Here is a 45,892-nt window from a genome sequence, read left to right as displayed (position 1 = left end):
ACCTAAGGGAATGGCTGCACAAAACAGTAAACTCCATGAAACCGGACACCATTAAGAGTATAACCTCAAACCACCATTACAGGAATAATTTTAATGCGGCATTTTATAGTTAAAATGGTATTAAAACAAGTGATAGATTCAACGGGTGAAATGATCGTCAATAATGATACACTGCGCTATTATACCGGTTACCACATAGATTTCAACAGCGATTTTATAATTGTTCCGGAAAGATTTACTGTTATAGAAAAATTAGGTGCGGTGAATAATTACGTTATTCCAAATTACGCCTGCTATACAGACAATGAAGTGTTTCAGGTGCAATGTTATGAAGATGACAATATTTTATATAAGGTCACTCCCTCTTCAAAATGCGACTATTTATTTTTAAACATCCAGGACAAGCAAAAAACCTATATAAAAACTTACCCCAACCCTGCCCACACCACCTGGTATATTCAAAACGAAATGACTGGAATACTTGAACTCTACTCACTTTCGGGAAAGAAAGTTTTTAGCAAGCAAATCCAATCTGGAACGGAACAAATCAATATCAGCCAATTCGCAGAAGGCATATATTTCTATAAGATCAGCAGTGAAAACGGAGAAATAATGAAAAGCGGGAAAATGGTGAAGCAGTGAAACTAAGCCTATGTCAGGCAACAAAAAAACGGAAGCCTTCTAAAAAAGCTTCCGTTATCTGTGGTAGCGAGGGAGGGGCTCGAACCCTCGACCTCAGCATTATGAATGCTGCGCTCTAACCAGCTGAGCTATCTCGCCAAATTTGAGGCACAAAAATAGTCATTTCATTTATTGAAGCCAATTAATAATTCTTTTTTCTTAGAAATTGCTGAATGGAAATTTTTCACCCGCTTTTATTCCTTTTTCAGTTTGTATTAATGTACTGCATTCTATTTTGGGATCGTGCTCGTAAAAAAGCACATAATCCTTTTCCAAAGCCTTTTTCAGGAATTCATCCTTTTCATCCATAGTCACAAGTGGCCGTACATCATAGCCCATAACATAGGGAATGGGGATGTGGGCAGGAGAGGGCAGCAGGTCGGCACAATAGGCCAGGGTTTTTCCTTTATAATTGATCTCCGGAATCAATTGCGATTCGGTGTGTCCATTGGCCAGAGTAAATTCCATAAAATCAAAAGGCGATTTCCCTGCTTCAATAAATTTCAACTGCCCGCTTTCTTCTATGGGCAGAATATTTTCTTTTAAAAAAGAGGCTTTCTCCCTTTGATTAGGATTCACGGCCCATTCCCAGTGTTTTTGATTGCTCCAATAAGTGGCGTTTTTAAAAGTGGGCAGTAGTTTTCCTTCTTTATTTCGCTCTACGGCTCCCCCACAATGATCAAAATGCAGGTGGGTCAATATCACATCGGTAATATCATCGGGATGAAAGCCGTATTTTTTCAGTGAGCCTTCCAAACTATCCTCACCATGTGGTTGGTAATGGCTGAAAAATTTTTGGCTCTGCTTATCGCCCATTCCTGTGTCGATCAATATCAGTTTGTTGCCTTCCTCAACCAACATACAACGCATGGCCCAGGTGCAGAGGTTGTCTTTATCAGGTTCGTGGTATCGGCTCCACAAGGTTTTGGGCACTACGCCAAACATGGCACCGCCATCCAGTTTGAAAAACCCGGTTTCTATGCTGTAAATATTCATGGTAAATTTGTTTTTGTGCAGAATATAGTGAAACTATGTTTTTTAGAAAAGGATGATTGCATCTAATCGCTTATTTTTTATATGAGGCCGAAGAACACTTCGGTAAATTATGAATTTCTAATGACCTGAGCTCTTAAATAATTATCGAACTCAGTTCACCTATGAGCGATGCTCCTATTATCTATTTTGATAACAGGGATTTTATCTGATTATCAGAAAGAAAGCAGTTTAGTTATATGATAGGTTGTATATTCCGGGTTGAATCCATCCAAAATCAGGAGAAGACTACTGACATTTACATTTTTATACAAAATCCCGGATTTAAAACAGCATTAAGCAAAAAATTGAATAAATTAAATTTTAATTGAAGATTACATTAAAATACCTTCTTTTTTTACTAACTTGATTAATTATGTTGAAAAGTTCAAACACAGTCTCTATATGCTTTGTAAAGACAATGCTTCTATTGTGTTTTGCTGCTTTCTTGTTTCCCTCAGAAAATTTATTTGCCCACAACCCCAATTCTGATCTTTCCAATTCTACTCTATTAGAAAAAGGTATTGTACAATTCATTCCCAATAAAGGTCAATGGGATGAGCGCGTACTCTACAAAGTTCCAATGAATAATGGCAGTATTTATCTTGAAAATAAGGCCCTTACTTTTCAGCATTTCGACAGCGATGATTTAAATGAAGTATTTGGTCATGCGGCTAAAAATGGAAACAAACAACCGGAATTGAAAACCCATGCATACCGGATGAATTTTAAAAATGCCCAGGCTACTCTACCCGAAGCCCAATATCCTTTTGAACATTATTACAATTATTTTAGGGGAAATGACCCTGGTAAATGGGCTGCTAATGTTTCATCCTATCAGCAAACGGTATATAAAGAATTGTATTCCGGTATTGATCTGGAGCTCTTCCAGGGCGAGAGCAGTTATTTCAAATATCAATTTAGACTGGAACCCGGAGCCGATCACAGTGCAATTGCCATTGAATATGAAGGGCTGGACAGTATTTGGATTAAAGGCAAGGACTTGCATTATCGCAGTTCATTGTTTGAAATCAGGGAAACTAATCTTTTGGCATACCAGGAGATTGCAGGGGAGAGAATGGAGGTAAGCTGCCGGTTTTATTTGCAGGGCAATACTTTGAAATTTGAAATTGGCAGTGAATACAATCCTGATTATGAATTGGTCATTGATCCGGATATTATATTTTCAACCTATACCGGTTCTTTTTCCGATAATTTTGGATTTACCGCCACTTATGATAGTGCCGGAAGCTTGTATGCCGGGGGAATTGTTTTTGGGGCAAATTACCCGACAACAACAGGAGCTTTTCAGGAAAATTTTTCAGGTGTGGTAGATGTGGGCATTAGCAAATTTACTTCAGATGGATCTGCCCTGATCTATTCTACTTATTTGGGAGGGGTTGATACAGAACTTCCCAGTAGTTTGGTTGTAAACAGCAATAATGAGCTTATTGTAATGGGGTCTACCGGATCAATTGATTTCCCTACAAGTTTGGATGCATTTGACAGAATTTTTAATGGTGGAAGTGCCGTTTCATTTCCCAATAATGGTGCAGTTTTCAGTGATGGAACGGATATTTTTGTTACAAAATTCAATGCAGACGGATCTGCATTGTTGGGTTCTACATACATTGGCGGAACGGATAATGATGGAATAAATGACAATGCTACAGCACTTATGCAATATAATTATGGTGATCAGTTCAGGGGCGAGGTCATTGTTGATGATCAAGGCAATATCTATGTGGCCTCAAGCACAAATTCATCGAATTTTCCGGTCACAGGGGGTGTCTTCCAACCAGTAGCCCAGGGCGGTCAGGATGCCTGTGTTTTTCAGCTTTCGCCAGACCTTGATGCAATGGTATGGAGCTCATATCTCGGTGGGTCACAAAACGATGCAGCCTATGCAATGGCACTGGACGATGCCGGCAATCTCTATGTTTGTGGGGGTACCAATAGTTTCAATTTTCCTGTAGGCCAAAATGGATTGAATACCACTTTCAATGGAAGTGTAGATGGTTTTATTGTTCGGATCAACCAGGCAGGTGACAATATAATTAGCGGTACATTTTTTGGCACAGTTGCTTACGATCAAAGCTATTTTATAGACCTTGATATAGACCGAAATGTATATATCCTGGGGCAAACCGAGGGTGTGATGAATTCCACACCAGGAATTTTCAATAATCCCAACAGCGGTCTGTTTCTTGCCGGTCTTAATGAAGAGTTGGACTCTCTTCGATTACAAACTACCATTGGAATTGGCAATAATCTTCCATTGATTTCACCCACTGCATTCCTGGTAGATGATGTATGCAAAAGCATATACATCAGTGGTTGGGGTGGAGACCGTCTGGGTAGTGGTTCTATAGCAGGCTTGCCGCTTACAACAGATGCATTCCAATCAACAACTGATGGTGATGATTTTTATCTGATGGTTTTGTCAGAAAATGCAAGAACACTAGAATATGCAACATATATGGGGGGGAATATATCAGAAGAACACGTAGATGGAGGCACCAGCCGCTTTGATAAAAGTGGAACGGTTTACCAGGCTGTGTGTGGGGGCTGTGGCGGTAATAGCGATTTTCCTACTACTCCCGGTGTGGTTTCCAATATCAATAGAAGTTCAAATTGTAATCTTGCGGCTTTTAAATTCAATATCAATTTTCTTGAGTCTGAAGTAAATATCAATACTCAAGATGGTTGTGTACCACTTGATGTACAGTTGGAACTGGACAACCCCAATGCGGATTATATTTACTGGAATTTGGGTGACAGTACAATTATAGAAGATACCAGTATAGTAAATCACACCTACACCCAAGCCGGTGTTTTTCAAATTATGCTGGTGAGCATCGATAGTACTACCTGTAGCAATACGGTTTTTATCGACACAGTGATTACCCAGGTTGTAGCCATTGACGACAGTGTTTTTGCCGGATTTAATTTCAGTACCATCAGCAACTGCGACAGTATGATCGTTGATTTTACAAATACAAGCATCGATGGAAACTCATTCACCTGGGATTTTGGCGACAATACAACTTCAACATCTACCAGTCCCGTTCATGTGTACAGGGATTCGGGTATTTATGAAATCAAACTTATTGCGCGAAATGTAGATGCCTGTAACTTGATTGATACAGCAACGGCTATAGTTGAGTTCTATCCCCGTGTAAGGGTAGATGTTTTTGCTTCTGATACTTCTGAATGCCTTCCTTTTGATGTGCAGTTTTATAACCGAAGTGGTACGGGAGATACCCTGCAATGGTTTTTCAGCAATGGATTCAGCAGCACTGACGATACTGTAAATTACCTTTTTGACCAGGCAGGTACTTATGAAGTAATGCTGGTTGTAACTGATTCCAATACCTGCAATATTACTGATACAGCTTATCAGGAAATTTTAGTACGCAATGATACCGTAATTGCAGCATTTGATTCGCTTGAACTTATTAATAATTGCGATAGTATTTATTTGCAGTTTAACAATCAAAGTATTTTGGCCAATGCCTATCAATGGTATTTTGGAACTGGAGATAGCAGCACTTTGACCAGTCCACAGTATTCATACGACAGTGTCGGTATTTATGAGGTACAGCTTATTGCATACAATCATACCACTTGCAACCAAACTGACACTGCAACAATGCCGGTGGAATTGAAGCCCAGGATAAATGCGGAAGTGGGCGTTAGTGAAAACATAGCATGTGTTCCGCTTGATGTTGAATTTTACAACCTGAGTGAAAGTTCTGACTCGGCCAATTTGTTGTGGACATTCAGCAATGGAGCGACAGCAAGTGACGACACGGTTTTAATGACTTTCAATCAGGCCGGAATCCATTCCGCACAATTGGTGGTGCAAGATCCCAATTCATGTAATTTAACTGATACTGCCTATGGTGGGGTATTTGGTACAGACGATTCTGTATTCGCTGCATATGATACCACGCATTTGGCTGATAATTGCGATAGCCTGGTAATACAGTTCAACAATTTAAGTAGCCTGGCTGACAGCGGTATTTGGTATTTTGGAAATGGAGACAGCAGTGTTTTGGATAATCCGGTTTACCGCTATGATACATCCGGGATTTATGAAGTCCAGCTCATTGTATTCAATGATTCCACTTGCAACCTGACGGATACTTTCAAGCTCAATATTGAATTTAAAAGGCGTTTGGTGATGGAGGTTTCTGCCTTGGATACCCTTGCCTGTGTGCCCCTTTCTGTTCAATTGTACAATCAAAACGGTCCTTCTGCAAATACGGATTGGTTTTTCAGCAATGGTTTTACAAGCAGTACTGATACCCTGGATTATACTTTTACCAATACAGGTACAGTGGATATTCTCCTGGTGGGAACGGATTCATCTACTTGTAATATCTCTGATAGTGCCACAGCACAAATCAGGCTGATTGACGATTCCGTGTTTGCAGCATTTGATACTATTATGACTGCTGAACTGTGTGACTCACTGGTATTGGATTTTAACAACAACAGCATCAATGCAACCGACTACCAGTGGATTTTTAGCGACAGTACATTCAGTGATTTATTTGAGCCGGAAAAAGTTTTCAGTGATACGGGTATATTTGAAATTATGTTGGTGGCAAGTAATCCGGCCACTTGTAACCTTACAGATACTGCTTATGCAAGGGCACTGGGAAAATTACCGGTACTGGCTGGTTTTTCCGCTCCCGGAGATTGTTACCCTTATCAGCCAGAAATAGAAAATGTAAGTTTTAATGTTGAGGATTATTCCTGGTATTTAAATGGCAACAGTATCAGTTCTGATAGTATTCCGGTTTTTACCTTGCAACAAGCAGGAACATATGAATTGCTTTTGGTGGTCGATAACCCCAATTCCTGTAACCTTAGTGACAGCATAATACAGCCCCTGCATGCTTATGATTACCCTACAGCTTATTTTGAAACCGACACCAATGTATTTCCCATTTTCAGCAGAATAAGATTTCAAAACAGAAGTACCGGAGCCCTTCGCTATGAATGGGATTTTGATGATGGAAACTTTTCCGAGCAGGTCAGTCCAGAACATATCTATGAATACGAAGGAAACTATCGCCCCTGTCTTACAGCTATCAATGAGCACGATTGTATATCAGAATATTGCAAGGAAATGGAAATGACCTACCGCGGATTGGTAGATTTGCCCAATGCTTTTTCTCCCAATGCCGATGGCTATAATGATGTATTGTATGTAAAAGGTTTTGGAGTGGAAAGGCTGGAACTGAAAATATACAATCGCTGGGGAGAGCTGGTATTTGAATCTAATAGCTTGGAACGCGGATGGGATGGCACATACAAAGGAAAAGCCCAGGAACAGGAAGTTTACACTTTCACCTTGAAAGCCTGGTTTAGAAATGGCACAGAAACACCATTGCGAAAAGGAAACATAACATTGTTGAGATGAGACGCTATTTGATCATATTGTTTTTTATAATGAGTGCCTGTCTTTTGCAGGCACAGGATCTGCATTTCACACAGTTTTATGCCGCACCATTGCAATTGAATCCTGCGCATACCGGTTTTTTCCAGGAAGATTATAGGGTAGGGGGCAATTTCAAACAGCAGTGGCCCTGGGCCAGGGACAATCGCATGTCGAATTACCGCTCATTATCGGTGTATGGGGATATGGCTATGCTGCGAAAAAAACTACCCTCAAAAGACTGGATGGGAATGGGGCTGGTCTTTTTCAACGACAATGCAGGAGATGGCAATCTTTCTGTCAATAAAGCCGGGCTTTCGTTTGCTTATCATAAAGTTATGGGGCATAACGATCAGGTAATTCTCTCTATGGGAGTGGGAATCAGGTTTATTCAAAAGCGTATAGATTATACTGCTCTGTATTTTGATTCGCAGTGGCAGGACATTGCTTTTGATACCGATCTGCCCAACCAGGAAGCCAATGCAACTGAAGCCATTATTTATCCTGATCTTAATGCTGGGCTGCGACTTACAATTAGGGTAAATGAATATTTAAGTACCCACATAGGTTTGGGAATGACCCATCTCAACCGACCGCGAGAGAGTTTTTATGGCATGGCCAACAGGTTGGGAATGCGCCCGGCCATTCATGCAGGTGTGGATTACCAAATTAGCAGATCATTGCACATAGAGCCGGGTTTTTTCTATTCCTATCAGAAAAAGGCGCAGGAAGGAGTGGCTTCTCTTTTAATGGGTTTTCATCCGCAGGCAGATGGTTTTTTGCGGGAGAGTGTATTTTTTATAGGTGCTGCTTACCGCACAAAGGATGCGCTGGTTCCCCAAGCTGGTTATCAGTACAAGCGGTTTAAACTGATAGCCAATTACGATGTGAATTTATCCAAGTTGCGGGAAGTCAGCTATGGAGTAGGGGGCTTTGAAATTTCAATGGTGTACCTGGGGCTAAGGCCTTCAACATTGAGCAAATTACGAGTGCCCTGTCCGAGGTTGTGATTTATCGCTAAAGCTGAATATTTTTGAACCATACAGTCACTTAATTTATTTATAAGGCAAGTAGCAAAATACGATTTCACAAAAATTGATGTTATATTCATCTTCAGATACCATGAGTAATAATTATACAAAATTCATTTTTTCCACGCTGTTGATTTTGTTTTCAGCCCATTCTCTTTTTGCCCAGGAATACGAGGATGAATTTAACTTTGACAAAGTCAGGGAGAAAGAAGAAGCTATTGAAGAGGAATTGGAAAAGGACGACAAATTCTTTGACAAGGAACGCTTGTACTTTGGTGGGGGCTTTGGCTTTGCTTTTGGCAATATTGTATTCCTTGATATTTCACCCGATGTCATTTATGAAGTGATTGAAGACCGCATGCAGGTGGGAGCTGGTATTTCCTACCAATACACCAATTACCGGGGGGATATGTACCAGTATCCCGGGGGCAATAAATTTCATTCCTATGGAGCACGTCTTTTCGACAGGGTTTTTATATGGGATGGTCTTTTTGCTCAGCTTGAATACCAGATGGTGAATACAGAATACCTTTATAGCGATGGCGTTTCCGGCATAATTCGATCCAGGGGAACTTTTCACACCATGTTTGGCGGATTGGGCTATAATTTTATGGTTGGCAGAAACTCATTTATGAGCATGACCATGCTTGTAAACCTCAATACCAATGACTATTACCCAATACGCAGGCCTTATTTCAATATGGGCTTTGGGATAGGGTTTTAGTGAATTTCAATTGATTTATTTCCCACCCCCGTTTATTTTTATTGTTCAACAAAATACATTGTGTTAAGGCAAAATTAGTAATCTGTTTATAAACAAAGGTCTGTTTATTATTTAATAGTTGATTTGTTCCGGAATATTTGGATTATTTAAAAAGATGACTTTTATTTGGAATCTAAAATCAAATAAAAATCATCATGAAAAACTTTTTTTTAATAGCTTTTTGCTTTGCAATAGCTTTAAGTGCATGTAAAAAAGAAATTAATGATTGCGAGGATGTAGTTTGTCAAAACGGAGGACAATGCAATGACGGTTCATGTGACTGTCCTACAGGCTTTTCTGGTGTGTTTTGTGAAAACAAGACCAATAATAACAATGACAGTTCAGCATATCGCCTCGGTTGGGGCGGGGATGATGACCCTACTCAAATACCTGTTTCAGTTGATGTTTCTGATCAGTTTGGTAGTGGCCAGGTGCCTGCTGCTTATGACCTCACTGAACACTTTCCACCTATAGGTGATCAGGGACAATTTGGAACCTGTGTTTCCTGGGCGGTGGGATACAATTACAAAACTGCTCTTGAAGCTATGAGTAATAATTGGGGAGCTTCACAACTTTCCCAAGCTTCCAATCAACTGAGTCCAAAATATCTTTTTCTTAAGATCGATGACCAACTTAAATCACCCAATTGTGAGGGTACAAATTTTGAGCCTGCATTGAATGTAGTGCTGAATGACGGAATTGCTACTGTGCAAACTGTTCCCTATCAAAACCTGAATGGTTGTCATCAATCCAATATTCAGTCTTCCTGGAATTCTGAAGCGTCAGGCCACAAAATCAGCAATTACCGTAGAATTTCACAGGATGTTAATACAATTAAAAATTACATAGCCGATAATGTACCTGTAATTTTAGGTGCAAGACTTGGAGATAATTTCATGAATTGGAACAACGACCAAGTGATTTCCAGCCACAGCGGATTTAATAATGTGGGCATTCATGCCTACCATGCTATGGTAATTGTTGGTTATGACGACAGCAAAGGATCGAGCGGAGCTTTCCGAGTGGTCAACTCTTGGGGAGATACATGGGGAGATATAGGGTTTATATGGATCGATTATAATTTCCTGATCAATGATTTTTGCTTTGGTCAAAACCTCTATGTAGCTGCCGATGGATCAGGTGATAACCCTCCAAATGTCAATCCCAATGCTTCTGGAGTGGATTTGGCTGCCTGGGCATTTCAGGACTATTCCACTGATGGTGGTACCGGACCAAACAGAGAGATCGAGTATAATATATACAATATCGGAAGTCAGGCCGCTTCTGCAAGTAGTGACTGGTCAATGTATTACATCTATTACAATGCCTATGATGCCAATGATTATGGCTTTCTTTTTTACAATAAATTCAACACCACTATTCAGCAAAACACCTTCAATTGTAATGGTTCTGATTGTGTGATCAACGGAGATATTCCAGGTGGTGGAGATATGGCCAGCCTGATTTTCAATACCAGTAGTATTTTTCAAGGTTACCAGGTTCCAAATACTTTGAATGGAGCCTATTATTTGCTCATCTATGCTGATATCAGCAATGTTTTTGAAGAGCCTAACGAGCAAAACAATCTTTTTTACACCACTTCACATTATCCTGCTATTTTCAGTAATGGTGTGCATGTTGGTAAAACAGGTAAAAGAGGCATGAGCGGATTTAGTTTTCCGGGTAATAAACCGGGGCTATCAGAAAAACGCAGTTCTGAATTCAATTCCGCTGTTAGCAAGGTCAATCCTAATGCATACAGTCCTGTGGAAATCAAAAAAATGTTACTTAGAGATAAGCAAAACGGTCGTTTTGACCAGCGCTTACAGGCCTATAAAAACAGTGGTGCCCGTTCTCAGATCAGAACCGGAAATTGATAATATAGAAAGCGGTATTTTAGAGGCTGTGCATTAAATTTTTAATGTACAGCCTTTTATCTTAATAAACCTTATGGCCAAAATGAAAATCCTCAGCATATTACTATTGGGCTGTTTTTTACAGTCATGCACAAATAACAAAACCTTAAAAGCCAACCAGGTGGTGAAAGCAACAAGTATTTTAAAGCAAATAGAAAAAGGCGAGGATGTTTATTACAAAAACATAGTTATTGAAGGTGATTTAGACTTTACTCGCTTAAACACAAAATATAGAGTGTCCGATTTGTTAGAGCAAATAAATATCAGTAGTTCTATAACACTTATCGATTGCAAGATTTCCGGAGATATTATTGGTTTTTCATTAAATGAATCTTCAATGCTTGCATGTGGTTTTGAGAAAAACTTTAGTTTGATCAATTGCACTGTTGAAGGTGAATTGGATATCAGAGAAGCCTCTTATAGAGGAAGTGTTCAGTTTCAAAAATCGGTTTTTAAGAAAAGGTTTCGAATGGAGGGTGGGCACTTTCAGAGTACAGCCAATTTCAGCAATTGCTTGTTTTTAGGTGAAACGAATTTTCACAACAGCTTTTTCAATTGGAAAGTGAATTTTATGGAGAGTGAATTTGCTAAAAACTGTGCTTTCCAGGGATCTACTTTTAATGGCACTGCGCAATTTAGCTCTATCCGATGCTCTGCTTATGCTGATTTCACTTTGTTAAACTTTAAGCAGGGAGCTTTCTTTAGCTATGCCAGTTTTGATGATCGATTGAATTTTGGAAACAGCAACTTTAAGGATCGGGCAGACTTCATCAAAACGGAATTCAGCAAAGCAGATTTTTCCAAAGTAAAATTCTATGGAGAAAGTAGGTTTAAAGAGATTGGGGTGTATTCTAATTGTACGATGAAAGATGTGGTTTTTATGGGTAATTATCCAGAGATTACTTTTAAAGAGCAAGAAATGAAAAAATTGCTGCAACTAGAAAATGTGAAATACTTGGAGTTGAAAGATATTGGTTTTTAAACCTCACTCCTCCACAATAATAAAAAGCTCCTCACCGTCTTTCTTCATTAGGTATTGTTCGCGGGCGTAGCGTTCGAGGTTTTCCTCATTTTTAAACAGGTCTTTGTGCATCAGTTGTACTTCCTGCAATTTTTCCTGATAGTACTTTCTTTCTGCTTCCATTTCTTTGAGCTGTTGATTAAGGCTCAATTGTGAAAAGAAATCATTGCGATCAATAAAACTCATCCAGACAATGAAAACGATCAGTGTCAGGCTGTACTTATTCCTGAGCCAGGGCGGTATTTTATCCCAGTATTTGCGCATAAATACACATTGAGAGTTTGCCTGAAATATAAGAAAGCTTCAGGCTTGAATATAATTACTTATCAACAAAACGACAGTGCTCTGTCAGAAAAATTTATATGAACGTCCGGGAAAGTATGCATTGGTGCCCAGGCTTTCTTCTATTCGAAGCAATTGATTGTATTTAGCCATGCGGTCGGAGCGCGAAGCAGAACCGGTTTTGATTTGCCCGGTATTCAGTGCTACTGCAAGGTCTGCTATGGTATTGTCTTCTGTTTCTCCAGAGCGGTGGGAGATAATACTTGTGAAATTGTTTCTTGTAGCAAGATTTACAGCATCAATAGTTTCAGTAAGTGTACCAATCTGATTGACTTTTATGAGAATTGAATTGCCAATATGTTCTTTTATACCTCTTGAAAGACGCTCTACATTGGTTACAAAAAGGTCATCTCCAACAAGTTGTACTTTTTGACCGGTTTTTTCGGTAAGCAATTTCCATCCGCTCCAGTCATCTTCATCCATGCCATCTTCAATGGAGCAGATAGGGTATTTGTTTACCCATTCTTCCCAGTAGGCAACCATATCTTTCGAATTCAGTTTCCGCCCATCCGACTTGTGAAAATGATATACTTTTTCCTCAGCATTGTAAAACTCTGAGCTTGCAGCATCGAGGGCAATCAAAACTTCATCTCCGGGTTTGTAGCCAGCTTTTTCAATAGCAGTCAATACCGTTTCTATGGCCTCTTCATTGGATTTAATATTAGGAGCAAAACCACCTTCATCGCCCACATTGGTAGAATAGCCTTTTTCTTTCAGTACAATTTTTAAATTGTGAAAAATTTCCACGCCCATGCGCAATGCTTCAGAAAAAGTATCGGCACCCACAGGCACGATCATAAATTCCTGAAAATCAATGCTGTTGTCAGCATGTGAACCTCCGTTAAGGATATTCATCAATGGGATGGGAAGCGTATTGGCATTTACACCTCCAAGATAACGATACAATGGTTGTGAGGCCTCTTCAGCGGCAACTCTTGCTACAGCCATAGAAACTGCCAGAATTGCATTTGCACCAAGCTTGGCTTTGTTTTTTGTCCCATCCAGCTCAAGCATTAAAGCATCAATTGTATTTTGCTCAAAAGTACTGAGACCTTCTAATTTTGGAGCAATAATATCATTTACATTTTTTACTGCTTTTAGCACTCCCTTGCCCATGAATAGATTGCCGCCATCACGCAATTCAACGGCTTCGTGTTTGCCTGTAGAGGCTCCTGAAGGAACTGCTGCTCTGCCCATGAAACCACTATCTGTCATTACATCTACTTCTACGGTAGGATTTCCCCTGGAATCTAATATTTGCCGGGCATGTACATCTAAAATGATACTCATGAGCTGTTAATTTAAGAGTTCAACAAACTGATCAAATAAATACCTGGAATCTTCCGGGCCGGGTGAAGCCTCTGGGTGATACTGTACAGAAAACACCGGTTTCCCTTTCATTTTAAGGCCTGCTACTGTATTGTCATTTAAGTGTAGATGTGTAATCTCCAGCGCATCATTGTGTTCCAGGCCATCTTTTTCAACCGCAAAGCCGTGGTTTTGTGAAGTGATTTGGCAAAGTTTGCTTTCCAGATGTTGCACTGGGTGATTGATGCCACGGTGTCCGTTGAACATTTTGAATGTTTTTACATCATTGGCCAGTGCCAGTATTTGGTGTCCCAGGCAAATGCCAAATGTGGGCTTTCCGCTTTCAATAATTTTTTGTGCTGTTTTTACTGCATAATCCATAGGGGCGGGGTCTCCAGGTCCATTGGAAAGGAAATAGGCATGTGGTGCCCATTCTTCTATGGTTTCAAAATCTGTATTTGCTGGAAAGACTTTCATGTAAACGCCTCTTTCCGCCAGGCAGCGTAAAATATTTTTCTTGATACCGAAATCAATTACGGCCACTCTCTTTTCTGAATTTTCCACGCCATAAAAATAGGGTTCTTTAGTGCTTACTTCAGAGGCGAGTTCAAGGCCTTCCATTGATGGTACTTTTTTCAGTTGGGCTTTTAATGCATCTATATTATCTGTTTCAGAGGAGATAATGCAGTTCATTGCACCTTTATTCCTGATATGCCTTACCAGGGCTCTTGTATCAACATTACAGATAGCTACAAGTCCTTCTTTTTCAAAGTATTCTTGTATGGAGCAATCTCCATTTTTACGGGAATAAACTTTTCCCGAGAAATTTTTACAAACCAGAGCAGCTATTTTAATGGAATCGGATTCAACCTCTTCATAATTGATGCCGTAGTTTCCGATATGATCAGCAGTCAGCAGCATCACTTGTTTGTAATAGGAGGGGTCTGTAAAAATTTCCTGATAGCCTGTCATTCCGGTATTGAAGCAAATTTCTCCGGAAGCAGTACCAATGGCACCAGCAGCTTTTCCTTTAAAAATTGTACCATCCTCTAATATCAGCAGTGCATTTTTTGATTCCATTTGGCTTTAGTTCGGTCTTTTTATTTATAAAAAAAGGAATTAGTCAAAAGACCAATTCCTTTATATTATTGATTGATAACAAAGCAATTACTTTTCTTTATCATCTTCATCCTCTTTCTTGTCATCCTCTTTTTTAGCTTCAGACTCAGGGGCTTCCTCTTCTTTTTCAGCCTTAGGCTTTTTCTCTTCTTCTGCCGCTTCTTTGTCTTCTGCTTGCTTTTCCCCAGTTTTAGCTTCGGGTTTTACTTCTTCAGTTTTTTCTTCTGCATCAGCTTTCTTTTCTTCAGCCTCCGGCTTAGCCTTTGCCTCTTCTTGCTGCTCATCTTTTTCTGGAGCTGCTTCCTGTGGCTTTGCTTTAGCTTCTTCAGGTGCTTTTTCCTCAATTTCAGTAGTTGTTTCGGCTACTTTTGCCTCTTCTTCAGGGGCTTCAGTTTTTTTGCTTTCCTCTGTAGCAGGTTTTGCCTGATCTGAACTGGATTTAGAACCGGCCCTTCTTGTACGTTTCTTTTTCTTAGGCTTAGCTTCATCAGTATTGGTATAAATATCATTGTAATCAACCAATTCGATGAGTGCGATATCTGCATTGTCGCCCAATCTGTTTCCCAGTTTAATAACTCTGGTATAACCACCCGGTCGTTCAGCAATTTTCTGTGCTATTTCATCAAACAAAGTTTTAATTGCTTCTTTGTTTCTTAGATAGCGGAAAGCTGTTCTTCTTGAATGTGTAGTGTCGTTTTTCGCCTTTGTAATTACAGGTTCGACATACACTCTCAAAGCTTTTGCCTTGGCCAATGTAGTTTTGATCCTTTTGTGCTCAATCAATGAGCAGGCCATATTGGCCAGCATCGCCTTGCGATGTGCACTTTTTCTACTTAAGTGATTTACTTTTTTACCGTGTCTCATTTTTTATTACTCCTCGTTTAGCTTGAACTTTGAAAGATCCATACCAAATGAAAGACCTTTTTCATTGATCAATGCTTCAATTTCTACCAATGATTTTTTACCAAAATTTCTGAACTTCAAAAGTTCATTTGTGTCGTACTGCACCAATTCAGAAAGTGAGTTGATTTTAGCTGCTTTCAAGCAGTTGTATGCTCTTACTGAAAGATCAAGATCTTCTAAAGGTGTTTTAAGCACTTTTCTCATGTGCAAGATGTGCTCATCAACAATGTCCTCATTTTGTTTGTCAGCAGTATCGAAAGTGATGTTTTCATCTGAGATAAGCATCAGGTGCTGAATCAATATTTTAGAGGCTTCTTTGATGGCTTCTTCAGGGTGAATGGTTCCATCTGTAGCCAGTTCGATCACTAATTTTTCGTAATCGGTTTTTTGTTCCACACGTGTATTTTCAACGTGGTATTTCACATTTTTAATGGGTGTGAAAATAGAATCTACTGCAATAGTGCCTAGCGAAAGTTCACCAAGGTCTTGCTCATCTGATGGAACATAGCCTCTTCCTTTATTGATGATCAATTCCAATTCAAGTTTTACACTTGGATCCATATTGCAAATCACCAAATCAGGATTCATTACTCTGTATACATTGGTGTGTTTTTCAATATCTGCGGCAGTAAATTTATCCTGCCCTTTTACAGAAATAAAAATCTTTTCCAAGTCTGAATCGTCAGAAATTTGTTTTTTCAGACGTACCTGTTTAAGGTTAAGGATGATTTCAGTGATATCTTCCATCACACCTTTGATGGTTGAAAATTCGTGATCAACTCCTTCAATTTTCACAGCAGCAATGGCGTGTCCTTCAAGTGAAGATAATAATACTCGTCTTAATGCATTTCCAACAGTAACACCAAAACCGGGTTCCAATGGGCGAAATTCAAATAGCCCCTGGAAATCGGTGGCTTTCTGCATTATAATTTTATCGGGTTTTTGAAATGTAAGGATTCCCATTTATTTCTGGTTTTAATGATTATTTAGAATACAATTCAACAATAAGTTGTTCGTTTATTTTTTCTGGTATTTCTTCCCTTGTGGGGTATTGGTTAAATGTCCCGGAGAGTTTAGTTTCGTCCCATACCAACCAATTAAATTTCATTGATTTTTTAGAAACGGAATCAAGAATCAGCCCCATATCTTTAGATCGCTCTCTAACACTTACAATTGCTCCGGGAGTCAATTGCATACTTGGAATATTCACAATTTCATTGTTTACAAGAATGTGCTTGTGTGTGATTAATTGTCTTGCAGCACTTCTAGATGGGGCAATACCCAATCGATAAACAGTATTGTCCAATCTTGCTTCTAAAAACTGCAAAAGGTTTTCACCTGTAACACCTTTACGGCTGGCAGCTTTACTAAATGTATTCCTAAACTGGCGCTCAAGAAGACCATAGGTATATTTAGCTTTTTGTTTTTCTTTTAATTGAATACCATATTCAGAAGGATTTCTTCTTCTTTTTGAAACGCCATGCTGGCCGGGCGGGTAATTCTTTTTATCCAGTACTCTGTCGAATCCAAAGATTGGTTCTCCGAATTTGCGAGCAATTTTAGTTCTTGGACCTGTGTATCTAGCCATTGTGAATCTTGTTTTCTTTTTCTCTTAGATTGATTATTTATACTCTTCTTTTCTTGGGTGGACGGCAACCGTTGTGGGGTAGAGGTGTAACATCTTTAATCACTGTTACTTCAATACCACTTTGGCTGATGGTTCTTATGGCAGATTCTCTGCCTGATCCCGGTCCTTTTACTATCACTTCCACTTTTTTCAAACCTGCATCATGTGCAGTTGTTGCTGCTTCTGATGTAGCCATTTGTGCTGCATAAGGAGTGTTTTTCTTAGAGCCTCTAAAACCGGCTTTGCCGGCAGATCCCCATGAAATTACCTGTCCTTTCATATTTGTGAAAGAAATGATCAGGTTATTGAAACTTGCGGTAATAAATGCTTTACCTTCTGCGTCAACACCGACTTTTCTTTTTCTGACTTTCGCTTTGGGTTTATTAGTAGTTTTTGCCATTATTCTGTGGATTAATTATTATTTAGTCACTTTCTTTTTACCTGCAACAGTTTTGCGTTTTCCTTTCCTGGTACGCGCATTGGTTTTGGTTTTCTGCCCCCTCAAAGGAAGTCCTTTTCTGTGGCGAACACCTCTGTAGCATCCAATATCCATCATTCGTTTAATATTGGTTTGCATCTCTGAGCGCAAAGCACCTTCTACTTTCAAGTCGGTAATGATCTGGCGAATTTTTGTCATTTCGCCATCATCCCATTCTTCGACTTTTTTGTCTGGACTTACTCCTGCTTTTTTCAGGATTTCCGCAGCAGTGCTATTGCCAATGCCATAGATATAGGTCAAGCCAATTACACCTCTTTTGTTTCTTGGTAAATCAATTCCAGCTATTCTTGCCATAGTACTAACCTTGTCTTTGTTTAAATCTTGGATTCTTTTTGTTAATTACATACAAGCGTCCTTTGCGTTTTACAATTTTGCAATCCACACTTCTTTTCTTTATTGATGCTCTAACTTTCATAACTAATCAATTTTACTTGTACCTATATGTTATTCTACCTTTTGAAAGGTCATAAGGTGACATTTCCAATGCTACTTTATCACCGGGTAGAATTTTGATATAATTCATTCTCATTTTACCGGAAATATGAGCAATCAGTTCGTGGTCGTTTTCCAGACGTACGCGAAACATTGCATTCGACAATGCTTCTATGATCACTCCATCCTGTTTTATAACATCTTGTTTTGCCATTCCTAATTATACTTCTTTATATTCCAGCTCCTACGGAGTTGGCTGCTCTTCCTTTTATTCTGCCCGATTTCATTAGGCCATCGTATTGGCGCATCAGCAAATGACTTTCAATTTGCTGAAGTGTATCTAACACTACAGCTACCAGGATCAAGAGTGATGTTCCGCCAAAAAACAGTGCAAATTGACTATTGATGCCAAAAGCCATTGCAAATGCCGGCATTATTGCTACAAATGCAAGGAATATGGATCCGGGCAATGTTATTCTTGACAATACTGTATCAATAAATTCAGCGGTGGATCTGCCGGGTTTTACTCCAGGGATAAAGCCACCGTTTTTCTTCATTTCATCAGCCATTTGTACAGGGTTTACTATCAAAGCGGTGTAGAAATAAGTGAAAACAATCACCAAAAAGAAATACACCACATTGTAGGGCACAGATGCAAAATCGCTGAAAGTGGCCACAAAGTTACTAGTTAAATCTGACTCTGGAAAGAATTGAGCCACTGTTGCGGGCAAAAACATTAAAGCTTGCGCGAAAATTATCGGCATAACACCACTGGCATTGACTTTTAGAGGTATGTACTGTCTTGACCCTGTTCCTGCATTTCCTCCTGCTGCTGCACGTTTGGCATATTGAACGGGTATTCTCCTGGTTCCTTGCACCAGCATAATTACTGCGATCACAACAAATACAAGTACTGCAATTTCAATTACGAAAGGTACAAGGCCACCGCCTTCTGTCATTCTAGCAGATACTTCTGCTATCAATGCAAAAGGTAAATTGGCTATAATTCCGATCATGATCAATAGCGAAATACCATTACCAATGCCTTTTTCGGTAATTCGTTCACCCATCCACATTACGAAAATAGTACCACCTGTGAGTACAATCACTGTAGAAACCCAGAACAGTGCAGGGTTTATAATAATTGCATCACCTGCTATGAATTTGAGATTGATCACATAACCAGAAGCCTGAGCTCCGGTAACGAAAATGGTCAATACACGTGTAATTTGATTGATGGTTTTTCTGCCGCTTTCTCCTTCTTTCTGTAGTTTTTGGAAATAGGGTACAGCTACTGTCAATAGCTGTACAGCAATAGATGCCGATATATAGGGCATAATTCCAAGCGCAAAAACTGATGCTCTTGAAAATGCACCACCTGCGAAAAGGTTTACCAATCCCAGTATGCCATCTGATCCCTGTGCTGCCAGATCATCTAATGCTGCGGGGTTAATTCCGGGCAAAACTACATAAGTTCCTATTCTGTAGATCAGGATAAGTCCCAGTGTAGTGATGATGCGATTTCGCAACTCTTCGATCTGGTAAATATTCTTAATGGTATTGATAAAGTTCTTCATGAGACTTTAAACCAGTTTTACCGTTCCACCGGCTTTTTCAATAGCTTCAAGTGCACTTGCACTAGCAGCGTTTACTTCAACACTTAATTTGGCTTTCAATTCTCCTCTGCCCAAAATCTTAACTTTATCGGTTCTGTTAATGATTTTGTTTTCGCGAAGGAAATCTAAATTGACAACTTTTGGTTTGTGCTTGTCAGCAATTTCCTGAAGTCTGTCAAGATTGATGGCCACGTATTCTACCCTAAATGGATTAGTGAAACCGCTTTTTGGCAAACGTCTTTGAATAGGCATTTGTCCTCCTTCAAAACCAGCTTTGCGGCTGTATCCGGATCTTGATTTGGCACCTTTGTGTCCACGGGTAGCAGTATCGCCATATCCGGAACCTTCACCTCGGCCTATCCTTTTCCTGTTTTTTACTGAGCCTTTGGCAGGCTTTAATTTTGATAAATCCATTTTTATACTTTTTCAACTTTTACCAAATGAGCAACTTTTTTGATCATTCCCGCAATTTGTGGAGTTTCCTCTTTTTCAATTGGTCTTTGCAATTTACTTATTCCAAGTGCTTTCAAAGTATCCTTTTGACTTTTTGGGCGATCTATTGCGCTTTTAATCTGTGTGATCCTGACTTTTGCCATCTTATTTACCGTTAAATACTTTTTGTAATGAAACTCCTCGTTCTTTGGCAACATTTATTGGTTCTCTCAATTTGCCGAGTCCTTCAATTGTTGCTTTAATAACATTGTGTGCATTTGATGTTCCCAGTGATTTGGCCAATACATTATTGACACCGGCACCTTCTAGAACAGCTCGCATAGGACCACCTGCTATTACACCGGTACCTTCAGAAGCTGGTTTGATCAATACTTTTCCAGCACCGTACCTTCCACTGATTGCATGTGGAATAGTTCCATTTAAAATAGGTACGCGAATCAGGTTTTTCTTAGCATCATCTACTCCTTTGGAAATAGCTTCAGTTACCTCTCTTGCTTTTCCAAGTCCATGACCTACAATACCTTCGCCATCACCTACAACTACTATAGCTGAAAAACTGAAAGTTCGACCACCTTTAGTAACCTTGGCTACCCTGCGGATGTTTACTACTTTTTCTTTCAGTTCCAGTTCACTGGCTTTTACTTTTTGCATATTTGATTTTGTCATTTCAGCTATCTTTTAAAATTTCAAACCACCTTTTCTGGCTCCATCTGCAAGAGCTTTCACTCTACCGTGATATAAATATCCGCCACGATCAAACACAACATTTTCAATTCCTGCTTCTGTTGCTTTAGCGCCCAGAATTTCGCCAACTTTAAGTGCTGCATCTTTTTTAGGTGCTTTTAGATCAACATCTTTGTCTTCTTTTGAAGAAGCGGCAACAAGTGTATGACCAAGTTCATCATTGATGATTTGAGCATAGATGTGCTTGTTACTTCTGTACACACTTAATCTTGGAATGTCGGCAGTTCCGGTAATTTTTTTCCTGATTCTGCTGCGGATTTTATTCCTTCTTTTAACTTTTTTAGTTAACATCTTTACCTAATTTTATTTAGCGGCAGTTTTACCTGCTTTTCTTCTAATATGTTCGTCAGAATATCTTATACCTTTTCCTTTGTATGGTTCAGGAGCTCTTAATGATCTTATTTTAGCTGCTACCTGGCCAATCAATTGTTTGTCAATTGATTCAAGGTAAACCGTAGGGTTTTTACCTTTCTCCATTTTGGCATCTAATTTAATCTCACTTGGCAATTGAACAATTACAGGATGTGAATATCCGATATTCAGTTCAAGATTTTGTCCGGTTGATTGTGCACGAAAACCCACACCAACAAGTTCAAGTTCTTTTTTGTATCCTTCAGAAACTCCAACGATCATGTTGGCAATCAAAGCGCGAATCAATCCGTGAAGAGCCTTGTGACGTTTTTGTTCAGTAGGTCTTTGTACGGTCAATACTCCATCTTCGATTTTCAGTGTAAAATCACTGTCGAATTTTTCATTTAATTCCCCTTTTGTTCCTTTTACGGTGACGCGATTATTGGCTTCAATTTTCACTTCAACGCCTGAAGGTATTTGTATAGGGTGATTTCCAATCCTTGACATTTTATGCAGGTTTAATATATTTCACAAAGTATTTCACCACCAATGTTCTGCTCTTCGGCCATTCTGCCGGTCATCAATCCTTTGGAAGTAGAAAGTATTGCTACTCCAAGTCCATTGATCACACGCGGCATGTTATTGGCTCTGCTGTATCTTCTCAAACCGGGTTTACTGATTTTTCTCAGTTTTTTAATTGCCGGTTCATTGGTTTCTTTATTGTATTTCAGCGCAATTTTAATTGTGCCTTGTTTATCGTCTTGTTCAAACTTGTATTTCAGAATATATCCCTGATCGTAAAGAATTTCAGTAATTCTTTTCTTAATGTTAGAGGCAGGGATTACCACCATCTTATGATTTGCCATTTGGGCATTTCTGATGCGGGTTAAATAATCTGATATTGGATCTGTTACAATCATTTTCTTTACGGTTTATTTATTATTACCAACTTGCTTTGGTTACTCCGGGTATCATTCCATAGTTTGCCAAATCTCTGAATACAATTCTCGATACACCAAATTGGCGCATATATCCTCTGGGACGACCAGTAAGTTTACATCTGTTTTTTAGTCGAACAGGAGAGGCATTTCTTGGCAATTTGGCCAATCCTTCATAGTCTCCTTCTGCTTTTAAACGAGCGCGTTTTTCAGCAAAACGGGCTACTATTTTTTCTCTTTTTCTATTTCTTGCTATGACTGATTTTTTAGACATAATTTATTTTTTAAAGGGCATTCCCAATTTTGTTAATAAGGCTTTTGCTTCTGTATCATTTTGCGCATTAGTTACCAAAGTGATATCCATTCCGGTAATACGGCTTACTTTATCAATGTTTATCTCGGGAAAGATAATTTGTTCTGTAACACCTAATGTGTAATTGCCTCTTCCGTCAAAAGCTTTTGCACTAATGCCTCTAAAATCTCTTACGCGTGGCAATGCTACAGCAATCAAACGGTCGAGAAATTCGTACATTTTAATTCCTCTGAGGGTAACTTTTGCTCCAATCGGCATTCCTTCACGCAATTTGAAATTGGAGATGGATTTTTTAGCGATTGTTGGCACTGCTTTTTGCCCGGTAATTGTTGTCAATTCATCTACGGCAATATCTACCAGTTTTTTATCCTGGGTAGCGCCATTCACCCCTTTGTTGATTACTATTTTCATCAACTTGGGTATTTCCATGCTAGAAGAGTATTTGAACTCTTCCAGAAGTTGTGGCTTAACTTCATCATGGTATGTTTTCTGTAATCTTGGTAAATAACTCATTAGTTTATAACCTCCCCGGATTTTTTAGCGTATCTAACAATTTTGCCATCCTGTAATTTTCTTCCAACTTTTGTTGCTTCTCCCGATTTGGGATCAAGTAACATCAGGTTTGAAATATGTACGGGTGCTTCTTTTTTAATGATTCCACCATTGGGATTTGAGGCACTTGGCTTTGTATGTCTGCTGATAATGTTCACGCCTTCTACAAAAGCCCTCCCTTTATCTGTGACAATTGTCAAAACTTTTCCGGTTTTGCCTTTATCCTCACCTGTAATGACTTGAACCATGTCGCCTTTTTTGATGCGATATTTTGGTTTAAATCTTTTAATTTTTTCTGGTCTTCTACTCATGGTTGATAATTATTAAAGTACTTCAGGAGCAAGTGAAACAATCTTCATGTAATTGAAATCCCTCAATTCACGAGCTACTGGTCCGAAAATTCTTGTTCCTCTGAGTTCATCGTTGTTGGTTAGCAATACGGCTGCATTGTCGTCAAATTTGATATAAGAACCATCATTTCTTTTCAATGATTTGGTAGTTCTAATAATCACTGCTTTTGAGACCTGGCCTTTTTTCACATTGCCTGAAGGAATAGCATCCTTGATACTGACGATGATCTGATCGCCAATACTTGCATAGCGTCTTTTAGAACCGCCCAGTACTTTTATGCAAAGTACCTCACGTGCACCGCTGTTGTCAGCAATTTTGAGTCTTGATTCTTGTTGGATCATTTTATTTAGCTCTTTCTAAAATTTCTACTAATCTCCACCTTTTGCTTTTGCTCAGGGGTCTTGTTTCTATGATTTTTACCAGATCGCCTTCGTTGCAATCATTTTTCTCGTCATGAGCGATAAACTTTTTGGATTTTTTTACAAATTTTCCATAAAGTGGGTGACGCTCTTTACGCTCTACCATTACGGCAATGGATTTATCCATTTTATTGCTGGTCACTAAACCAACTCTTTGTTTTCTTAGCCTTCTTTCTTCCATTTTTTGAATTAATTTTCAGCCATTTCCCTGGCCTTAATTTCTGTTAACAAGCGGGCAACATCGCGTCTTAACCAACGTAGATCCAGAGGGTTGTCTATTTCTGAAACCGCGTGATTGAAATGCATTTTTTGCAATTCCCCTTTGAACTGAACAACTTTGGCTTTTAGCTCATCTGTTGTAAAGTCTCTAATGTCTTGTTTTTTTAATTTAGATATCATTTTCCGTAATTTAAATCTTAATTACCAGCGTAATCAGGACGCACTACAAATTTTGTTTTTATTGGCAATTTTTGAGCTGCAAGTCGCAGGGCTTCCTGAGCGATTTGCAAAGGTACACCATCTGCTTCAAATAACATACGTCCGGGGCGAATAACTGCAACCCAACCTTCGGGAGCTCCCTTACCTTTACCCATTCTCACCTCTGCAGGCTTACTGGTAGTAGGCTTATCGGGGAATATTCGAATCCAAACCTGTCCTTCTCTTTTCATGAAGCGGTTTACAGCAATACGCGCTGCTTCAATCTGACGATTGGTGATCCAGGCTTCCTCTAAAGCTTTGAGCCCAAATGAGCCATAAGCTATACTTGCTCCGCGTTGGGCATTGCCTTTAATTTTGCCCTTTTGCTGTTTTCTGAATTTTGTTCTTTTTGGTTGTAACATCTCTCTTAAGCTTTAATCAATCGCTCTGACTATCTTGTTTTCTTTTGAAATCTTTTTGGCCCTTTTCCTTTTGGTCCTTTTGCATCTGGTTTTCCTATATTGGGGCTCAAATCTCTTTTTCCAAATACTTCTCCTTTACAAATCCAGACTTTCACGCCAATTTTTCCATAAATGGTATTGGCTTCTTTCAGTGCGTAATCTATATCTGCTCTGAATGTGTGTAATGGAGTTCTTCCTTCTTTATATTCTTCTGTACGAGCCATCTCTGCACCGTTTAATCTTCCTGCAACACGAATTTTAATTCCTTCTGCGCCCATTCTCATTGCTGCTGCAATGGACATTTTGGTTGCTCTTTTAAAGTTGATACGCGCTTCCAATTGCTTGGCTACAGTTTCAGCAACAATATTGGCATCTATTTCAGGTCTGCGAATTTCGTGAATGTTTACCTGAACATCTTTCTTAGTAATCTTTTTAATTTCTTCTTTCAATCGATCAACTTCACTTCCTCCTTTACCGATTATAATTCCCGGACGAGAAGTATGTATGGTGATGGTTAATCTCTTCAGTGTTCTTTCGATCACAATTTTGGAAATACCGCCTTTTTGAATTCTGGCGTGCAGGTATTCCCTGATTTTGAAATCTTCCACTAATTTGTCGGAATAATCGTTTCCACCAAACCAGTTGGAATCCCAACCTCTGATGATTCCTAACCTGTTGCTTATCGGATTTGTTTTCTGACCCATTTATTGTTTTTTATTCGTATTAGCTTCGTTATTTTCTGTTGTGTTTTCAACTTCTTCAGTCGCCACTTCTTCATTTTGTGGAGCTGCAATTATTTTGCTGTCCACTTTTATAAATACGTGGTTTGATCTTTTTCTGATTCTGTGCGCTCGTCCCATAGGGGCAGGTCTGAATCTTTTCAATGTTCTGCCCTGAGTTACAAATACCTCAGCTACAAACAAATCACTGTCATCTGCAGAAAGTCCTTCATTTTTCTGTTCCCAGTTGTTGATGGCAGAAAGCAAGAGTTTTTCTACTCTTCCGGATGCTTCTTTTGGACTGTATTTGAGTATATTCAAAGCATGTTCAACATCTAAGCCTCTGATCATATCCACAACCAGCCTCATTTTACGAGGAGCTGTTGGACAGTTGTTTAATTTTGCAATTGCTTCCATTGCTTATTTATTTTAATTTTTTAGAGGAATGTCCCCTGAAATTTCTTGTTGGTGAAAATTCACCTAATTTATGACCTACCATATTCTCAGTTACAAAAACCGGGATGAACTTATTTCCATTGTGAATGGCAACTGTGTGTCCGACAAAGTCCGGTGTTATCATAGAACGTCTTGACCAGGTTTTAACAACGGTTTTCTTTCCACTGTCGTTAAGCTTATCTACTTTCTTCATTAGTGAAGGGTCAATGTAGGGTCCTTTTTTTAGTGATCTAGCCATTTACTGCTTATTTTTTTCTTCTTTTAATGATCAGCCTGTTTGAAGCTTTTTTCTTATTTCTGGTTTTCAAGCCTTTGGCTGCAAGTCCTTTTCTCGATCTTGGGTGCCCACCTGAAGCTTTTCCTTCACCACCGCCCATGGGGTGATCTACAGGGTTCATTGCAACTCCTCTTACTCTTGGTCTTCTACCGCTCCATCTACTTTTACCTGCTTTACCTTTAACTTCTAAACTATGGTCTGCATTGGAAACTGAACCTACTGTAGCTTTACAAGTTAAAAGTACCATTCTGGTTTCGCCTGAAGGCATTTTAATGATGGCATATTTTCCATCTTTTGCATCCAGTTGTGCATTAGATCCGGCACTTCTTGCTATAGCAGCACCTTTTCCAGGTTGTAATTCGATATTGTGAATTACAGTACCAAGTGGCATTTGTCCAAGTGGCATGCAGTGTCCGGTGCTTGGCGTTGCTTTTGTTCCTGATATAACTTCATCTCCGGGTTTTAATCCTTGTGGAGCAATTATATATCGTTTTTCTCCATCAACATAATGCAATAATGCAATGAATGCAGTTCTGTTCGGATCGTATTCAACAGAGTGTACTTTTGCTGGCACATTGTCTTTGTCTCTTTTGAAATCGATAAGTCTATAGCGCCTTTTATGTCCACCTCCCCGGTAGCGCATTGTCATGCGGCCCTTGCTGTTTCTTCCTCCTGTTTTAGAGATAGAAACGAGCAGACTTTTCTCGGGTTTATCGCTGGTAATTTCAGCGAAGGAGTTTCCCAATCTATGTCGTGTGCCGGGAGTTACCGGTTTGAATTTTTTGATTGCCATTATTCCTGATTAGATATTACTGTAAAAATCAATTTCGTCTCCATCGGCTACTGTTACAATAGCTTTTTTGTAACCACCTTTAAATCCTTTATTTACTCCTTTTTTGGTAAAACGGGATTTTAATTTTCGCGGAACTACAGAAGTGTTTACTGATTCTACGGAAACTCCGTACAATTTTTCTACTTCACTTTTGATCTGAATTTTGTTAGCATCGCGATCCACAGCAAAAGTATAACTGTTGAGTTTTTCACCCAGAGCAGTTGTTTTTTCTGTAATAACGGGTTTTATAAGTACCTGGCTCATGATTTATCATTTTTAAAGGATTCTTCAATAGCCTTTACACCGCTTTCATTTACAATTAGATATTGTGCTTTTAAAACTTCATAAGCATTGAACCTGTTTGCAGTAAGTACTTCAGTTTTAGGTAAATTTCTGCTTGATAGGAAGAAGTTCTTGTCAACTTCATTTAAAAGTATCAAACTGCTTTTTCCATTGATTCCCAATCCTTCAAGAAATTTTGAAAATTCTTTTGTTTTTGGAGTATCATAGCTGAAGTCTTCAACCACTATTAAGCGTTTGTCTTGTACTTTGTAGGACAAGGCTAATTTACGAGCAAGGCTTCTTACTTTTTTATTGATCTTGAAACCGTACTTTCTGGGCCTGGGACCAAAGATTCTACCTCCACCTCTGAAAATAGGATTTTTGATATCACCTGCCCTGGCAGTTCCTGTTCCTTTCTGTTTCTTTATTTTTCGTGTAGAACCTTTTACTTCTCCCCTTTCTTTGGTTTTATGTGTACCACTTCTCTTCGCTGCAAGATGTTGTTTTACATCAAGATAAAGCACGTGATCGTTTGGCTCCAGACCAAATACATCAGTAGTGAGTTCTAGTTCTTTGGAAGTTTCTTTCCCTTCTTTATTGAATACTTTGAGTTTCATGTTACTTCTGAATTATTACGTATGACCCCTTAGCACCGGGAATAGCTCCTTTAATGAGCAAATAATTCTTCTCTGGTATAATCTTTATGATAGAAAGTTTTTCAGTCATAATACGATCGCCACCTGTACGGCCGCCCATTCTCATTCCTTTGAAAACGCGAGCAGGGTAGGAGGCACCGCCAATAGAACCTGGAGCTCTTAACCTGTTATGTTGGCCGTGTGTAGCCATTCCGACTCCAGCAAAGTTGTGACGTTTTACTACACCCTGAAAGCCTTTTCCTTTGGATGTGCCAACTACATTGACTTTTTCTCCTTCAGAAAATATTTCAATACCAACTTCATCACCTAATTTTTTATCAAAATCAAAGTTTTTGATTTCAACCAGTTTATGTTTAGGAGTTGTTCCTGATTTTTTGAAATGTCCCATTAATGGGTTTGGTGTGTTTTTTTCTTTACGATCACCATAACCAAGTTGCACAGCATTGTAGCCGTCTGTATCTTCAGTTTTCACTTGTGTAATAACACAAGGGCCAGCTTCAACAACCGTACAAGGTGTTTGGTTACCTTCATCATCAAAGATGCCGGTCATACCTATTTTTTTGCCAATTAGTGCTTTCATCACTATTATACTTTAATTTCTACGTCTACTCCACTTGGTAATTCCAGTTTCATCAAAGCATCAATTGTCTTTGAAGTGGAGCTATAAATATCCATCAACCTTTTGTGCGTACACAGCTGATATTGATCTCTTGCCTTTTTGTTAACGTGAGGAGAGCTCAACACGGTGTATATTTTCTTTTCCGTTGGCAGAGCTATAGGCCCGGTAACAACGGCTCCGGAAGTTCTTACTGTTTTTACAATCTTCTCCGAAGATTTGTCTACCAGATTATGGTCGTAAGATTTTAATTTTATTCTAATTCTCTGAGTCATAATTACTTTATTATAAGCTTTGCCTATTCTTCTACCTGAATTTTTCCTTTTGAATTTGCTACAACTTTCTCCTGTACATTATTAGGAACCGGAGCATAGTGATTGAACTCCATAATTGAAGTTGCTCTACCAGACGAAATGGTTCTTAATTGTGTTACATATCCAAACATCTCTGAAAGCGGAACTTTGGCTTTTATTACCTGGTCTTTCCCTTTAAGTGCCATTGATTCCATTTGACCTCTTCTTCGGTTCAAATCCCCAACTATTTCACCAGTATACTCTTCGGGAGAAAGTACTTCTAATTTCATGATCGGCTCAAGTAATACCGGGCCAGATAATTTAGATGCATTTCTAAATGCTGCTTTCGCACACAGTTCAAAAGCTGCATTATCTGAATCCACATCGTGGTATGAACCGTCATAAACTCTTACTCTCAGGTTGTCAACAGGGTATCCTGCAAGTGAACCTGTTTTCATAGCTTCTTTCATTCCTTTTTCTATAGCCGGGATAAATTCTTTCGGAATGTTACCACCCACTATGGCATTGATGAATTCTAAACCTGTTTTATCGTCTGTTCTAGGACCAAACTCAAGTGTCATATCTGCAAATTTACCACGACCACCACTTTGTTTTTTGTAAATTTCACGGTGATTGATGGTTTTGCTAACAGCTTCTTTATAAGCTACCTGAGGCGCACCTTGGTTTACTTCTACTTTAAATTCCCTTCTGAGTCTGTCGCATATAATCTCTAAGTGCAACTCGCCCATTCCTTTTAAAATGGTTTGACCTGTTTCTTCATCGTATTCTGCTCTTAAAGAAGGGTCTTCTTCAATTAACTTAGCAAGTCCCATTCCCAGCTTGTCCAGGTCAGCTTGTGTTTTTGCTTCTATAGCAAGCCCGATTACAGGTTCAGGGAAGTCCATACTTTCAAGTGTAATAGGATTTTTTTCATCGGTAAGTGTATCACCTGTTTTGATGTCTTTAAAACCAACTGCTGCACCTATATCACCGGCTTCGATAAAATCGATGGGGTTTTGTTTGTTAGAATGCATTTGAAGAATCCTGGAAATACGTTCTTTCTTACCTGTTCTGTTATTCAATACGTAAGAACCTGCATCTAATCTGCCTGAATAAGCTCTAAAGAATGCAAGACGTCCTACGAATGGATCTGTCATAATTTTGAAAGCCAATGCTGAAAAAGGTTCTTTTGCATTTGGTTTTCTTTGCTCAGCTTCACCTGTGTCTGGATTAACGCCATCAATTGCTTCAATATCACTTGGAGCAGGGAGGTAGCGGATTACAGAATCCAACATTGCCTGAACACCTTTGTTTTTGAAAGCAGAGCCACATAACATTGGAATTATAGACATGTCAATTGTTGCCTCTCTGATTGCAGCAATCATTTCTTCGTCAGTAATTGAATCCGGGTCTTCGAAAAATTTCTCCAGAAGTGCATCATCATATTCTGCTACTGATTCAACAAGCTTCGCGCGATATTCTGCAACTTGCTCTTTCATGTCTTCGGGAATATCGATCACATCGAAAGTCATTCCCTGGGTGGTATCGTCCCAAACAACTGCCTGGTTAGTTATTAAATCTACAACACCACGGAAAGAATCTTCGGCACCAATAGGTAATTGAAGCGGAACCGGGTTTGCACCAAGCATTTCTTCTACTTGTTTTACTACTTCAAGGAAGTTTGCTCCAGCGCGGTCCATTTTATTCACAAAGCCAATTCTTGGTACTTTGTATCGGTTGGCTTGTTTCCAAACAGTTTCTGATTGAGGCTCTACACCACTTACTGCACAGAAAAGCGCAACCATTCCGTCTAATACTCTTAAAGAACGCTCTACTTCAACTGTAAAGTCAACGTGTCCGGGAGTGTCAATGATATTAACTTTATACTCTTTTGTTTCATCTGTAGGCTTTCCTTGCTTTGTTGGAAATTTCCAAAAAGTAGTAGTAGCAGCAGATGTGATTGTAATTCCTCTTTCCTGTTCCTGTGCCATCCAGTCCATAGTGGCAGCTCCATCATGCACCTCACCTATTTTGTGTGAAAGACCTGTATAGAAAAGTATTCTTTCTGTAGTGGTGGTCTTTCCCGCATCAATATGTGCAGCAATTCCTATGTTTCTCGTAAATTTTAAATCTCTTGCCATTGTACTAATTCCTCTTTTTTATACTCTAAAATGAGCAAATGCTTTATTTGCATCGGCCATTCTGTGTGTGTCTTCTTTTTTCTTGACTGCGGCACCTTCACCTTTAGATGCGGCCATAACTTCAGCAGCGAGTTTTTCAGCCATTGATTTTCCTTTTCTTGCCCGGGAGTACTTAATCAACCAGCTGATTCCTACCGATATTTTTCGGTCGGCCCTGATTTCAGCAGGGATTTGAAAAGTAGAACCACCTATCCTTCTGCTTTTTACTTCAACACCCGGCATTATATTATTGAGTGCTTTTTTCCACAATTCATAACCGTTATCGCCCTCTGCTGCTTGTTCATCTACGATATCCATAGCATCGTAAAATATTTGAAATGCCAGGCTTTTTTTGCCGCTGTACATCAAATTGTTTACAAACCTTGTTACCAGAGGATCGTTGTATCTGGAATCAGGTGCTGTTGCTTTTTTCTTGGCTGCTGTCTTTCTCATTGCTGACGCTTATTTTTTATCTTTTGGCCTTTTAGTGCCGTATTTTGATCTACTTTGCTTTCTGTCCTGAACACCTGAAGTATCCAAAGCTCCTCTTACAATATGATAACGCACACCTGGCAGATCTTTCACCCTTCCACCGCGAATCAACACGATAGAGTGTTCCTGAAGGTTGTGTCCTTCTCCCGGTATATAGGCTATTATCTCTATACTGTTTGTCAAACGAACTTTAGCCACTTTTCTAAGTGCAGAGTTCGGTTTTTTAGGAGTAGTGGTGTAAACCCTTGTACATACTCCCCTTCTTTGAGGGCAGGAATTTAGAGCTCTCGACTTACTAGTTGTCTTGATGCTTTTTCTTCCTTTTCTTACTAATTGTTGAATAGTAGGCATTCGTTACATTTTGAATTTTGGAGTGGCAAAGGTAGAATTATTTAGAGAGATTAACAAAACAATTTTAAATTTTTTTCCTTAGCTGAATAAATTTACTTTTGCACTTTGAAATGCTTTATACAAAAGGATTTCGAGTATTTTTTAAACCCTGATAAACAAGTATAGTGAAGTATCCTAAAATAAAGTCTGGACTTTTTGTAAACAACCGGAATAACTTTAGAAATCAGTTGAAAAGTAAATCCCTGGCTGTATTACACTCAAACGACATAATGCCGCGCAATGGAGATAATACATATAAGTTTAGACAGAATTCCGACCTTTTTTATCTCTCTGGCATAGATCAGGAAGATACGATTTTATTATTGTTTCCCGATGCACCAGTGGAAAAATACCGCGAAGTACTCTTTATTAAAGAGACAAATGAAAAGATTAAGGTATGGGAAGGTGAAAAGTTTACTAAAGAAAAGGCTAAGGAATATTCCGGTATTAAAACAGTTATCTGGAATGATGATTTTGATGCTATATTTAATATGTTGGTTCCTTTTGCTGAGCATTTGTATTTAAACTTGAATGAAAATGACAGGGCAGCTACTGAAGTACCCTATAAAGATTTGAGATTTGCAAATAAAGTAAAAGCCAGATTTCCCCTGCACAAATACGAACGTATTGCACCAATTGTGGGCAATTTACGATGTATTAAATCTGAAATTGAAGTTGGGTTGCTTTCCAAAGCATGTGAAATTACGGGTAATGCTTTTGAACGTGTGCTTAAATTTATGAAGCCGGGAGTGATGGAATATGAAGTAGAAGCAGAAATTTTACATGAGTTTTTATGCAATCGTGCAACTGGCTATGCCTATCATCCAATTGTAGCTTCTGGAGAGGCGGCTTGTATTTTGCATTATAATGACAATAATAAAGCGTGTAAGGATGGTGATCTGTTATTGATGGACTTTGGCTGTGAATATGCCAATTACGCATCTGATATGACCCGGACTATTCCTGTAAACGGTAAATTTACCGACAGGCAAAAGGATGTTTATAATGCCACATTGCGGGTAATGAAAGAAGCAACATCAATGCTGCGTCCGGGAATTACTCTAAATGACTATAATAAAGAGGTAGGCCTGATAATGGAAAAAGAGTTGGTTCAACTGGGTTTGCTCAGCCAGAAGGATATAGATGAGCAAAATCCTGATGTGCCTGCTTATAAAAAGTATTTTCCTCACGGAACAGCTCACTATATGGGGTTGGATGTGCACGATATTGGCAATAGGTACGAGGTGATGAAGCCTGGAATGGTATTTACCTGTGAGCCTGGCATTTATATTCCCAAGGAAAATATCGGTGTCCGTATAGAAAATGATATTTTGGTAACAGATGGTGATCCGGTTGATCTGATGGGGGATATTCCGCGCGAAGTTGAAGAAATTGAGCATTTAATGAACAGTTGATGACTGCAGTGATCAGATTTATTCCCAATGCAATAACTTTGCTCAATGCATTCAGCGGAGCACTTGCTGTATTGTATATAGCCAATGGAAAACTATTAGTTGGAGCCTATTTTATAGCACTTGGGGCTTTTTTTGATTTTTTTGATGGGCTTGCTGCACGGGCATTGAAGGTGAATTCTCCTGTTGGTAAAGACCTGGATTCATTAGCTGATATGATTACTTTTGGATTGGCTCCTGCATTTTTAGCACATAAATTATTGCTTATCAGTTTGGGTGAATTTGCTGAAGAGTTTGATCCGTGGCTCTATTTGCAATACATTCCATTTATTGCGGTAATGTTTACAGCTTTCCGACTTGCTAAATTCAATCATGACGACAGACAGAGCCATTGTTTTTATGGACTTGCAAGTCCTGCGCATGCGCTTTTTTGGATTTCAATCCCTTTGAGTATACATTATTCTGACCAGAACTGGCTGCTTAGTTGGTTGTATGAAAGGTTCCAATACGATATGACGGTACTTTTTTTTCAACCACAAATTATAATTGCTCTGAGTATTTTTCTTTCAGTATTGATGGTGTTGGACTTACCGCTCTTTGCTTTAAAATTTGAAGGGTTTAGCTGGAAGGGTAATGAGCTGAAAATTAGTTTTCTGATTATTAGTTTGCTATTGCTTGCTACAATTGGTTTTGTAGCAGTTCCGCTTATTTTACTTCTGTATGTTTTGATGTCCTTGTTGCATTATAAGGTTTTTAGTAGGGGAGTGGTTAAGCAATAACGGGGAAGCTTGGTTTTTAGCCAATCACAGATGATAAATTCAGAATTGATATTTATACATGCTGCTTATTATTTAAAAACACATTGCATCATAATACAATAAATAGTACTTTCCTTACTTTTTTGTAATTAACTTTTAGCCCTTATCTTTGCAATACAATGAATTGATCCAAAAAGAGCCTCAGTATCTGCTATACAAAACCTGAAAATACCCTGTATATATTGCTTCTTAATTTTTCGAAAGAAAATAAAACAGAAGGCTAATGCATCCCATTGATATCATCATATTTATTGTTTACTTGGTGGGAATGCTCGGAATTGGTTACTATTTCCTGCGTAAGAACAAAGATGCTGATGATTATTATGTAGGAGGCCGCAACATGAGCAAATGGCATGTGGGTATTTCTGTAGTTGCTACAGATGTAGGAGGAGGGTTTTCGATTGGGCTTGGAGGTTTGGGCTTTGTTATGGGCATTGCAGGCTCATGGATGCTTTTTACTGGCTTAATAGGAGCCTGGCTCAGTGCGGTTTTTTTAATCCCCAGGATTTATAAACTCGGTGCTGAAGGCAAGCTGAGAACTTTTCCTGAAATATTCAATCATTTCTTTGACCACCGTGTGGCATTGGCTGCAGGAATTATTTCAGGTATCGGTTACTTGGGATTCACCAGTTCACAATTGTTGGCAGGAGCAAAATTGGCCACAGCTACTTTTCCCGCATTAGAGTTGAAATATGCGCTTGTGGTAATGGGTGTGATTGCGGTAGTCTATACGGTGATGGGCGGATTGAAAGCCGTTATTTTCACGGATTCCATTCAGTGGGCTATATTATTGGGCGGTTTGATTTTTATAGGCATTCCGCTCTCTTATTTCGAACTGGGCGGCATTCATGTTATCAGACAATCTGTACAGCCGGAATTGTTGAGCATTACGAATGTGAGTTGGTCGCAATTGGTCAATTGGGCGGTGACCATTATTCCCATTTGGTTTGTGGGCATGACTTTGTATCAGCGTATATATGCGTGTAGAAGTGTGAAAGATGCACAAAAAGCCTGGTATATAGCAGGTGTTTTTGAATGGCCATTGATGGCATTTATGGGTGTAACACTCGGGATGTTTGCTCGCGTTGCATTAGACATAGGTTTATTTGAACATTTAGGCTACACAAACATTGATAATATAGATGCAGAGATGGGACTGCCCTTATTGTTGAGGACTATTTTGCCACCAGGGCTTACCGGCATTATGATGGCGGCCTATTTTTCGGCCATACTTTCTACTGCCGATAGTTGTTTGATGGCTTCCTCCGGTAATTTTGTTTCAGACCTGATGGCTAAAATTATGCCTATTAAAGAAGAGCGTTTATTGCGTTTGTCGCAATGGGTTACACTTGCAATTGGAACCCTGGCTTTAATTCTGGCCGCAACAATGACCAATGTGCTGGAGCTTATGCTGATGTCCTATGCCTTTATGGTTTCGGGCTTACTTGTGCCTGTTCTTTCTGTATTGATATTAAAAAAGAACAATTCCAATGCCGCATTGGCAGCAATGCTTGTAGGTGGTGGCACAACGCTGGCTTTACAGGTGAGTGGAGTAGATTTACCCTTGGAGCTTGATCCCAATATCTTCGGGATTTCAGCTTCTGCATTAATCTTCGCTCTTGTTTATAAATTAATTCCTGAAAAATTAGTAAATTGATAAAATGAATTCAACTGAAAAAATGACCAAAAAAGTAAACTACAAAGAAAAAGTGCTCGATTCCTTTACGGGAACTGACATACTCTACACTAATAACAAGATAGCTCAATTTCTTTATGATCACTTAGATCAATATGGTGATAAGAAAGAAGATATTTTAAGAGCTGTAAATTATGCTTTTAAAAAGCATGAAATGAAAGGTGGATTTATTGTATTGGGTTTGGATGATGATGAAATCATTGGAGTAGTGGTGATTAACGAAACTGGAATGAGTGGATATATACCTGAGAATATTTTAGTGTATATCGCTGTAAATTCTGATTATCGTGGACAGGGAATTGGCAAACGCCTTATGGAAACAGCTCTGAGACGTGCAAAAGGTGCAGTAGCACTACATGTAGAGCCTGATAATCCTGCGAAATTTCTTTATGAAAAGATGGGCTTTACCAATAAATATTTGGAAATGCGCTACCAAAAGAAATAAGCAATGTCTCAGGATAAATTGATAGAGCTGAGGCATAGCCTACATGCCTTTCCTGAAATTTCGTGCCACGAAACCCAAACGCGAAAAAAAATAAAATCTTTCCTGGAAACCCATACCGATGCTGAATTTGTAGAATTTGCAGGCACAGCACTTTTGGCCATTTTCGATTCTGGTAATGAAGGGAAAAATATTCTATTCAGAGCCGAATTGGACGCCTTGCCCATTCAGGAATGCAATGATTTTCATTACCACTCTCAGGTAGAAGGTGTTTCTCATATGTGTGGACACGATGGACACAGTACTATTCTTTGTGGATTGGCACTAAAGCTTCAAAAAGAAAAACCCCAGACTGGAAAAGTGATGTTGATTTTTCAGCCGGCAGAGGAAAATGGGCTGGGAGCAAAAGCGGTGATGGAATCAGAGGAATTCAAAAGATACTATCCCGATTTTATTTTTGCACTGCACAATTTACCGGGGTTTCCCTTTCGTCAGGTTATTGTAAGAAAAAGAGGTTTTACAGCGGCAGTAAAAACTTTGGTGCTAAAATTTCATGGAATAACTGCCCATGCAGCAGAACCGGAAAACGGCATCAATCCCGCTATGGTGATAGCCGACATCATTAAAAAATCCAGTAAACTGACCCACAACGACCCTATGTCTGATGAATTTCAGTTGATCACTCCCGTTTATGCCAATTTGGGAGATTTGGCTTATGGTATTTCAGCCGGATACGGTGAATTGCATTTAACTTTGCGTGCCTGGAAACAGCAGGCTATGAATAAATTGGGAAATGATTTACTGAAATATGTTGAAAAAGCATGTAAGAATGCGGAAGTAGAGCTTGAGTATGAATGGGCGGAAGTATTTGCCTCTACTGAAAATAATTACGATGCAGTGGATTATATTTGCGAAGCCATTGAGAAATTGGACTTGGAATATCACCACCGTGAATATCCTTTTAAATGGGGAGAGGATTTTGGCTTATTTACACAAAATTTTAAAGGAGCAATGTTTGGCTTGGGCGCTGGTGAAGATATGCCTGCCCTGCACAATCCCGATTATGATTTTCCGGATGAATTGATTGAAACCGGAGCGAGTCTTTTTAACGAAATAAGGAAAACAATCCAAAGCTAATGTTTAGTTCTTCAATTATATCTATAGATAAAGACGCATTGGCGCACAATTTAAAATTTATTAGAAGCCTGATTGATAAAAATGTGCGTTTCTCTTCTGTTGTAAAGGGAAATGCATATGGGCATGGGTTGGAAGCTTTTGTAGCGCTTGCATTGGAGAATGATGTGAATCATTTTTCAGTTTATAATGCAGATGAAGCTTATCGCGTAAAGATGATCACACAAGATATGGCCGATGTTATGATTATGGGCTATATGAGTGATGAAGCACTTTATTGGGCTATCGAAGAAGGGGTCTCGTTTTATATTTTCAGTATTGAGCGCCTCAACAAAACATTGGAAATTGCCAAAATGCTGAATAAGAAAGCCTTGATTCATTTGGAAGTAGAAACAGGAATGAATCGTACTGGGCTTGAAGTACATGAGTTTGATATTGCCCTTGATATTTTAAAAAAGCAAAAAGAATATCTATACTTTCAAGGCTTGTGCACACATTTTGCAGGAGCTGAGAACATCGCAAATTTTGTGCGCATTACTGAGCAAAAAAGGTGTTTCTATGAATTTAAAAGTATAGCGGAGTCAGCAGGGTTAAAACCTGAGTTTCATCATACATGCTGTAGTGCCGCAGCTGTTCGCTTTCCTGAAATGCACCTTGATCTTGTGCGTATAGGTATTATGCAGTTTGGCTTGTGGCCAAGCAAAGAAATATTTATTGAGTACCTGAAGGATAAAAAATTCAAAGAAAGCCCACTTAAAAGATTGCTTTCCTGGAAATCCACAATCATGTCGTTTAAAAAAGTAGATATGGGAGAATACGTTGGTTATGGATCTTCTTATTTGGCACTTAAAGACATGACCATAGCGATTGTACCTATTGGCTATGCACATGGATTTACGCGCAGCCTGAGCAATCAGGGGCGTGCACTGGTTGGCGGACAGCGGGTTCCTGTTATTGGTATGGTGAATATGAATTGTTTGGCATTGAATGTAAATGATCTTGAAAATTTAAAAGTAGGAGATGAGGTTGTATTAATTGGTGAGCAGGGCAATCAAACGATCAGTATTGCTTCATTTTCTGAGATCAGTGCTCAGGTGAATTATGAATTGCTAACCCGACTCCCCAGCGATATTCCTAGAATATTAGAATAAATCAACTGTGAATTTCACCTTTGGTTTTCCTGTTAAAATAATACAGTTATTATTTATTTGTAAATTTGAAAAATGAGTTTTAACTGCTTTCAAAAAAAATGATTACCAAACCGATATATGATTTGGTTTAAATAAAAGACAGATTATGGCATTTGTAAAAATGTATAGAAACAAATTGAGGAAAAATTATAGTTTTCTCAATACGCTTTTTAAAGAGAATAATATAGAGTGGGCAGCTGTCACAAAATTATTGTGCGGCAATGAAGACTATATTCAGGAAGTAATCAATCTCGGGATTAAAGAGATATGCGATGCACGTATCAGTAATTTGAAAACAGTGAAAAAGCTGGATTCTTCTGTGCAAACCGTTTATATTAAACCCCCTGCAAAACGAAGTGTAGAGGATTTGGTTCGCTATGCAGATGCCAGTTTTAATACAGAATACAGAACCATAAAATTATTATCAGAAGAAGCCAAACGGCAAAACAAAACCCATAAGGTGATTATTATGATCGAAATGGGGGATTTGCGTGAAGGAATTATGGGGGATCATTTAATGGATTTTTACCAGTCAATTTTTGAGCTGCCCAATATTGAAGTAACGGGCATTGGCACTAATCTGAATTGCCTGTACGGTGTAATGCCCTCACCTGATAAGCTGATCCAATTGAGCTTATACGAACAACTGATTGAAGCTAAATTTCAAAAAAAGATCAATTGGGTGACAGGAGGGACTTCAGTAGTTATTCCAATGCTTCTGAAGAAACAATTGCCTGCTGGAATCAATCATTATAGAGTAGGAGAAACACTTTTTTTCGGAAATGACCTGGTAACAGATGAACCAATAGAAGGTATGGAGCAAGATGTTTTCAAACTATTTGCTGAAATCATTGAAATCACAGAAAAACCCAAAGTACCTATGGGTACATTAGAAGAAAATCCCTCAGGCGAAAGGCATGAAATCGATGAGTCGGATTACGGGAAGACTTCTTATAGGGCAATCCTAGATCTCGGATTGTTGGATATGGCACCTGATTTTATACTTCCTGATGATTCAAATATTGAATTGGTAGGAGCTAGCTCTGATATGCTTGTTATTGATATCGGAGAAAACGAATCCAATTATAAAGTGGGGGATCTGATATCTTTCCGATTAAAATATATGGGCGCACTCAGACTCTTTAACTCAGACTATATCGATAAATATATGGTTAAGGAAGACATTGATTAAATCTATTTTGTTATAATATAGATACCTCAAGCATTAAACCCGATGAATAAACACATTTGCCTAATGGGAATGCCCGGTGTGGGCAAGACTACATTGGGAAGGCAATTGTCTAAAGAATTGCAGCTGCCATTTTATGATCTGGATAAAGAAATAGAAAAAATAAGCGGACAAAGCATACCTGAAATATTTAAAAATCAGGGCGAAGATTTTTTCAGGCAAAAAGAACGCGATGTATTAGCAGCACTTTTAAAAACCACACCCGCAGTTATTGCACTGGGAGGTGGTACTCCTGTTTTCTATGATAATATGAGTCTAATTAAGCAACACGCTTTTAGTATATATATACGTACTTCACTTAAGGTCATTTCAGATCGCTTGAATAAAAGCAAAACAAAACGTCCTTTGCTTCAAGGCAAAACCCCACAGGAATTTGATAATCACCTTAAATCAATATATGAGAATCGAAAAATATTTTTCGAGCAGGCAGATATAGTAATAAATATTGGTCAAACACCACCTAAAAAAAATCTGCCCAAACTCCTTGAAGCTTGGGCAGATTTTAATGAATAGAGAATTATTATGGCTCGCTTACTTTTAATGTAGCTGCATTTTTAATGGTTAAGCTTGCAGCATCATTTATTTGAATTGTTTTACAATAACCTGTACCATCACTCATGTTCACTCCATTTTCATAAACAGTAGGGTAATTGCCAGAACCTAATGTAACATCAGGAATGATTACATTGGTTGTCTTGTCTGGTACTTTGCAGTTCCAGTTACCTGGATTGTGCCAGTCTTCGCTAACGGCACCTGTCCATACATATGTTGTAGGATAAGTGAAAATAATATTAACTACGTCAAAATGATTACAATCTGATCCATCGCTAACAGTTACGCTATAAGTAGCAGTATTATAAGCGTTAGTATCTGAAACAACAATTAAGAAAGAATCAGTTGAGCCAGTACTCCATTCGTATGAATAGTTTTCTGTTCCCCTGCTTGCTATCGCTGTAAGTACTGTTGTGTCTTCATTACATAGTACAAAATCTCCTTCAATCTCAACAAAAGGTGAGGCATTTGTAGCAACAGTATGGCTTGTTACGGTAGAACTACCGCAGCCATTAGCTGCTTGAACAGAAATGTCTCCACCATAAATATCAAAATCAACAGTTATGGAATCTGTGCCATCACCACTTACTATGTTTGCTCCCTGAGGAATTGTCCATATGTAATCATTTACTCCTGAAATAGGTGCTACTTGATAGGGTACACCATAGGAATATTCACAAACTGGAGTAGCCGGGTTATTAATAAACCCGGGTGTAGATGGTTCTTCTTTAACTTCAAAAGTTCTGTAAACCGGAATAGACCAACCACAACATTCATCTAAGACACTCAATTTAACCTGATAATGTCCAACCTGACTTGGTTGGTAAGCAGGAGTTGATTTTTGATCGGATGTCAACACAGGTGGATCCTGAGGAGTTCCTGAAATCAATCTTTGAACTGACCACCTATACTCAAGAGCTGAAGAAGTTTCGAATATTAACTCTGTTGGTGTTTCAGCATTTTGAGTACATATTTCAGTATTATCAGGAATGGTATCTATGTCTATTTCAGGCAAGCTTCTTGATCCGGAAATTTCTACCAGCTCGCTGTAAATATCAGTACCTATTTGAACATTGTATTTTCCGGTACTTGTGTAGGTTACTTTTACTGTATCATCAGAATTGCTGTATGTGCTTGATCCTGCAGTTTCATTATTCACAAAACCTGCATTTCCAAGGAAATCCCAGTTACCTGTACCTGATCTGGTAAGCAGTACTTCTGAATTCTCACATCCTTGATTTTGATATACGGTTACAGTTCTAGAAGGTATTGTTGTACCGGTTGAATTACCCGAACCAACGGTATATACTTCATAAGCAAAACCGGTTTTTCCATCACCACCATAGCCGCCATTGCCACCGTCTCCGCCTTTTCCGCCATAGCCACCATCTTTTGCTTCGCAGTTTCCACTACCTCTGACACCGCCAGAACCACCTTCTCCCCCAGTACCCCCAGGGCCACCAACACCACCTGATCCTGGATTTCCGGGATTTACTTCTATATGGGAAATATTCTGTCCCGAGTTGCTATTGTTTAGGTAAATGCCGATGGATGAACCACCGCCTTTACCTCCGTAGCCGCCAAAGGCACCAAAGCCGCCCTGGCCGCCACCGCCACCGCCACCGCCACCACTGGCTTCACCAAAGGTGGATCCTTGGCCGCCACCTCCACCGGCACCTCCACCGCCACCGCCCTGGCCTCCCTGGCCACCGCGGCCACCTTCAGAACCGGGGAAGAAGTAGTTTCCTACAAAATTTCCATCAAATCCATTATCTCCTTTGCCTCCGTCTGTGCCGGAAGTTCCTGCTGTTCCATTTACAACATTAGGTTGACTATTAGGATAATCACAACTACCTCCAAAAAGCTCATCGTATCCACTTGTTCCGGAGCCTGATGCCCCGGCACTTCCACCATCACCTCCTGGTCCGCCTCCTGTTGAAGGAAGTCCTGAACCGGGAATTGATGATCCAAGTCCGCCCGGAGCTCCAGGTGATCCTCCGGTTGGAGTACCGCCCGGACTTCCACTGCTATTATTCCCACTCCACATTTTGCCATAACCACCTTTACCCCCATTGCCTCCTTTACCGAAGAAGCCTGATCCTCCACCATTTCCACCACTACCACCATTGGCTGTACAACCAAATAAGTCCCAGCAAGTACCACCATTTTCACCTCTATTTCCATTTGTTGACTGTCCTTGAGAAACTCCCGGAGCTCCATTTGCTCCACTTGAAGCATTTCCTGTATTTACTTCTACACGGGTTATTGTATAATCACTTGCGCCCGAGATATGAAGACCATATACTGATTTGCCATATCCATTACTGGTTCTGCTATTGTTTGATACGCCACTAACATTTACAGTTAAATCTTTAATAGAGAAATTGCTTATGTTATGTGCTTTTATACCCATCTTATGGGCAATATCTGTTTGAGCTGTTTCTTCAGGGGGATTAATGTTTAAAGTGCTTGTAAGTCCTGTGTTTTTTCTCCAGTAATCTCCCATATTTTCAAAAGAACCATCCAGACTTACATTATTGGGGATTTCAACTGTTTCTGTAATTGTATAATTTCCGGCAAGTAAAAGAATTCTTTTTCTGTTTGAACTTGCTTCAGCAATATTTATCCCTGTGATTAGATCAGTAGGGCACTCTAATGTTCCGAGCGGGCCTTCACCGGTGGCACTTACATAAACAAATTCACATACCCCAAGTGCTTCTCCTTGTAAGGGGAAGTCTATATCTACTGTTTGTGATTTTTCACATCCATTGGCATCTCGTACATAAAAAGTGTATGAAGTGTTGTCGAGCAGGTTACCATAAACATTTGTGGAAGAATATGTTCCACTCGTTCCTTTTTTGTATTCATAGGGCGGAGTTCCACCATCTGCAAGTATAGTAACAACACCCTGATCGTACAATCCGGAAGTATTACATGGATATGAAGTAATAAGAGATAGTTTTATTGAGTCTGGTTGGGATAGTGTATAAGAAGTAGATGCTGTACACCTGTTACCATACCAATCATCTTGAACGGTTACAGTATATCCTCCTGCTAATAATCCGCTTTGTGTGGAGCCCGTGTTTCCATTACTCCAAATATAAGTGACACTACCTCCGTATAAATCACCATATACATTATTTGCATTAACACTGATTGAGCCTGTGCCTCCATAACAGTCAATTTCATCAATCACAGGAGGATCAAATGTAATAGCAGGTGGTTCAGTAATCTCAAAATTATCTACAACAGAACAATTTCCAGAGGTGTCTGAAACTGTAACAGAATATTGTCCGGGAGACAATGGATATAGAAAATATAAGCCTATACCAGCTTCACCATTTGACCAGTTGTATAAATACTGATCATAATCAGAAGGCTCCATGTATTGAATAAAAGCATTGTCTCCATCGTGACAAATCACATCATAGCCATGTGGATTATTTACTGAACTTTTTATGAAACTTGTAGCAAAAGCTGGTGAGGAACTGAGATAAACAGCTGAGTCACTACTTTCACAACCTGAATTTGAATTGTAAGAGGTTATGTAATAATCTCCAGATACATCTGTCTGGTAAGCAACACCAGTATATAATAAATTACTTAAACTTTGGTCAGAATATACCCTGGCTGTATTGGCATAGTCAGGGTCTGGAGAAATATTTATTGTAGTATTCCCACAACCAAAAGTTGTGTCTAAAACAGCAGGCAAACCAGGTGCTGGGGATAATTCAATTACTCCTGAAACTGCATTTGTACAACCGCTGCCAGTACAGCTCCTTTGAACCCGATACCAGGAATCCTGGGTAATAGCACCGGTAGCAAGAGATGTACTTGTAGCTCCGGGAACATTGCTGAAACCGGCACCTGAACCTATAGTACTCTTCTGCCACTGAATGCTACAGCTTCCTCCTCCGCCAGTATTAGTGTTTACATACAATGTAGTTCCACTAGTTGCATCTACACATTCAGTAGTACCCTGACCTAATATAGATATAGAAGGATCGGCTACAATAGTTAAAGTGGCATAATTACTTGTAGTATTGCATCCTACTGTTGAATTTAATTTTCTTCTGAAATCATAATTGCCTAAGGCTACATTACCGGTAGTAGTAATTGATAAAGTAGAAGTATTAAGACCAGTGTATGAGAACTCAGCGGGTGTACCATTACTGATATTCACCCAATTACTGCCGTTAAAATACTGCCAGTCAGGTGTTTCTGTTCCGGTACCACCTGTCAGTTCGGAGTTTACAGAGGTATTTCCACCGGTACAAATGCTTGATGTAGAAAAAACAGCATCACTTAATTCAGCTGGGTCGCCTACAACTGTAATAGTTCTGGTTGGGGATACAATACCATCGCAGCCTTCCCCGCTTGTTTCATAAAAAACAGCTATTTCCCAGGTACCAGTACTATTAAAAGTGATGTTTTGTGTAGCACTGGTTCCTAAGTTAACCACAGAACCACCATTTACTCTTCTAATCCACTGATAGCTTTCAGTAGCACCTATACCTCCACTGCCATTTGCTGTAAAGCTGCCTGTATGCCCAAGACATACAGAGTGGTCATTTCCGCTTACCGTAACAGTTGGGTCATCATAAATATAATGTGTTACAGGAGAAGAGTAAGCTATACATCCATCGTTATCAATAACGGCTCTAACTTGCAGGGAATTGCCGGAAGTATTGTGTGACTCCCAGGTGTGAGGGCTATTAGTAGACCAGTTATTCCAACTTCCTGTCCCATTCCATCTATATTGAAATTGTTTAAAAAAACCATAATTAAATCCCGAAGCTGTGAAAACAACATCGCCACCTTCACAGGATGAAGTAGGATTAGCAGTTACTGTACCTCCTGTTGGTTGAGTTTTATTATAGGTAAGCACGGCTGACGTAATATTATTACTCCAATTCCGGTTAAAATTTCTGTTGGGTTTTATGCATAATAAATCGCTGCTGAAGTCAATATATTTTCCTGGTGTAGGCAGTAAGCCAGAAAAATAGGTTTGACCAGAACCATCATCGATACAAAAACCCCCAGAAACTGGATCTCCCCCATCATAGCTTTCTTCGTAGTATGTAAAATCGTAATAGGCACCTTGAGGAGGCACTGTAATTCGGATACACATTGTGGGAGGTATCTCTACAGTGGCACTACCGCACCCACTTGGGTTGACGAAAAGACTACCGTCAATATCATAAAGCGAAGGGTCATCGCTGTAGCATTGAGCTTGAATGTCAAGATTCAGACCGGTAAGCGCAATTACAATAAGTAGAAAGGGTAGGTAGAATTTTTTCATAGGTGAAATTTATCATCTAAAAATAATTTTTATTTTGTCAATAAACAAAACAATATTACATGCTGAATGTAGTAATTTTTTATCAAAAAGTAAAGCATTACTTATTTTTTCGTGAAATTCAACAGAAATACATAGCCTGAAATTGTATTTTGTAGACAGCTTTAGG

49 protein-coding genes, 1 tRNA gene and 2 pseudogenes are annotated in these 45,892 nt (G+C 39.1%); 14 read left to right on the top strand and 38 right to left on the bottom strand.

Annotation, left to right across the window (positions count from 1 at the left end; translation table 11 throughout):
• Window positions 1-129: 129 nt before the first annotated feature.
• Complete coding sequence (locus WD048_17585) at window positions 130-642, top strand: T9SS type A sorting domain-containing protein (protein MEX0814032.1); 513 nt, start codon at window positions 130-132, stop codon at window positions 640-642.
• A 61-nt stretch (window positions 643-703) separates the two neighbouring features.
• Here WD048_17585 and WD048_17580 read toward each other — a convergent pair.
• Together WD048_17580 and WD048_17575 are read right to left on the bottom strand one after the other, a co-directional pair.
• Window positions 704-780, bottom strand: a tRNA-Met gene (locus WD048_17580).
• Window positions 781-840: 60 nt separating this feature from the next.
• Complete coding sequence (locus tag WD048_17575) at window positions 841-1,677, bottom strand: MBL fold metallo-hydrolase (protein MEX0814031.1); 837 nt, start codon at window positions 1,675-1,677, stop codon at window positions 841-843.
• A gap of 457 nt (window positions 1,678-2,134) precedes the next feature.
• Between WD048_17575 and WD048_17570 the strand changes: the two genes are divergently transcribed.
• The 5 genes from WD048_17570 (at window position 2,135) to WD048_17550 (ending at window position 11,854) form a co-directional block, all read left to right on the top strand.
• Window positions 2,135-7,147: a PKD domain-containing protein gene (locus WD048_17570; protein ID MEX0814030.1), complete on the top strand. Its 5,013-nt coding sequence runs from the start codon at window positions 2,135-2,137 to the stop codon at window positions 7,145-7,147.
• Window positions 7,144-8,172, top strand: a complete 1,029-nt coding sequence (locus tag WD048_17565) for a PorP/SprF family type IX secretion system membrane protein (protein ID MEX0814029.1) — start codon at window positions 7,144-7,146, stop codon at window positions 8,170-8,172. Before WD048_17570 ends, WD048_17565 begins: the two co-directional genes overlap by 4 nt.
• A gap of 112 nt (window positions 8,173-8,284) precedes the next feature.
• Window positions 8,285-8,917, top strand: a complete 633-nt coding sequence (locus tag WD048_17560; GenBank protein ID MEX0814028.1) for a hypothetical protein — start codon at window positions 8,285-8,287, stop codon at window positions 8,915-8,917.
• Window positions 8,918-9,111: 194 nt separating this feature from the next.
• The gene (locus tag WD048_17555; protein MEX0814027.1) at window positions 9,112-10,833 is read left to right on the top strand and encodes a C1 family peptidase; all 1,722 of its coding nucleotides are present in this window, start codon (window positions 9,112-9,114) and stop codon (window positions 10,831-10,833) included.
• Between the two features lie 82 nt (window positions 10,834-10,915).
• Window positions 10,916-11,854, top strand: a complete 939-nt coding sequence (locus WD048_17550) for a pentapeptide repeat-containing protein (GenBank protein MEX0814026.1) — start codon at window positions 10,916-10,918, stop codon at window positions 11,852-11,854.
• A gap of 3 nt (window positions 11,855-11,857) precedes the next feature.
• Here WD048_17550 and WD048_17545 read toward each other — a convergent pair whose 3' ends face one another.
• The 35 genes and pseudogenes from WD048_17545 to rpsL all read right to left on the bottom strand — a co-directional run bounded on the left by WD048_17545 (window position 11,858) and on the right by rpsL (window position 31,892).
• On the bottom strand, window positions 11,858-12,157 hold the full coding sequence (locus WD048_17545; GenBank protein ID MEX0814025.1) for a septum formation initiator family protein: 300 nt from the start codon (window positions 12,155-12,157) through the stop codon (window positions 11,858-11,860).
• A gap of 84 nt (window positions 12,158-12,241) precedes the next feature.
• Window positions 12,242-13,525, bottom strand: a complete 1,284-nt coding sequence (gene eno, locus WD048_17540; GenBank protein MEX0814024.1) for a phosphopyruvate hydratase — start codon at window positions 13,523-13,525, stop codon at window positions 12,242-12,244.
• Window positions 13,526-13,531: 6 nt separating this feature from the next.
• The gene (gene carA / locus WD048_17535; GenBank protein ID MEX0814023.1) at window positions 13,532-14,623 is read right to left on the bottom strand and encodes a glutamine-hydrolyzing carbamoyl-phosphate synthase small subunit; all 1,092 of its coding nucleotides are present in this window, start codon (window positions 14,621-14,623) and stop codon (window positions 13,532-13,534) included.
• 540 nt (window positions 14,624-15,163) lie between these two features.
• A pseudogene (gene rplQ, locus WD048_17530) lies at window positions 15,164-15,526 on the bottom strand (50S ribosomal protein L17).
• A 6-nt stretch (window positions 15,527-15,532) separates the two neighbouring features.
• Window positions 15,533-16,528, bottom strand: coding sequence for a DNA-directed RNA polymerase subunit alpha (locus WD048_17525; protein ID MEX0814022.1), 996 nt, complete (start codon window positions 16,526-16,528; stop codon window positions 15,533-15,535).
• 19 nt (window positions 16,529-16,547) lie between these two features.
• Window positions 16,548-17,153, bottom strand: a complete 606-nt coding sequence (rpsD, locus tag WD048_17520; protein MEX0814021.1) for a 30S ribosomal protein S4 — start codon at window positions 17,151-17,153, stop codon at window positions 16,548-16,550.
• 37 nt (window positions 17,154-17,190) lie between these two features.
• A complete protein-coding gene (gene rpsK, locus WD048_17515) occupies window positions 17,191-17,592 on the bottom strand; it encodes a 30S ribosomal protein S11 (protein MEX0814020.1) in 402 nt (133 codons plus the stop codon).
• An 18-nt stretch (window positions 17,593-17,610) separates the two neighbouring features.
• Window positions 17,611-17,985 (bottom strand): 30S ribosomal protein S13, encoded by a 375-nt coding sequence (rpsM, locus tag WD048_17510; GenBank protein ID MEX0814019.1) that lies wholly within the window; start codon window positions 17,983-17,985, stop codon window positions 17,611-17,613.
• A 4-nt stretch (window positions 17,986-17,989) separates the two neighbouring features.
• A complete protein-coding gene (ykgO, locus tag WD048_17505; GenBank protein MEX0814018.1) occupies window positions 17,990-18,106 on the bottom strand; it encodes a type B 50S ribosomal protein L36 in 117 nt (38 codons plus the stop codon).
• Window positions 18,107-18,118: 12 nt separating this feature from the next.
• The gene (infA, locus tag WD048_17500; GenBank protein ID MEX0814017.1) at window positions 18,119-18,337 is read right to left on the bottom strand and encodes a translation initiation factor IF-1; all 219 of its coding nucleotides are present in this window, start codon (window positions 18,335-18,337) and stop codon (window positions 18,119-18,121) included.
• A gap of 16 nt (window positions 18,338-18,353) precedes the next feature.
• Entirely contained in the window at window positions 18,354-19,700 is a 1,347-nt protein-coding gene (gene secY, locus WD048_17495; GenBank protein ID MEX0814016.1) for a preprotein translocase subunit SecY, read from the bottom strand.
• A 6-nt stretch (window positions 19,701-19,706) separates the two neighbouring features.
• On the bottom strand, window positions 19,707-20,153 hold the full coding sequence (gene rplO, locus WD048_17490; protein MEX0814015.1) for a 50S ribosomal protein L15: 447 nt from the start codon (window positions 20,151-20,153) through the stop codon (window positions 19,707-19,709).
• Window positions 20,154-20,155: 2 nt separating this feature from the next.
• Entirely contained in the window at window positions 20,156-20,335 is a 180-nt protein-coding gene (rpmD, locus tag WD048_17485) for a 50S ribosomal protein L30 (protein MEX0814014.1), read from the bottom strand.
• Window position 20,336: 1 nt separating this feature from the next.
• Window positions 20,337-20,843: a 30S ribosomal protein S5 gene (gene rpsE / locus WD048_17480; protein MEX0814013.1), complete on the bottom strand. Its 507-nt coding sequence runs from the start codon at window positions 20,841-20,843 to the stop codon at window positions 20,337-20,339.
• A gap of 27 nt (window positions 20,844-20,870) precedes the next feature.
• Entirely contained in the window at window positions 20,871-21,227 is a 357-nt protein-coding gene (gene rplR / locus WD048_17475) for a 50S ribosomal protein L18 (GenBank protein ID MEX0814012.1), read from the bottom strand.
• A gap of 12 nt (window positions 21,228-21,239) precedes the next feature.
• The gene (gene rplF, locus WD048_17470) at window positions 21,240-21,794 is read right to left on the bottom strand and encodes a 50S ribosomal protein L6 (GenBank protein ID MEX0814011.1); all 555 of its coding nucleotides are present in this window, start codon (window positions 21,792-21,794) and stop codon (window positions 21,240-21,242) included.
• A gap of 11 nt (window positions 21,795-21,805) precedes the next feature.
• The gene (rpsH, locus tag WD048_17465) at window positions 21,806-22,207 is read right to left on the bottom strand and encodes a 30S ribosomal protein S8 (GenBank protein ID MEX0814010.1); all 402 of its coding nucleotides are present in this window, start codon (window positions 22,205-22,207) and stop codon (window positions 21,806-21,808) included.
• Window positions 22,208-22,229: 22 nt separating this feature from the next.
• Window positions 22,230-22,499, bottom strand: coding sequence for a 30S ribosomal protein S14 (gene rpsN, locus WD048_17460; protein MEX0814009.1), 270 nt, complete (start codon window positions 22,497-22,499; stop codon window positions 22,230-22,232).
• Between the two features lie 3 nt (window positions 22,500-22,502).
• Entirely contained in the window at window positions 22,503-23,051 is a 549-nt protein-coding gene (rplE, locus tag WD048_17455; GenBank protein ID MEX0814008.1) for a 50S ribosomal protein L5, read from the bottom strand.
• Window positions 23,051-23,401: a 50S ribosomal protein L24 gene (gene rplX, locus WD048_17450; protein MEX0814007.1), complete on the bottom strand. Its 351-nt coding sequence runs from the start codon at window positions 23,399-23,401 to the stop codon at window positions 23,051-23,053. Before rplX ends, rplE begins: the two co-directional genes overlap by 1 nt.
• A 12-nt stretch (window positions 23,402-23,413) precedes the next feature.
• Complete coding sequence (gene rplN / locus WD048_17445; protein MEX0814006.1) at window positions 23,414-23,782, bottom strand: 50S ribosomal protein L14; 369 nt, start codon at window positions 23,780-23,782, stop codon at window positions 23,414-23,416.
• A gap of 1 nt (window position 23,783) precedes the next feature.
• A complete protein-coding gene (rpsQ, locus tag WD048_17440) occupies window positions 23,784-24,041 on the bottom strand; it encodes a 30S ribosomal protein S17 (GenBank protein ID MEX0814005.1) in 258 nt (85 codons plus the stop codon).
• A gap of 8 nt (window positions 24,042-24,049) precedes the next feature.
• On the bottom strand, window positions 24,050-24,259 hold the full coding sequence (gene rpmC, locus WD048_17435) for a 50S ribosomal protein L29 (protein MEX0814004.1): 210 nt from the start codon (window positions 24,257-24,259) through the stop codon (window positions 24,050-24,052).
• A gap of 17 nt (window positions 24,260-24,276) precedes the next feature.
• Window positions 24,277-24,699 (bottom strand): 50S ribosomal protein L16, encoded by a 423-nt coding sequence (gene rplP / locus WD048_17430; protein MEX0814003.1) that lies wholly within the window; start codon window positions 24,697-24,699, stop codon window positions 24,277-24,279.
• Between the two features lie 29 nt (window positions 24,700-24,728).
• Window positions 24,729-25,442: a 30S ribosomal protein S3 gene (rpsC, locus tag WD048_17425; protein ID MEX0814002.1), complete on the bottom strand. Its 714-nt coding sequence runs from the start codon at window positions 25,440-25,442 to the stop codon at window positions 24,729-24,731.
• Window positions 25,443-25,544: 102 nt separating this feature from the next.
• Window positions 25,545-25,874: pseudogene (rplV, locus tag WD048_17420) on the bottom strand (50S ribosomal protein L22).
• 7 nt (window positions 25,875-25,881) lie between these two features.
• Window positions 25,882-26,151 (bottom strand): 30S ribosomal protein S19, encoded by a 270-nt coding sequence (gene rpsS, locus WD048_17415; protein MEX0814001.1) that lies wholly within the window; start codon window positions 26,149-26,151, stop codon window positions 25,882-25,884.
• A 7-nt stretch (window positions 26,152-26,158) separates the two neighbouring features.
• The gene (gene rplB, locus WD048_17410; protein MEX0814000.1) at window positions 26,159-26,983 is read right to left on the bottom strand and encodes a 50S ribosomal protein L2; all 825 of its coding nucleotides are present in this window, start codon (window positions 26,981-26,983) and stop codon (window positions 26,159-26,161) included.
• 9 nt (window positions 26,984-26,992) lie between these two features.
• On the bottom strand, window positions 26,993-27,286 hold the full coding sequence (gene rplW, locus WD048_17405; protein MEX0813999.1) for a 50S ribosomal protein L23: 294 nt from the start codon (window positions 27,284-27,286) through the stop codon (window positions 26,993-26,995).
• Window positions 27,283-27,921 (bottom strand): 50S ribosomal protein L4, encoded by a 639-nt coding sequence (gene rplD, locus WD048_17400; GenBank protein ID MEX0813998.1) that lies wholly within the window; start codon window positions 27,919-27,921, stop codon window positions 27,283-27,285. Before rplD ends, rplW begins: the two co-directional genes overlap by 4 nt.
• 1 nt (window position 27,922) lies before the next feature.
• A complete protein-coding gene (gene rplC / locus WD048_17395; protein ID MEX0813997.1) occupies window positions 27,923-28,540 on the bottom strand; it encodes a 50S ribosomal protein L3 in 618 nt (205 codons plus the stop codon).
• Window positions 28,541-28,545: 5 nt separating this feature from the next.
• On the bottom strand, window positions 28,546-28,851 hold the full coding sequence (rpsJ, locus tag WD048_17390; protein MEX0813996.1) for a 30S ribosomal protein S10: 306 nt from the start codon (window positions 28,849-28,851) through the stop codon (window positions 28,546-28,548).
• Window positions 28,852-28,874: 23 nt separating this feature from the next.
• Complete coding sequence (fusA, locus tag WD048_17385; protein MEX0813995.1) at window positions 28,875-31,010, bottom strand: elongation factor G; 2,136 nt, start codon at window positions 31,008-31,010, stop codon at window positions 28,875-28,877.
• Window positions 31,011-31,028: 18 nt separating this feature from the next.
• Complete coding sequence (rpsG, locus tag WD048_17380) at window positions 31,029-31,502, bottom strand: 30S ribosomal protein S7 (GenBank protein ID MEX0813994.1); 474 nt, start codon at window positions 31,500-31,502, stop codon at window positions 31,029-31,031.
• Between the two features lie 9 nt (window positions 31,503-31,511).
• Complete coding sequence (gene rpsL / locus WD048_17375) at window positions 31,512-31,892, bottom strand: 30S ribosomal protein S12 (protein MEX0813993.1); 381 nt, start codon at window positions 31,890-31,892, stop codon at window positions 31,512-31,514.
• A 164-nt stretch (window positions 31,893-32,056) separates the two neighbouring features.
• On the opposite strand from rpsL, the gene WD048_17370 reads away from it, so the two are divergent.
• The 8 genes from WD048_17370 (at window position 32,057) to WD048_17335 (ending at window position 40,385) form a co-directional block, all read left to right on the top strand.
• The gene (locus WD048_17370; GenBank protein ID MEX0813992.1) at window positions 32,057-33,346 is read left to right on the top strand and encodes an aminopeptidase P N-terminal domain-containing protein; all 1,290 of its coding nucleotides are present in this window, start codon (window positions 32,057-32,059) and stop codon (window positions 33,344-33,346) included.
• Window positions 33,346-34,122: a CDP-alcohol phosphatidyltransferase family protein gene (locus WD048_17365; GenBank protein ID MEX0813991.1), complete on the top strand. Its 777-nt coding sequence runs from the start codon at window positions 33,346-33,348 to the stop codon at window positions 34,120-34,122. The genes WD048_17370 and WD048_17365 overlap by 1 nt, the downstream gene beginning before the upstream one ends.
• Before the next feature lie 262 nt (window positions 34,123-34,384).
• Window positions 34,385-35,818 carry a sodium:solute symporter family protein gene (locus WD048_17360; protein ID MEX0813990.1) on the top strand — a complete coding sequence of 478 codons (1,434 nt, stop codon included), beginning with the start codon at window positions 34,385-34,387 and terminating at the stop codon, window positions 35,816-35,818.
• A gap of 4 nt (window positions 35,819-35,822) precedes the next feature.
• Complete coding sequence (locus tag WD048_17355; protein ID MEX0813989.1) at window positions 35,823-36,302, top strand: GNAT family N-acetyltransferase; 480 nt, start codon at window positions 35,823-35,825, stop codon at window positions 36,300-36,302.
• Between the two features lie 3 nt (window positions 36,303-36,305).
• Window positions 36,306-37,436, top strand: a complete 1,131-nt coding sequence (locus tag WD048_17350) for an amidohydrolase (protein ID MEX0813988.1) — start codon at window positions 36,306-36,308, stop codon at window positions 37,434-37,436.
• Entirely contained in the window at window positions 37,436-38,584 is a 1,149-nt protein-coding gene (gene alr, locus WD048_17345) for an alanine racemase (protein MEX0813987.1), read from the top strand. Before WD048_17350 ends, alr begins: the two co-directional genes overlap by 1 nt.
• A 145-nt stretch (window positions 38,585-38,729) precedes the next feature.
• Window positions 38,730-39,815 carry an alanine/ornithine racemase family PLP-dependent enzyme gene (locus WD048_17340; protein MEX0813986.1) on the top strand — a complete coding sequence of 362 codons (1,086 nt, stop codon included), beginning with the start codon at window positions 38,730-38,732 and terminating at the stop codon, window positions 39,813-39,815.
• A gap of 42 nt (window positions 39,816-39,857) precedes the next feature.
• Complete coding sequence (locus WD048_17335; GenBank protein ID MEX0813985.1) at window positions 39,858-40,385, top strand: shikimate kinase; 528 nt, start codon at window positions 39,858-39,860, stop codon at window positions 40,383-40,385.
• A gap of 7 nt (window positions 40,386-40,392) precedes the next feature.
• Here WD048_17335 and WD048_17330 read toward each other — a convergent pair whose 3' ends face one another.
• Entirely contained in the window at window positions 40,393-45,726 is a 5,334-nt protein-coding gene (locus tag WD048_17330; protein ID MEX0813984.1) for a hypothetical protein, read from the bottom strand.
• Between the last annotated feature and the right edge of the window lie 166 nt (window positions 45,727-45,892).

Source organism: Chitinophagales bacterium (genome assembly GCA_040877935.1).
GTDB lineage: Bacteria > Bacteroidota > Bacteroidia > Chitinophagales > CAIOSU01 > JBBDNB01.
The sequence above is the reverse complement of the archived record's forward strand: the minus strand, read 5'-3'. Positions and strand labels throughout refer to the sequence as shown.

Excerpts from the sequence above, each read along its gene's own strand:
- rpsC (MEX0814002.1), bottom strand. The coding sequence starts at position 25,442 with ATGGGTCAGAAAACAAATCCGATAAGCAACAGGTTAGGAATCATCAGA.
- rpsG (MEX0813994.1), bottom strand. The coding sequence starts at position 31,502 with ATGAGAAAGACAGCAGCCAAGAAAAAAGCAACAGCACCTGATTCCAGA.
- rplP (MEX0814003.1), bottom strand. The coding sequence starts at position 24,699 with ATGTTACAACCAAAAAGAACAAAATTCAGAAAACAGCAAAAGGGCAAA.
- rplW (MEX0813999.1), bottom strand. The coding sequence starts at position 27,286 with ATGAGCCAGGTACTTATAAAACCCGTTATTACAGAAAAAACAACTGCT.
- WD048_17570 (MEX0814030.1), top strand. The coding sequence starts at position 2,135 with ATGCTTCTATTGTGTTTTGCTGCTTTCTTGTTTCCCTCAGAAAATTTA.
- WD048_17550 (MEX0814026.1), top strand. The coding sequence starts at position 10,916 with ATGAAAATCCTCAGCATATTACTATTGGGCTGTTTTTTACAGTCATGC.
- rpmC (MEX0814004.1), bottom strand. The coding sequence starts at position 24,259 with ATGATATCTAAATTAAAAAAACAAGACATTAGAGACTTTACAACAGAT.
- WD048_17545 (MEX0814025.1), bottom strand. The coding sequence starts at position 12,157 with ATGCGCAAATACTGGGATAAAATACCGCCCTGGCTCAGGAATAAGTAC.
- rpsK (MEX0814020.1), bottom strand. The coding sequence starts at position 17,592 with ATGGCAAAAACTACTAATAAACCCAAAGCGAAAGTCAGAAAAAGAAAA.
- infA (MEX0814017.1), bottom strand. The coding sequence starts at position 18,337 with ATGGCAAAACAAGATGTTATAAAACAGGATGGAGTGATCATAGAAGCA.
- WD048_17330 (MEX0813984.1), bottom strand. The coding sequence starts at position 45,726 with ATGAAAAAATTCTACCTACCCTTTCTACTTATTGTAATTGCGCTTACC.
- rpsD (MEX0814021.1), bottom strand. The coding sequence starts at position 17,153 with ATGGCTAGATACACAGGTCCAAGAACTAAAATTGCTCGCAAATTCGGA.
- alr (MEX0813987.1), top strand. The coding sequence starts at position 37,436 with ATGTTTAGTTCTTCAATTATATCTATAGATAAAGACGCATTGGCGCAC.
- rpsH (MEX0814010.1), bottom strand. The coding sequence starts at position 22,207 with ATGATTGTAACAGATCCAATATCAGATTATTTAACCCGCATCAGAAAT.
- WD048_17335 (MEX0813985.1), top strand. The coding sequence starts at position 39,858 with ATGAATAAACACATTTGCCTAATGGGAATGCCCGGTGTGGGCAAGACT.
- fusA (MEX0813995.1), bottom strand. The coding sequence starts at position 31,010 with ATGGCAAGAGATTTAAAATTTACGAGAAACATAGGAATTGCTGCACAT.
- rplF (MEX0814011.1), bottom strand. The coding sequence starts at position 21,794 with ATGTCAAGGATTGGAAATCACCCTATACAAATACCTTCAGGCGTTGAA.
- rplN (MEX0814006.1), bottom strand. The coding sequence starts at position 23,782 with ATGATCCAACAAGAATCAAGACTCAAAATTGCTGACAACAGCGGTGCA.
- rpsQ (MEX0814005.1), bottom strand. The coding sequence starts at position 24,041 with ATGGAAGAAAGAAGGCTAAGAAAACAAAGAGTTGGTTTAGTGACCAGC.
- WD048_17350 (MEX0813988.1), top strand. The coding sequence starts at position 36,306 with ATGTCTCAGGATAAATTGATAGAGCTGAGGCATAGCCTACATGCCTTT.
- rpsL (MEX0813993.1), bottom strand. The coding sequence starts at position 31,892 with ATGCCTACTATTCAACAATTAGTAAGAAAAGGAAGAAAAAGCATCAAG.
- rplE (MEX0814008.1), bottom strand. The coding sequence starts at position 23,051 with ATGAGTTATTTACCAAGATTACAGAAAACATACCATGATGAAGTTAAG.
- rplX (MEX0814007.1), bottom strand. The coding sequence starts at position 23,401 with ATGAGTAGAAGACCAGAAAAAATTAAAAGATTTAAACCAAAATATCGC.
- WD048_17525 (MEX0814022.1), bottom strand. The coding sequence starts at position 16,528 with ATGGGAATCCTTACATTTCAAAAACCCGATAAAATTATAATGCAGAAA.
- WD048_17575 (MEX0814031.1), bottom strand. The coding sequence starts at position 1,677 with ATGAATATTTACAGCATAGAAACCGGGTTTTTCAAACTGGATGGCGGT.
- rpsE (MEX0814013.1), bottom strand. The coding sequence starts at position 20,843 with ATGCAAAAAGTAAAAGCCAGTGAACTGGAACTGAAAGAAAAAGTAGTA.
- WD048_17365 (MEX0813991.1), top strand. The coding sequence starts at position 33,346 with ATGACTGCAGTGATCAGATTTATTCCCAATGCAATAACTTTGCTCAAT.
- WD048_17565 (MEX0814029.1), top strand. The coding sequence starts at position 7,144 with ATGAGACGCTATTTGATCATATTGTTTTTTATAATGAGTGCCTGTCTT.
- WD048_17340 (MEX0813986.1), top strand. The coding sequence starts at position 38,730 with ATGGCATTTGTAAAAATGTATAGAAACAAATTGAGGAAAAATTATAGT.
- WD048_17560 (MEX0814028.1), top strand. The coding sequence starts at position 8,285 with ATGAGTAATAATTATACAAAATTCATTTTTTCCACGCTGTTGATTTTG.
- rplC (MEX0813997.1), bottom strand. The coding sequence starts at position 28,540 with ATGAAAGCACTAATTGGCAAAAAAATAGGTATGACCGGCATCTTTGAT.
- rpsS (MEX0814001.1), bottom strand. The coding sequence starts at position 26,151 with ATGGCTAGATCACTAAAAAAAGGACCCTACATTGACCCTTCACTAATG.
- rplR (MEX0814012.1), bottom strand. The coding sequence starts at position 21,227 with ATGTTAACTAAAAAAGTTAAAAGAAGGAATAAAATCCGCAGCAGAATC.
- WD048_17360 (MEX0813990.1), top strand. The coding sequence starts at position 34,385 with ATGCATCCCATTGATATCATCATATTTATTGTTTACTTGGTGGGAATG.
- rplO (MEX0814015.1), bottom strand. The coding sequence starts at position 20,153 with ATGGATTTATCAAAATTAAAGCCTGCCAAAGGCTCAGTAAAAAACAGG.
- rpsJ (MEX0813996.1), bottom strand. The coding sequence starts at position 28,851 with ATGACTCAGAGAATTAGAATAAAATTAAAATCTTACGACCATAATCTG.
- rplD (MEX0813998.1), bottom strand. The coding sequence starts at position 27,921 with ATGAAACTCAAAGTATTCAATAAAGAAGGGAAAGAAACTTCCAAAGAA.
- secY (MEX0814016.1), bottom strand. The coding sequence starts at position 19,700 with ATGAAGAACTTTATCAATACCATTAAGAATATTTACCAGATCGAAGAG.
- ykgO (MEX0814018.1), bottom strand. The coding sequence starts at position 18,106 with ATGAAAGTTAGAGCATCAATAAAGAAAAGAAGTGTGGATTGCAAAATT.
- eno (MEX0814024.1), bottom strand. The coding sequence starts at position 13,525 with ATGAGTATCATTTTAGATGTACATGCCCGGCAAATATTAGATTCCAGG.
- WD048_17355 (MEX0813989.1), top strand. The coding sequence starts at position 35,823 with ATGAATTCAACTGAAAAAATGACCAAAAAAGTAAACTACAAAGAAAAA.
- rplB (MEX0814000.1), bottom strand. The coding sequence starts at position 26,983 with ATGGCAATCAAAAAATTCAAACCGGTAACTCCCGGCACACGACATAGA.
- rpmD (MEX0814014.1), bottom strand. The coding sequence starts at position 20,335 with ATGGCAAAAGTCAGGATCACACAGATTAAAAGCGCAATAGATCGCCCA.
- WD048_17555 (MEX0814027.1), top strand. The coding sequence starts at position 9,112 with ATGAAAAACTTTTTTTTAATAGCTTTTTGCTTTGCAATAGCTTTAAGT.
- rpsM (MEX0814019.1), bottom strand. The coding sequence starts at position 17,985 with ATGGCAAGAATAGCTGGAATTGATTTACCAAGAAACAAAAGAGGTGTA.
- rpsN (MEX0814009.1), bottom strand. The coding sequence starts at position 22,499 with ATGTCTAAAAAATCAGTCATAGCAAGAAATAGAAAAAGAGAAAAAATA.
- carA (MEX0814023.1), bottom strand. The coding sequence starts at position 14,623 with ATGGAATCAAAAAATGCACTGCTGATATTAGAGGATGGTACAATTTTT.